Origin of the sequence: Sphingobacterium sp. JUb56 (assembly GCF_014191365.1) — a bacterium.
GTDB classification, from domain to species: Bacteria; Bacteroidota; Bacteroidia; order Sphingobacteriales; family Sphingobacteriaceae; genus Sphingobacterium; species Sphingobacterium anhuiense.
Genome location: NZ_JACHWL010000004.1, coordinates 115343 through 173013, shown reverse-complemented (window position 1 = coordinate 173013; position 57671 = coordinate 115343). Strand labels below are relative to the sequence as shown.

Annotated in this window: 56 protein-coding genes (1 of these 56 cut by a window edge); 32 read left to right on the top strand and 24 right to left on the bottom strand. The window is 34.9% G+C overall.

Going from position 1 to position 57671, the window contains the following annotated elements; all coding sequences use genetic code 11:
• The 4 genes from FHR29_RS26125 to FHR29_RS26110 all read left to right on the top strand — a co-directional run.
• Positions 1–138, top strand: partial view of an AEC family transporter gene (locus FHR29_RS26125; protein WP_183918316.1) — the 3' portion only. The gene continues 774 nt to the left of window position 1, outside the view; 138 of the gene's 912 nt are visible here — the last part of the coding sequence; the start codon falls outside the window, past its left edge; the stop codon is at positions 136–138.
• 86 nt (positions 139–224) lie between these two features.
• Positions 225–1070, top strand: a complete 846-nt coding sequence (gene kduI, locus FHR29_RS26120; RefSeq protein ID WP_183918314.1) for a 5-dehydro-4-deoxy-D-glucuronate isomerase — start codon at positions 225–227, stop codon at positions 1068–1070.
• Positions 1071–1075: 5 nt separating this feature from the next.
• A complete protein-coding gene (locus tag FHR29_RS26115; protein ID WP_183918312.1) occupies positions 1076–2200 on the top strand; it encodes a DUF4861 family protein in 1125 nt (374 codons plus the stop codon).
• Entirely contained in the window at positions 2200–2970 is a 771-nt protein-coding gene (locus FHR29_RS26110) for an SDR family NAD(P)-dependent oxidoreductase (protein WP_221197954.1), read from the top strand. The genes FHR29_RS26115 and FHR29_RS26110 overlap by 1 nt, the downstream gene beginning before the upstream one ends.
• A gap of 38 nt (positions 2971–3008) precedes the next feature.
• On the opposite strand, the gene FHR29_RS26105 is transcribed toward FHR29_RS26110, so the two are convergent.
• Genes FHR29_RS26105 through FHR29_RS26095 form a run of 3 tightly spaced genes read right to left on the bottom strand, consistent with a single transcriptional unit; the run spans position 3009 to position 5342 of the window.
• Positions 3009–3830, bottom strand: a complete 822-nt coding sequence (locus tag FHR29_RS26105) for an SUMF1/EgtB/PvdO family nonheme iron enzyme (RefSeq protein WP_207898713.1) — start codon at positions 3828–3830, stop codon at positions 3009–3011.
• Positions 3827–4582, bottom strand: coding sequence for a hypothetical protein (locus tag FHR29_RS26100; protein ID WP_183918310.1), 756 nt, complete (start codon positions 4580–4582; stop codon positions 3827–3829). Before FHR29_RS26100 ends, FHR29_RS26105 begins: the two co-directional genes overlap by 4 nt.
• A gap of 1 nt (position 4583) precedes the next feature.
• Positions 4584–5342, bottom strand: a complete 759-nt coding sequence (locus FHR29_RS26095; RefSeq protein WP_183918308.1) for a hypothetical protein — start codon at positions 5340–5342, stop codon at positions 4584–4586.
• Between the two features lie 172 nt (positions 5343–5514).
• Here FHR29_RS26095 and FHR29_RS26090 point away from each other — a divergent pair, with 172 nt between their 5' ends.
• On the top strand, positions 5515–6036 hold the full coding sequence (locus FHR29_RS26090; RefSeq protein ID WP_183918306.1) for a YegJ family protein: 522 nt from the start codon (positions 5515–5517) through the stop codon (positions 6034–6036).
• Positions 6037–6073: 37 nt separating this feature from the next.
• Here the strand turns inward: FHR29_RS26090 and nadD are convergent, their stop codons facing one another.
• The 7 genes from nadD to dnaN all read right to left on the bottom strand — a co-directional run bounded on the left by nadD (position 6074) and on the right by dnaN (position 11356).
• Positions 6074–6649, bottom strand: a complete 576-nt coding sequence (gene nadD, locus FHR29_RS26085; protein WP_021190413.1) for a nicotinate (nicotinamide) nucleotide adenylyltransferase — start codon at positions 6647–6649, stop codon at positions 6074–6076.
• The gene (gmk, locus tag FHR29_RS26080; RefSeq protein WP_183918304.1) at positions 6649–7221 is read right to left on the bottom strand and encodes a guanylate kinase; all 573 of its coding nucleotides are present in this window, start codon (positions 7219–7221) and stop codon (positions 6649–6651) included. The genes nadD and gmk overlap by 1 nt, the downstream gene beginning before the upstream one ends.
• Positions 7222–7223: 2 nt before the next feature.
• Positions 7224–8099 carry a YicC/YloC family endoribonuclease gene (locus FHR29_RS26075; RefSeq protein WP_132771739.1) on the bottom strand — a complete coding sequence of 292 codons (876 nt, stop codon included), beginning with the start codon at positions 8097–8099 and terminating at the stop codon, positions 7224–7226.
• Positions 8100–8157: 58 nt separating this feature from the next.
• Complete coding sequence (locus tag FHR29_RS26070; RefSeq protein ID WP_183918302.1) at positions 8158–8727, bottom strand: CAP domain-containing protein; 570 nt, start codon at positions 8725–8727, stop codon at positions 8158–8160.
• 64 nt (positions 8728–8791) lie between these two features.
• A complete protein-coding gene (locus FHR29_RS26065; RefSeq protein ID WP_183918300.1) occupies positions 8792–9439 on the bottom strand; it encodes a DedA family protein in 648 nt (215 codons plus the stop codon).
• A 122-nt stretch (positions 9440–9561) separates the two neighbouring features.
• Positions 9562–10221, bottom strand: a complete 660-nt coding sequence (locus tag FHR29_RS26060; protein ID WP_021188231.1) for a DedA family protein — start codon at positions 10219–10221, stop codon at positions 9562–9564.
• A 10-nt stretch (positions 10222–10231) separates the two neighbouring features.
• Positions 10232–11356: a DNA polymerase III subunit beta gene (dnaN, locus tag FHR29_RS26055; protein WP_021188232.1), complete on the bottom strand. Its 1125-nt coding sequence runs from the start codon at positions 11354–11356 to the stop codon at positions 10232–10234.
• Positions 11357–11580: 224 nt separating this feature from the next.
• Between dnaN and FHR29_RS26050 the strand changes: the two genes are divergently transcribed.
• From FHR29_RS26050 to FHR29_RS26025, 6 genes are all read left to right on the top strand, one after another.
• Positions 11581–12723, top strand: coding sequence for a hypothetical protein (locus tag FHR29_RS26050; RefSeq protein WP_132771742.1), 1143 nt, complete (start codon positions 11581–11583; stop codon positions 12721–12723).
• 6 nt (positions 12724–12729) lie between these two features.
• Positions 12730–14115 (top strand): regulatory iron-sulfur-containing complex subunit RicT, encoded by a 1386-nt coding sequence (locus FHR29_RS26045; protein WP_183918298.1) that lies wholly within the window; start codon positions 12730–12732, stop codon positions 14113–14115.
• Positions 14116–14177: 62 nt separating this feature from the next.
• Positions 14178–14642 (top strand): gliding motility lipoprotein GldH, encoded by a 465-nt coding sequence (locus FHR29_RS26040; RefSeq protein ID WP_168127987.1) that lies wholly within the window; start codon positions 14178–14180, stop codon positions 14640–14642.
• Position 14643: 1 nt separating this feature from the next.
• Entirely contained in the window at positions 14644–15699 is a 1056-nt protein-coding gene (gene lpxK, locus FHR29_RS26035) for a tetraacyldisaccharide 4'-kinase (RefSeq protein ID WP_183918297.1), read from the top strand.
• A gap of 95 nt (positions 15700–15794) precedes the next feature.
• On the top strand, positions 15795–16181 hold the full coding sequence (locus FHR29_RS26030) for a hypothetical protein (RefSeq protein ID WP_132771746.1): 387 nt from the start codon (positions 15795–15797) through the stop codon (positions 16179–16181).
• A gap of 196 nt (positions 16182–16377) precedes the next feature.
• Positions 16378–16785: a hypothetical protein gene (locus FHR29_RS26025; RefSeq protein WP_021191448.1), complete on the top strand. Its 408-nt coding sequence runs from the start codon at positions 16378–16380 to the stop codon at positions 16783–16785.
• A 97-nt stretch (positions 16786–16882) separates the two neighbouring features.
• Here the strand turns inward: FHR29_RS26025 and dnaA are convergent, their stop codons facing one another.
• Positions 16883–18307, bottom strand: coding sequence for a chromosomal replication initiator protein DnaA (dnaA, locus tag FHR29_RS26020; protein WP_132771747.1), 1425 nt, complete (start codon positions 18305–18307; stop codon positions 16883–16885).
• Between the two features lie 413 nt (positions 18308–18720).
• Entirely contained in the window at positions 18721–20649 is a 1929-nt protein-coding gene (gene dxs, locus FHR29_RS26015) for a 1-deoxy-D-xylulose-5-phosphate synthase (protein ID WP_183918295.1), read from the bottom strand.
• 133 nt (positions 20650–20782) lie between these two features.
• On the opposite strand from dxs, the gene FHR29_RS26010 reads away from it, so the two are divergent.
• Positions 20783–21607 carry a ScpA family protein gene (locus FHR29_RS26010; RefSeq protein ID WP_021189298.1) on the top strand — a complete coding sequence of 275 codons (825 nt, stop codon included), beginning with the start codon at positions 20783–20785 and terminating at the stop codon, positions 21605–21607.
• Between the two features lie 56 nt (positions 21608–21663).
• Here FHR29_RS26010 and thiL read toward each other — a convergent pair whose 3' ends face one another.
• Together thiL and nadA are read right to left on the bottom strand one after the other, a co-directional pair.
• Complete coding sequence (thiL, locus tag FHR29_RS26005; RefSeq protein ID WP_021189297.1) at positions 21664–22710, bottom strand: thiamine-phosphate kinase; 1047 nt, start codon at positions 22708–22710, stop codon at positions 21664–21666.
• 20 nt (positions 22711–22730) lie between these two features.
• Positions 22731–23726: a quinolinate synthase NadA gene (gene nadA, locus FHR29_RS26000; protein WP_183918293.1), complete on the bottom strand. Its 996-nt coding sequence runs from the start codon at positions 23724–23726 to the stop codon at positions 22731–22733.
• Between the two features lie 2006 nt (positions 23727–25732).
• Here nadA and nadB point away from each other — a divergent pair.
• Positions 25733–27325 (top strand): L-aspartate oxidase, encoded by a 1593-nt coding sequence (gene nadB, locus FHR29_RS25995; RefSeq protein WP_168127991.1) that lies wholly within the window; start codon positions 25733–25735, stop codon positions 27323–27325.
• 7 nt (positions 27326–27332) lie between these two features.
• Positions 27333–27842 (top strand): gamma carbonic anhydrase family protein, encoded by a 510-nt coding sequence (locus FHR29_RS25990; RefSeq protein ID WP_132771751.1) that lies wholly within the window; start codon positions 27333–27335, stop codon positions 27840–27842.
• Here the strand turns inward: FHR29_RS25990 and FHR29_RS25985 are convergent.
• The 4 genes from FHR29_RS25985 to apaG form a co-directional block, all read right to left on the bottom strand.
• Positions 27839–29413 (bottom strand): Ig-like domain-containing domain, encoded by a 1575-nt coding sequence (locus FHR29_RS25985; RefSeq protein WP_232789371.1) that lies wholly within the window; start codon positions 29411–29413, stop codon positions 27839–27841. The two genes, FHR29_RS25990 and FHR29_RS25985, sit on opposite strands and share 4 nt — an antisense overlap.
• 186 nt (positions 29414–29599) lie before the next feature.
• Positions 29600–31459, bottom strand: a complete 1860-nt coding sequence (mnmG, locus tag FHR29_RS25980; protein WP_132771753.1) for a tRNA uridine-5-carboxymethylaminomethyl(34) synthesis enzyme MnmG — start codon at positions 31457–31459, stop codon at positions 29600–29602.
• A gap of 100 nt (positions 31460–31559) precedes the next feature.
• On the bottom strand, positions 31560–33419 hold the full coding sequence (locus FHR29_RS25975; RefSeq protein ID WP_183918289.1) for an ABC-F family ATP-binding cassette domain-containing protein: 1860 nt from the start codon (positions 33417–33419) through the stop codon (positions 31560–31562).
• A gap of 465 nt (positions 33420–33884) precedes the next feature.
• Positions 33885–34271 carry a Co2+/Mg2+ efflux protein ApaG gene (gene apaG, locus FHR29_RS25970; RefSeq protein WP_132844966.1) on the bottom strand — a complete coding sequence of 129 codons (387 nt, stop codon included), beginning with the start codon at positions 34269–34271 and terminating at the stop codon, positions 33885–33887.
• A 126-nt stretch (positions 34272–34397) separates the two neighbouring features.
• Between apaG and FHR29_RS25965 the strand changes: the two genes are divergently transcribed.
• From FHR29_RS25965 to FHR29_RS25925, 9 genes are all read left to right on the top strand, one after another.
• Positions 34398–35105 (top strand): SAM-dependent methyltransferase, encoded by a 708-nt coding sequence (locus FHR29_RS25965; RefSeq protein WP_183918287.1) that lies wholly within the window; start codon positions 34398–34400, stop codon positions 35103–35105.
• A 454-nt stretch (positions 35106–35559) separates the two neighbouring features.
• Complete coding sequence (locus FHR29_RS25960; protein WP_021189291.1) at positions 35560–36060, top strand: hypothetical protein; 501 nt, start codon at positions 35560–35562, stop codon at positions 36058–36060.
• Positions 36050–37150, top strand: coding sequence for a Nif3-like dinuclear metal center hexameric protein (locus FHR29_RS25955; protein ID WP_183918285.1), 1101 nt, complete (start codon positions 36050–36052; stop codon positions 37148–37150). Before FHR29_RS25960 ends, FHR29_RS25955 begins: the two co-directional genes overlap by 11 nt.
• A complete protein-coding gene (locus FHR29_RS25950; protein WP_021189289.1) occupies positions 37150–37902 on the top strand; it encodes a zinc ribbon domain-containing protein in 753 nt (250 codons plus the stop codon). The genes FHR29_RS25955 and FHR29_RS25950 overlap by 1 nt, the downstream gene beginning before the upstream one ends.
• Before the next feature lie 141 nt (positions 37903–38043).
• Complete coding sequence (locus tag FHR29_RS25945; protein ID WP_183918277.1) at positions 38044–41343, top strand: S41 family peptidase; 3300 nt, start codon at positions 38044–38046, stop codon at positions 41341–41343.
• Between the two features lie 183 nt (positions 41344–41526).
• The gene (locus FHR29_RS25940) at positions 41527–42456 is read left to right on the top strand and encodes a CPBP family intramembrane glutamic endopeptidase (RefSeq protein WP_183918274.1); all 930 of its coding nucleotides are present in this window, start codon (positions 41527–41529) and stop codon (positions 42454–42456) included.
• Positions 42431–42646 (top strand): DUF2007 domain-containing protein, encoded by a 216-nt coding sequence (locus tag FHR29_RS25935; protein ID WP_021189284.1) that lies wholly within the window; start codon positions 42431–42433, stop codon positions 42644–42646. The genes FHR29_RS25940 and FHR29_RS25935 overlap by 26 nt, the downstream gene beginning before the upstream one ends.
• A 1-nt stretch (position 42647) precedes the next feature.
• A complete protein-coding gene (locus tag FHR29_RS25930) occupies positions 42648–43448 on the top strand; it encodes a phosphatidate cytidylyltransferase (RefSeq protein WP_183918272.1) in 801 nt (266 codons plus the stop codon).
• A gap of 10 nt (positions 43449–43458) precedes the next feature.
• On the top strand, positions 43459–44130 hold the full coding sequence (locus FHR29_RS25925) for a DUF2461 domain-containing protein (protein WP_132844976.1): 672 nt from the start codon (positions 43459–43461) through the stop codon (positions 44128–44130).
• A 3-nt stretch (positions 44131–44133) separates the two neighbouring features.
• On the opposite strand, the gene FHR29_RS25920 is transcribed toward FHR29_RS25925, so the two are convergent.
• The gene (locus FHR29_RS25920) at positions 44134–45321 is read right to left on the bottom strand and encodes an anhydro-N-acetylmuramic acid kinase (protein ID WP_311732317.1); all 1188 of its coding nucleotides are present in this window, start codon (positions 45319–45321) and stop codon (positions 44134–44136) included.
• A gap of 116 nt (positions 45322–45437) precedes the next feature.
• Here FHR29_RS25920 and gcvH point away from each other — a divergent pair, with 116 nt between their 5' ends.
• Positions 45438–45818 (top strand): glycine cleavage system protein GcvH, encoded by a 381-nt coding sequence (gcvH, locus tag FHR29_RS25915; RefSeq protein ID WP_021189281.1) that lies wholly within the window; start codon positions 45438–45440, stop codon positions 45816–45818.
• 58 nt (positions 45819–45876) lie between these two features.
• On the opposite strand, the gene FHR29_RS25910 is transcribed toward gcvH, so the two are convergent.
• From FHR29_RS25910 to mqnB, 3 genes are all read right to left on the bottom strand, one after another.
• Positions 45877–46620, bottom strand: coding sequence for a DUF6263 family protein (locus FHR29_RS25910; protein ID WP_183918268.1), 744 nt, complete (start codon positions 46618–46620; stop codon positions 45877–45879).
• Positions 46621–46708: 88 nt separating this feature from the next.
• Positions 46709–47695: a pyruvate dehydrogenase complex E1 component subunit beta gene (locus FHR29_RS25905; RefSeq protein ID WP_021189278.1), complete on the bottom strand. Its 987-nt coding sequence runs from the start codon at positions 47693–47695 to the stop codon at positions 46709–46711.
• Between the two features lie 140 nt (positions 47696–47835).
• Complete coding sequence (gene mqnB / locus FHR29_RS25900) at positions 47836–48465, bottom strand: futalosine hydrolase (RefSeq protein WP_183918266.1); 630 nt, start codon at positions 48463–48465, stop codon at positions 47836–47838.
• Between the two features lie 105 nt (positions 48466–48570).
• Here mqnB and FHR29_RS25895 point away from each other — a divergent pair, with 105 nt between their 5' ends.
• The 8 genes from FHR29_RS25895 (at position 48571) to FHR29_RS25860 (ending at position 54654) form a co-directional block, all read left to right on the top strand.
• Entirely contained in the window at positions 48571–48984 is a 414-nt protein-coding gene (locus tag FHR29_RS25895; RefSeq protein WP_031287841.1) for a 6-carboxytetrahydropterin synthase, read from the top strand.
• Positions 48985–49011: 27 nt separating this feature from the next.
• Positions 49012–49641, top strand: coding sequence for a GTP cyclohydrolase I FolE (gene folE, locus FHR29_RS25890; RefSeq protein ID WP_132771763.1), 630 nt, complete (start codon positions 49012–49014; stop codon positions 49639–49641).
• A gap of 234 nt (positions 49642–49875) precedes the next feature.
• Positions 49876–50511 (top strand): O-methyltransferase, encoded by a 636-nt coding sequence (locus tag FHR29_RS25885; protein WP_132771812.1) that lies wholly within the window; start codon positions 49876–49878, stop codon positions 50509–50511.
• Between the two features lie 22 nt (positions 50512–50533).
• A complete protein-coding gene (locus tag FHR29_RS25880; RefSeq protein ID WP_021189273.1) occupies positions 50534–51061 on the top strand; it encodes a glucosaminidase domain-containing protein in 528 nt (175 codons plus the stop codon).
• Positions 51062–51074: 13 nt separating this feature from the next.
• The gene (locus FHR29_RS25875; protein ID WP_132844985.1) at positions 51075–51902 is read left to right on the top strand and encodes a glucosaminidase domain-containing protein; all 828 of its coding nucleotides are present in this window, start codon (positions 51075–51077) and stop codon (positions 51900–51902) included.
• Between the two features lie 58 nt (positions 51903–51960).
• Positions 51961–52719, top strand: coding sequence for a hypothetical protein (locus FHR29_RS25870; RefSeq protein WP_183918264.1), 759 nt, complete (start codon positions 51961–51963; stop codon positions 52717–52719).
• 31 nt (positions 52720–52750) lie between these two features.
• Positions 52751–53779, top strand: coding sequence for a DUF3078 domain-containing protein (locus tag FHR29_RS25865; RefSeq protein WP_021189270.1), 1029 nt, complete (start codon positions 52751–52753; stop codon positions 53777–53779).
• A gap of 80 nt (positions 53780–53859) precedes the next feature.
• Positions 53860–54654, top strand: coding sequence for an N-acetylmuramoyl-L-alanine amidase (locus FHR29_RS25860; protein ID WP_221197953.1), 795 nt, complete (start codon positions 53860–53862; stop codon positions 54652–54654).
• Position 54655: 1 nt separating this feature from the next.
• On the opposite strand, the gene FHR29_RS25855 is transcribed toward FHR29_RS25860, so the two are convergent.
• The gene (locus tag FHR29_RS25855) at positions 54656–56356 is read right to left on the bottom strand and encodes a sodium:solute symporter (protein ID WP_183918260.1); all 1701 of its coding nucleotides are present in this window, start codon (positions 56354–56356) and stop codon (positions 54656–54658) included.
• Positions 56357–56461: 105 nt separating this feature from the next.
• Positions 56462–56662, bottom strand: a complete 201-nt coding sequence (locus FHR29_RS25850; RefSeq protein ID WP_183918258.1) for a hypothetical protein — start codon at positions 56660–56662, stop codon at positions 56462–56464.
• Positions 56663–57671 lie beyond the last annotated feature (1009 nt).

Below are 57671 nucleotides of genomic sequence, written 5' to 3'. Positions count from 1 at the left end.
ACTTTAATTACAGCCAGTATGGTGGTACAACAATTTAGGCTAAACACGAAATTAATCAATCTCATTATTGGCATAGGAATTATCTTAAGTCTATTGACAACAGCCATCTGGTCTTATATAATTTCAATATTTATTTAAAGTCTCCGATATCGATTGCGAAGATTATTGTGGCTTATGATCTATTTATATGTTATTTTTAGCATGTTTCTTAAATACGCTAGAATATGAAAATGAATTATGAGTCGCGCTACGCAATTAGCCCAAATGAATGTAAAACACTTGATACAAAGTCTTTAAGAGAGAACTTTTTAATAGAAAATATTTTTGAAGCAGATCAGATACATTTTACTTACTCACACTATGATCGCTACATGGCTGGAGGTGCCATGCCGGTTGCTGAAAAAATAAAATTGGAAACGATTCCAGCATTGTTGAAAGAACCTTTCTTTCTCAGCAGAAGAGAGCTTGGAATTATTAATGTTGGTGGAGCTGGAAAAGTAGAAGTTGATGGTACCACCTACGAATTAGGCTACAAAGAGGCCTTATATATCGGAAAAGGTGTAGAAGATGTTTACTTCAATAGTAATGATCCCTCGAATCCAGCAAAATTCTATCTAAATTCAACTCCTGCTCACAATACCTTCCCCACAAAAAAAGTAACGAAAGAGTCGGCTAATAAAATTGAACTCGGATCTCTTGAGACAGCAAACCATAGAACAATCAATCAGATGTTACTGAATAAGATTGTTGATACCTGTCAACTTCAGATGGGTATGACAGAGCTAAAACCAGGATCTGTTTGGAATACGATGCCCGCACACACCCATGACCGTCGAATGGAAGTTTATTTCTACTTTGAAGTTCCCGAAGGTCAAGCGGTATCACATTTTATGGGTCCAGTAGATGAAACACGCCATATTTGGATGAAAAATGAACAAGCTGTGATTTCTCCCCCTTGGTCAATTCACGCTGGAGCAGGTACCAGTAACTATACTTTTATCTGGGGAATGGCAGGAGAAAACCTCGACTACGACGATATGGACAAATCTGCAATTACAGATTTAAAATAAATACTATGAAATCATTATTATCGGTGGCATTATTACTCGGTATTACATCTAGTTTATCTGCCCAAAATAAGAGCTCATTACTCATCCACAATACTTCTTCTTTTGAGAGAAAAGAAGTCGTGAGTATTCCTTACGAAAAATTTAAACAGCACTTTGAACTAAAAGACACCGTTTTTTCGATTTTGGAAGAAGAATCGAAAAAACCGGTCATCTATCAACTGGAAAAGCGCGGAAAATCAACACCTCAAAATGTACTGATTGCGGTTCACATTGCTCCGAAAGCAAAAATTGAACTTGCTGTTACCGACACTGCACCTGTAAAGACAGCAAGCAAAACATATGCGCGCTATGTTCCTGAACGAAAAGATGATTTTGCATGGGAAAACAATGTTGTAGCTTTTCGAGCATATGGTAAAGCTTTAGAAGGGACTTCTGAAGATGCACAAGGTTTTGATTTTTGGTCAAAACGGACTAACGATCTAATTATTGATGAGTGGTATAAAACAGGTGATTATCATGCCGATCATGGTAAAGGTCTCGACTATTATTCTGTAGGACAAACCCTTGGGGTAGGTGATATGGCACTATACTTTAATGGTCAAATTCAATACACAAAACACTACCGTCGATCAGAAGTCCTGGACAATGGTCCTATACGCAGTACTTTCAAATTAATTTATGAGCCTCAAGAAATAGAAGGTCAGATGATCAATATTGAAAAAGAGATATCAATTGATGCCGAAAGTCAGTTAAGTAGAATTAATGTGAATATGCATAATGCAACCGCTGCTGAGACACCTATCGTATTGGGTATCGCCAAGCGAAAAGAAGCAAATCCTAATTACACGATTTATAAAAGAGAAAACTTCTTTGCTTACTGGGAACCAGAGAATAAAGGCAATATTACGGGAACAGCGATCATTTTACCACATGTAAAGAAAGATTTTATTGATACTCCAACTCAATTTTTATGGAATATAGCGGCTAAAAATAATCAGACCCTGACTTATTATATTGGCGCAGCCTTCAACAAAGCCGGAAAAATTGAAAATATGGATGCCTGGAAAGCTTATTTGCAACAAGCATCAGAACAAATACAAAAACCATTAACCATTAGCTATAAAAAATAATGTCCATACTACAATCATTTGATTTAACAGGTAAAATAGCCCTTGTGACAGGTTGCAAAAGAGGAATTGGCAAAGCTATGGCCGAGGCATTAGCTGAGGCTGGAGCAGATATAATTGGTGTATCTGCAACATTAGAACTAGAAAATTCTGCTGTTCAAAAATCTATTGAATCTTTAGGTAGAAAATTCCATGCGTATCAATGTGATTTTTCAAAGCGAAATGACTTGTATGCATTTATTACTAAGGTAAAAGAACAACATCCTGTCATTGATATATTAGTCAACAATGCTGGTAATATCTTACGCAAACCCGCAGCAGAACATCCGGATGAGTATTGGGATGAAATTATCGAGATCAATCAAAATGCTCAGTTTATCTTAACCAGAGAAATAGGTAAAGACATGATTTCACGTGGAACAGGAAAGGTCATATTTACAGCATCTTTACTCTCTTTTCAAGGCGGAATCAATGTACCTGGATATGCGGCTTCTAAAGGTGCGATTGCATCGCTCACGAAAGCTTTTGCAAATGAATGGGCCTCCAAAGGTGTCAATGTGAATGCTATTGCTCCGGGATATATTGCAACAGATAATACTGAGGCATTGCGCGATGATCCGGAGCGTTCTGCTTCTATCTTAGGTCGAATTCCTGCCGCAAGATGGGGACAACCTCAAGACTTCAAAGGACCTATATTATTTCTGAGCTCTGAAGCGTCTAACTACGTTCATGGAACAATTCTAACCGTAGATGGTGGCTGGATGGGTAGATAACAAATAGATGTAGAGAGATTTGTTTTTATTAGATCTCTCTACATTTTCTTGACTACTCGAAAGCCAAGATTACTAAAAGATGCATTTGGATTGACCGAACCTATGTATTGCGAATTAAAGGATGCGCAACTATTTTTACTACACCACCACGATCCCCCGCGTGCATGGGCAACTTTCCTACCTTTATCACGTTCTAATGCGCCTTCACAAAATTCAAACACATTACCATATACATCATATAAACCTAAAGGATTTGCTTTAAATGTTTTAATCGGTGATGTATAGAGATAACCATCCGTGGTATCGGCTACCAAATGATTTCTACCATGCCATATATTGGCATAATTGATGATTTTTTCTAAATCTACCCCTTCAAAATACTTTGTCTCCGAACCGGCTCTTGAAGCTACTTCCCATTCATCCAATGAGGGTAAACGAACCCCTGCCCATTCGCAGTAAGCGACTGCATCCCGATAGGATATACAGGTAACAGGATGATTCATTTTATCTTTAATCCCGCCTCTACTTATTCCGTTTGGAAACCGCCAATATGCCGTACTATCCTGTATCCATCGAAATTCTTCTAATCCGGGTTCAAAGACCATTGCATTACGAAATCGTTCTGCCAATGTGACATAATGCGTAGCAGAAACAAATGCAGCAAATGCTTCATTTGTTAATTCGGCTTCAGCAATAGCAAAAGCTGGAATTGAAACGGATCTTTTAGGGTTATCCAAACTGATTGTATCACCTAAAATATAAGTACCTGCCTCCACCGCAATAAACTTTTGTTCTTGGGCAAAAGAAGTATTCATGTATAAAAAAAATCCAATCAATAATATCCGAATGCTCTTCATCATTTTGAAATTTTCTGATTATAATAGTCCTGTGCCGTAGATAAGAGAAATTGTTCGTTTGCTGTATTGAAACGAACTGATGTCATATAATTAGCATCGCCCAAATACAATTTTCCATACATCTTAGATTTCAGGTAAGGCGTGTACTGTTCTTTTTTTAATATTAAAGATAATACCGTCAAAACATCCCTATCTTTCCTATTTGTTTGATAATAGCGAATCATAGCCGGGATACTTTCCCATGCAGAAATTTCGACAAGGGCCGATTTTAAATTGACACCCATATGTTTCTTTACAGCTATGGTTTCAAAAATCAATGTCTGTACTGTATCGCGATTCTGTTTGAGAAATTTATATTGATCCGCGCTCCAGTCGACTCCTGAAAGACGAAAGGTAAGTAACCCAAAGATCTTTTGATCTTCACCCCGACTTGTCATATCATCTATACAAGCCTGACTATATACTTCTGGATGAATCATAACATAGGTAAACTGTTCTTTTAAATTCAATCGCTTAAATTCGTCCTTAGAAATAGCCGCGATGTAATCTGCAATCATGCCATCATCTTCTGGTTCTTTAATTTTTTTGATTAAAGATTCAACTTTTCTCAAACCAAACTCAGGTTTTGTCTCCTGCTCGCGGTATGCCCTATAGTTTCGATCAGCCTGCGTCGGTTCAACATAAACATGCTCTTGTGCAACTAATGTTGTACATAGACAAATCATAAAGAGACTTACACTAATTATTCGCTTCATATTATTTCTTTTTTACTTTGTAGTAACGATTTGCCCGCTCACAAATTAAATCCTCATTTGCTTTATTATAGTTCAAGTAGGCATAATAACCAGCATCTGTACCATACAATTTCTGATAGGATACTGAATTGAGGAATTCTTCATATTCGCCACGTTTCATTAATAGCATCAGTAAGGTTAGTGCATCTTTATCCTTTGGTGTATTTTTAACATACGTAATGATAAAAGGAATCATGTTCCAAGCATTCATTTCTAAAATTGCTTCTTTGTAGTTAATGCCCATCCATTTGCTCCGTCCAACTGATTCTTGAATGAGTTTCAATACCGAGTCTCGATTTTCAAGAAGAAAGTCAGCTTGTCTCTGGCTCCAGCTCGCCTCATTAAATCCCGTCTCAAGCTGTCCGAAAATGCGTTTCTGAAGATCATTTTGATATTCTGGAATAGCACAATTCTGTTGAGAAAGTTCTGCATGGATCATTACATAAGTAAATTTCTCTCTTAGGCTCAGTCCATTAAACTGCGAAGCACTTATCGCCTCAAAACCTCCATCAGAGCTTCCTTCTGGATCTTCTTTAAATGTAATATTTGATATTAACGTCTTGATTTTCGTCAATCCGTACGGCGGTATAGTCATTTTAGTGCGCAATTCGTATCCTTTTTCATCCCTAGTATAAGAACTTCCATCATCCTCGTTCGTCTGAGCAAATGATTTTATAAAGCCTGAAAAAAGCAGAATCAATAATATTAAATGATGCTTCATTGTTTTAATAAAAGTTAGTCCAGTTGTCCATTTAAAATTTATTGAAGATATGAATAAACTGTTATATAAAAATACAGAACATAGTACTAGTCATTTCTCTTCTATTTGCAGTAAATACTAAATTATGATTATCTTAAAATAATATTTCTAAGCTAATACAAATAAACAAACAATGCTACATTCAAAAAACAGTCCAATTTCCAAGTTATTTTTTTTATTACTCGTATCGTTCTCATTTATTTCGTGCCAGAACACGATTAAAGACAAGATAAAGAATGATGATGTCATCGAATTCAATGGTGATGATCAAGCCATGAACCAGGCCATTCTCGAAGCAAATAAAACGTTTCAGAATTTTGAAACTTCTTTTAAAAATCCCGAGGAAGGATACGAGAGTTTTGCTATCAAAGTAAGATTCGATACAGAAGATGGGGGTGGTGAACATATCTGGGTGGGTAATCTAACCTCAGATGGCAAATCATATCGTGGTACCGTTAATAATGAACCGCAACTAACTAAGGTTGTAAAATATGGTGATCAAGTAACAATAGATCCGCAACGGATCTCTGATTGGATGTATCTAGATAAAGGGGTCCTAAAAGGTGGATATACCATCCGTGTTATGAAAAAGAACCTATCTGAAGAAGAAAAAAAGGCTTTTGATCAGGAAGTTGGATTTATTATAGAAGATTGAAGTTCATAAAAAAGGCGAAACTTAAGTTTCGCCTTTTTTATGAATATAGTCCTTTTTTTTCGATAAACTCAATGACTTTATCCGGAGTATAGAATTTGATATTGCTTCCCTCCTTCACCGCTTGTCGAAGAAAGGTAGAAGACAATTCCATCATCGGTGTTTGTGTTAGGGTTATTGACGGATGTTCTTTCATTGTACCGCCATTATATCCAGGTCTTGGATAAACATAGATATGATAATCCCGTAAAATAATATCGTGATTCTTCCACTTTGAAAATGTCTCTAAAATATCTTCACCCATAATTAAAACAAATTCATGCGTGGGATATTTTTCTGCCAGATGTGTTAAAGTATCGATGGTATACGAGGGTTGCGGTAAACTAAATTCAATGGAACTTGCCTTTAAATTCTCGGTCTCTTCAATTGCCAGATTAACCATCTCTAAACGGTCGTACATATTACCTAGGCTCTCTTTCTTTTTAAATGGATTTTGTGGGGATACCACAAACCAAACTTCGTCCAGCTCAGTATAGTTGGCCATATAATTGGCAATAATCAAATGCCCAACATGAACTGGATTAAAAGACCCGAAGAATAATCCGACTTTAGCCATTACTTTTTATTCAGAAAGTCCATTACCAATTTCTCTGCTTCCTCAACAGCAACATCCAAATCATAATTTTTTAAAATCACATCAAACTTATCTGCATAGGATAATTCGGATTCAGCTTTTGCAAAACGTTCCTGCAATTTTTCTTCAGAGTCTGTTCCTCTACCACGCAGGCGTGCTTTTAAAACTTCTAAGGAAGGAGGTTGCACAAAAATAGATAAGGCTTCGTCTGGAAACTTTGAACGTAAACGAAGTCCTCCAATCACATCAATATCAAAAATAACATGTTTACCCTGTGCCCAGATACGTTCTACTTCAGAACGTAATGTTCCATAAAATGTACCTGAATATACTTCTTCGAATTCGATGAACTCTTGTTTCGCAATCTTATGTAGAAAGTCTTCTTTTGATATAAAGTAATAATCTTTGCCATCTATTTCTTCACCGCGCGGTTCGCGTGTACTAGCAGAAATAGAAAACTCCAACTTATCACCATGTTTACTTAATAGATTCTTTACGATTGTTGTTTTACCTGCTCCTGATGGTGCCGAGAATATAATTAACTTACCTGCCATTCCTATAATACGTTGAGCAATTGCTCTTTAATTTTTTCTAATTCTTCTTTCATTTTTACCACGATCTGCTGAATACCAGCGTGGTTGGCTTTTGATCCTAGCGTATTGATCTCTCTACCCATTTCTTGAGAAATAAATCCTAATTTCTTACCATTAGAATCAGATGCTTTCAAAGCTTTTTGAAAATAGGTACAGTGAGAGCGTAGACGAACTTTCTCTTCTGTTATATCTAATTTGTCGATATAATAGATCAATTCTTGTTCGAAACGGTTTTTATCAACGTTTTCCTTACCTACAGTTTCCTCCAGATAATGGCCTATACGTTCGCGTATTAAAGGAATACGGTCCATTTCAACAGCTTCGACTTCTGTTAAATAAGTTAAGATCAATTCAACACGATCAGTCAGGTCCTGCGAAAGAACTGCTCCTTCATCTGCTCTGAAAATATTAAATTGCTCTACTGCCGCGTAAAATGCTTCTAATAATAATCGTGATTCTTCTTCATCAACTTCATTATCATTATTAGCAATTACTTCGGGCATATTAAGAGCCAATTCGAAAAGAGAAACTTGTTTATCTCCCAGTTCAAAAGCAATTTGTTGTAATTGAGTATAGTATTTTTTTAGCAAATCTGCATTAATTGTCGATGCTTTTGCCGTTTGATCAGAATATTCAACGTTTACAGAAAGGTTCACCTTACCTCTTTCAATAAGTTTACTGCACTCTGTACGTAAAGTCAATTCCTTGTCCGAAACTGCTTTTGGTAAACGCAGATTTAATTCAAGAAATTTAGAATTCAAGGATTTAATCTCGACGCTGTACTTAACTTTTCCATTGTCTTTTACAGCTGTGCCGTATCCTGTCATTGATTTTATCATATGCAAAGGTAAGAAACATTCCAATAATGCATAATATCAAGACTATAAATTGATTAATTTACCAATCATGCTTGGCAATAATGACACATAAATAACTTTTTTGATGTCCTTTCTTTCCTGTAGTAACAAAACCAATACCGATATCATATAAAGAGGCATTCCATTCGTCCATCCCTAATAGATGTTTTCGATGATGATAACCGGGCGCTTCTTTACCAATAATTAACCCTTTTATTGCGTCTGTGGCACTTGGCCAATTCCAGGCAATAGACTCAAAATTATTTGCCCGCTTATTTTTTAGCCATTTGGCATTCAAATCATAACCTGCTTGCTGCATATAATAATTAGGACCTATACCATCTGGATTGACATGGTCAAAATAATTTCGCTTTGCCATGTCCTTGGCCCGCGATTCGGCAACTTCAGCAAGCCTTTTATTCCAATTCAGTGACTTTCTTGTCACTTTATTCAAATTGAATAGACCGAGCTTATTTTTATACCGTTCAGGATTTTTACGGATTTCATTAAGAAGATGATAGGCTTCTTTTGCCTGCTTTTTTTCGACTCTTACTTGTGCTGATGATAATGAAAATAGTAGACTTAAACTGAAAATTAATAGGCACTTCATGTAAATAAATAGATGCTTCGTGTGAAATTCTTTCACAAAATAGACTCAAAAAAGGATCTTAGGTTTAGACCGTAGAAGATTTTTTATGATTAAAAAACTGTACCAGCACAGGTATAACACTAATGATGATAACCAGGAAGACGACCAAAGAAAAATTATTCCTAACCATTGGGATTTGTCCAAAAAAATATCCTCCTAATAAAAATAAAGTGACCCATAATAGCCCTCCAAAAATATTATAGGTACCAAATTTAACATAAGTCATATGGCTAACTCCTGCAAAAAAGGGTGCAAATGTGCGTACTATTGGAACAAAGCGGGCATAGATAATAGCTCTATTACCATGTTTAGTATAAAAAGACTGGGTGTTGATTAAATATTCGGGTTTAAATATTTTAGACTTTGACCTGAAAACTCGATGTCCCCAATATTTTCCAATTTCATAATTAACAAAGTCTCCTAAAACTGCTGCTGTCACTAACACCAACCAAAATAAAGACAAAGAAAGATCACTTTCTGGAAGAGCAATAATAGCTCCTAATGCAAATAATACCGAATCTCCTGGTAAAAATGGTGTTATAACAAGACCTGTTTCAGCAAACACAATTAAGAATATAATCAGATAAGTCCATCCTTGATAATCATGAACAATTTGAATAAGATGTTTATCAATATGTAAAATAAAATCAATGAGATTTGTGATAATATCCATTTAAAATGCATGTTTAATAAAATCAAATACTTACTGTTTTGATCATCGAACCTTATTGGGTTACAAATACCTTATTTTATGATATGATACTAAAAAATTGCCTGTAATAAAAAAGGAAGCTTTTAGGCTTCCTTCTTACTTTTAAATTTTTCTTTTAAGACTTCAAAGACAATCGGCAATACTGATAATAAGATAATCAACAGCACTACTTTTGAAAAATTATCTCTGATGATCGGTATATTACCTAAAAAATATCCTGCTAATGTAATCCCTACGACCCAGAGAATTGCTCCAATAACATTATAAGTTATAAAAGTGCCATAATGCATTCTTCCAATTCCTCCTACAAATGGAGCCAGTGTTCTGACAATAGGCACAAAGCGTGCAATTACAATTGTTTTACTACCATACTTTTCATAAAAAGTATGTGTCTTTTGAATCTGCTCGTCTTTGATTACCTGCTTACCAAATAGTTTAAATTTGGTCATCTGCATTCCAAATCGCTTCCCGATGGCATAATTAAGAGAATCTCCCGATACCGCGGCTACTAATAAGATAGCAATCATCAACCAGACATTAAGTTCATTTGGCTGTGCTGCTAGCATTCCTGCTGCAAATAGTAAAGAATCGCCTGGTAAAAATGGCATCACAACAACTCCTGTTTCAACAAAAATGATCAGAAATAAGATGAGATATGTCCACGTTTTATAATCATTTACGATCTCAAGTAAATGTTTATCAATATGCAGAACAAAATCAATGATATGCGCTATAACCTCCAAAACAGTGCGATTAACCGATGTTATTTAACATAACTGGCATAACCAGCATTAAAATATCTTCATTTTCTTCTGCTACTGCTGGAATTAGCAAACCTGCACGATTGGCTGTACTCATTTCAATGACTACTTCTTCGCTAGCTAGATTGTTTAACATCTCCACTAAAAATTTAGCGTTGAAACCAATTTCCATATCTTCCCCTTCAAACTGACATCCTAAGCGCTCATGAGCTTCATTAGAAAAATCAAGATCTTCAGCAGAAATATTCAATTCACTACCTGAGATTTTCAAACGTACCTGATGCGTTGTTTTATTCGCAAAAATAACAACACGACGTAACGTATTTAAAAATAGTAAACGGTCAACAGTTAACTTATTTGGATTCACCTGCGGAATTACAGCTTCGTAATCTGGGTAACGCTCATCAATCAAACGACAAATTAAATTGATGTTACCAAAACTAAAAAATGCATTTGTCGAATTATATTCAATCGAAACATTGATATCTTCTGATGGCAAAGATGATTTTAATAAAGACAATGCTTTTTTTGGAAGAATTAATGAAGCAGGCTTTTCTACGCCAATATCAGAACGTCTGTAGCGTACCAGTTTATGTGCATCTGTAGATACAAACGTTACGGCCTTATCTCCCAATTGAACTAACACACCTGACATTGCCGGTCTTAACTCATCATTACTAACAGCAAATATTGTTTTACTAATTGCCTCTGCTAGTATTGGAGCAGGCATATGAACAGTATGCGCATTGTCAATTACTGGAATTTTAGGGAAATCCTCAGGATTCTCACCACTCAACTTATATTTACCGTCACCGGCACTGATCTCGATCGCTAGCGTATTATTATCAACAAAAAAAGCAACTGGTTGATCTGGTAATGTTTTTAAGGTCTCTATTAAAATTTTAGAAGGCATCGCTACTTTTCCTTCTTCTTTAGCCTCAATTTGCAATGACGTAACCATGCTTGTCTGCAAATCTGTCGCAGATATTGTTAACGTATTGTCTTTTATTTCAAAAAGAAAGTTCTCTAAAATGGGTAGAACTGTACTACTACTTGAAGCGCCATTAATAGCTTGAAGTTGTTTTAATAAAATCGATGTGGATACTATAAATCTCATTTCCTAAAATTATGAATTATATCTGCAATATTACGCAAAAGAATCTACATTTTTAGAAGGTGTATATCCAAATAGCGGAAAATTAACTGTATAAACTTTATCTTGCTACAGGTTAGTAAATAATTGAATTTCAATAAAATTGACATCATATATCCCATTTATATTTTGAATATAAATAAATGCTGTCTATTATTTATTACATTTGTATAGACTAGGAGTAGTATATGCAATTTAGGGATATTATTGGACATGATTTAGTTAAAGCTCATCTGATCAGCACAGTTCGTGAAAACCGTGTGAGTCATGCGCAATTATTTCTTGGACCAGAAGGTTCTGGCTCACTAGCTTTAGCTTTAGCTTACGCACAATTTATTAATTGCGAAAATAAAGCCGAGTTTGATAGTTGCGGTTTATGCTCATCCTGTAGGAAATATAATAAACTTATACATCCGGATCTGCATTTTTCTTATCCTTTTATTGCGAAGCATAAGGAGGATAATGCTGCGACATTTATTGAGAATTGGCGAAAAGCATTTTTGAATAATCCGTACCTAAGTTTAGAAAATTGGCGACAACAACTTGATGCCGACAATAAGCAGGTTAACATCAATATTGCTGAAGCGCATGAAATAATCAAAAAATTAAGTTTAAAGTCTTTTGAGGCTGAATTTAAAGTTTTGATTATGTGGCTACCTGAATATTTAGAAAAAGAAGGTAACGCCTTATTAAAATTGATTGAGGAACCACCAGAAAAAACATTGTTCCTTTTGGTGGCTGAAAATCAGAATAAAATATTAAACACGATTATTTCGAGAACACAGCTCGTTAAAATTAATAAATTGAGTCATCAAGCGATTACATCGTATTTAATAGAAAATAAAAACCTCGAAGAATCTGAAGCAAGAGATATTGCTTTTATAGCTGACGGTAACGTACAGGAAGCTATAAATATGATCGATACGCAGACAAACAACCATTTCAATTTATTGGTTAAATGGTTACGGCTTATTGTTCAGGATTCTGGTCTAAATATCATCAGCATTTGCGAGGAGGAATTGGCTAAATTAGGTCGTGAAAATCAAAAAACGTTTTTGATGTATGCTATTAATATCATGCGTCAGATTATTTTAATTAAACTCGATCTTTCAAACTTAGTATTTCTATCCGCGCATGAACTTGATTTTGTAAACAAGTTTGCTACTCATTATACCATCGAACAAATTGAAGAAACAATTAATTTGTTTGAAACAACACACTATAGTGTGGAAAGAAATGCAAATCCTAAAATATTATTTTTAGATTTATCTTTGCAATTAGTATTAATGTTTAAATACAAAACGTTTCCGAAAGGAACTCAATATATATAGAAAACTATGGGATGTGGCAGTTGCTCATCCGGCGGAGGTTGTGGAAGTACGACGACAGTGGGCGGTACTCCAGCAGGTTGCCAAAATAATGGCTCTTGCATGACTAGCGGATGTAATAAATTAGATGTATATGACTGGCTATCTGATATGGATATGCCATCCAACTATAAACCTTTTGACATTGTAGAAGTTCGATTTAAGGGATCCCGAAAGGATTTCTTTGTCAATTCAGACAATCTATATTTAGAAATAGGTGAAATGGTTGCTGTAGAACCTACTACAGGCGGATATGATATAGGACACATTTCTCTAACTGGCGAACTCGTTCGCTTACAGTTAAAGAAAAACAATGTAAGTTTAGAGAGTGTTACCAAAAAAATCTACCGTAAACCTACTGAGGCCGATGTTGAAAAATTCAATATGGCAAAAGATCTGGAATGGGAAACGATGCATAAAGCGCGTAATTTAGCTTTAGAATTGGGCCTTTCCATGAAAATTTCTGATGTAGATTATCAAGGTGATAAAACAAAGGCAACTTTCTACTATACAGCAGAAGGTCGTGTGGATTTCCGTGAGTTAATTAAAAGAATGGCGGAGTCATTCCGTATTCGAATAGAAATGCGACAGATTGGTATGAGACAAGAAGCAAGCCGCTTAGGTGGTATAGGTTCTTGTGGTCGCGAATTATGTTGTTCGACATGGTTAACAGATTTTAAAACTGTTTCAACTTCTGCAGCTAGATATCAAAATCTATCGCTTAATACGCTAAAATTAGCGGGTCAATGCGGTAAATTGAAGTGTTGCTTAAATTACGAATTGGATAGTTATATGGATGCTTTAAAGGATATTCCTAATAATGTAGACCGTATTGAAACTTTGAAAGGAAATGCATATTTGCAAAAAACCGACATTTTCAAGAAAATGATGTGGTTCTCTTATCCTGGAGCTGAGAGTTGGATTGCACTTCCTGTGGATCAGGTCAAAGAACTAATCGAGAAGAATAAACAGGGCATTAAAGTTGAAGAGTTGATCACAACTGTTGATACTGAGATCAAAGAGGAAAAAATTGTTAATTATGATTACGAGAACGTAGTCGGTCAAGATAGCTTAACCCGTCTGGACGAAAAAAACAAAAGAAAAAGAAATAATAAAGGTAGATCCAAACCTAACAATCGTGCAAAAACTGTTGCGGAACCTAATGTAAAAACGCAACCGGTAAAGCTAGAGAAACCGCAACAAAAGCAGGATAAAAATACAAAGGTTTTAAATGTAGACAAAACTACTGCTTCTGCCCAAAGTAAAGAAGGTACAGGAAGTAAGCCAAAAAGACGTTTCAATAAGAATCGAAATAATAGAAATAAAGGCAATAACACTGATCCTTCAGCTGAATAATAAGTTATTGCATTAATTGGCGAGAATAGCTATTCTCGCCAATTTTATAGACTTAAATAAGAATGAAAAACAACGCGTTTCTAATTGGCTTTATAATGATAATACTATTGGGTGCTTGCGATTCCAATACCATTATTGATAAAAATGTCAATATTAACAACAAAGAATGGCTCCATTCTGATAAACCAAGCTTTAACATACATATTTCAGATATCTCTAAAAAATATGACGTTTGGTTAAATGTTCGACACACGGCAAAATACCCTTATTCTAACCTTTTTGTTTTAGTACATGAAAAAGGTCCCAAAACTAAAGAATACAGCTATAGAAAAGCGCTCAAATTAGCAGAAGCTGATGGAAAATGGACAGGAAAAAGCGCAGGTTCTTTATATACGCAACGTAGCCTTATTCATCAAAATTATACGTTCCCAGATACCGGTATTTACCAATTCACTTTTGAACAGAATATGCGCGACAATCCGCTTGTAGAAATAAGTGACGTTGGATTAAATATTATGAGCAAATAAAATGAATTTTCTTCGATTACTATTATTCCCTTTTGCAATACTATACGGATTTATCATCTGGATCAGAAATCGATTATTTGACCTCCAGATACTAAAATCTAAAACTTATTCCATACCGACTATCGTTGTTGGCAACCTTGCCATTGGAGGTACAGGAAAGAGTCCTATGACGGAGTTTATTATTAAAATCCTTAAAGATAAAAGATGTATCGCTACCTTGAGTCGGGGATATGGACGTAAAACCAAAGGTTTTAAATATGTTACCGTCTCTTCAACTGCTGATGAAGTAGGTGACGAACCTTTACAATTCAAAAATAAATTTTCAGATATTACAGTTGCTGTTTGTGAAGACAGATGCTTAGGGGTTGAAACATTAATGGATAATCATGATGTTATTATTCTAGATGATGCTTTTCAGCACCGTAAGCTAAAACCTACATTTTCAATACTCTTATTCGATTATCATTCTTGCCTCAATTCCATGTTTGTACTTCCCATGGGTAATTTTAGAGATCTTCCAGGAGAATCTAAACGCGCAGATCTGATTATGGTTACAAAAACTCCTGCTTCAGTTACGCTTCAAGAGAAAGCAATTATTAAAAGAAAACTAGAACGTAAAAGTGGTCTTTCAAATATTTTTTTCACTTCCATACACTACGGTGAGCTAGTATATCTGAATACAACTAGGATTGAAATGAACGCCAATACGACAGTATTATTACTTACAGGTATAGCGAACCCAAAACCTTTATTAGATTACCTTACAGGGCTTGTAAAAGGTATAGAGCATCTTGGTTTCTCTGATCACCATGCCTATACATCAAATGATATATTGACAGTCAAACAGAAGTTTAATCAGATCAAAAATCCTTTTAAATTAATTATAACTACAGAAAAGGATGCACAAAGAATCCGTACTCCTGAATACTTAGCTTTAGTAGAGAGCTTACCTATAGCTTACATTCCCATCGAAATAGCATTTGAAGATCAGGAATATCGAAATATTATTGAACAACAACTTCTATCTATCTGTGACAGAAGTGTTAATGAATCTTAAATTTTCACAACACTTAAACTTTACTAAATATCATTTGTCTTCTTATTGGCGACTAAACTAGTTGACATAAAAAATAAGTAAACTAATAAAATGATATGAAAAATTTAAAATCAAGTTTAATGGGAGCTTTTATGTTATTGGCTGTAACAGCTATGGCACAAGAAAGACAACGTAATGGTGGTCAGCAGCGATCTCCTGAAGACCAAGCTAAAAATATGGTAGAAAGATTAGATAAGCAATTAAAATTATCACAAAGTCAAAAAGATTCAATCTATGTATATAGCTTGGAACTATCCAAAAAGCAACAAGATATTTTTAAGAATACAGATGACCGTAAAGCAGCTTTCGAAAAATTGCAACCTCTTCGTTCTTCAACCGACGTAAAAATCAAATCATTTTTAAATGCTGAACAAAGTAAATCTTACGACGCATTACAAAAAGAAATGCTAGAACGTAGGCAACAAAGACAAAAATCAAACTAATTTGATTATAATTATTGACAAAAGGTTCAACTTCACGGTTGAACCTTTTTTTATTAAAAACTGATTTTCAATAACTTAAAACGTTAATTTTGTTAAAACTTTGTTAAAGTAACAGATTTGATACAATAAAAAGCAGTAGTTTTTAGTTTTAGTAGTAGAATTTAAGAATTGAATATTTACACTAAAAATAACAGTCATGAAAAAATTATTTTTAACAGGGATCGGGTTTTTATTAGCACTCAGTTTAACATTTGCCCAACAAGCTAGTCCAGAAGAAACAGCTACTCAGGTAACGACGGAATTAACGCAAAAATTAAGTTTGACAGACGAGCAGAAAACTGCCGCTTATACAATTACGCTAGATCAGGCAAAAGCTGAGGCTGCTTTACTGCAGGATACTACGGCTACTAAAGAAGTATTAACAGAACAATTTACTAAATTACAAGCTGATGCAGATGCAAAGGTTGATGCATTACTAACAGAGGATCAAAAAGAATTATTCAAAAAAGTGGTGGCAGAAAGACCTGCTAAAGTTATTCCAGAAGTAGCACCTAAGCCGGTCAAGGAAGAGCAAAAAGAAAATACAGAAGAAACAACACAATAGTATAAGAGCTTGTTCATAAACGTTATCCAATTTGGAAAAAAAAAGGGATTCTAATTAGAATCCCTTTTTTGTCTTATATCTTTATGTATGGATGATATTAAGCTTTTAGCTTTTTCATAATATCATTTACATACGTTTTAAACTTCTTATCTGTCTCAATTAGATCTTCTACTGTCTGACAAGCATAAATTACCGTAGAGTGGTCGCGACCACCGAAGAATGAACCAATTGTTTTCAATGACGATTTTGTATGGTTCTTAGCGAGATACATTGAAATCTGTCTGGCTTGCACGATTTCTCTTTTACGAACTTTAGATTTAACCATTTCTACTGGAACTTCAAAATACTCACAAACGAGCTTTTGAATAAATTCCATTGAAATTTCCTTATGCGTGTTTTTAACAAAGTTCTTAAGCATTGATTTAGCTAGATTTAAATCAATCTCTTTTTTATTTAATGTTGACTGCGCTAATAAAGAAACCATAGCTCCTTCTAGTTCACGAACACTGTTGTCAATTTGATTTGCAACATATTCTACAACATTTTCTGGTAATTCAATTCCATCAGAATACATTTTCTTTTTCAAAATAGCCATTCTTGTTTCCAAATCTGGAATTTGAATATCTGCAGAAAGACCCCATTTGAAACGGCTTAATAAACGTTCTTCTAATCCTGCTAAATCTTTAGGAGCTTTATCAGATGTTAAGATTACTTGTTTTCCAGACTGATGCAAATGATTGAAAATATGGAAAAATATATCTTGTGTTTTCTCTTTACCAGCGAAGTTATGTACATCATCCATGATGATCACATCCATTGCCTGATAAAAATTCACAAAATCATTAATGGTATTATTTTTAAGTGAATCTACGAATTGTTGGCAAAATTTCTCACAAGAAACATAGATCACCAACTTATCTGGTAGATTTCTTTTGATTTCATTACCGATAGCTTGTGCTAAGTGAGTCTTTCCTAGTCCTACAGCTCCATAAATCATCAATGGGTTGAATGAGGTACCTCCAGGTTTATTTGCCACAGCAAAGCCCGCAGATCTCGCCAAACGGTTACACTCGCCTTCAATAAAATTATCAAAGGTGTAATTTTGATTTAATTGAGGATCAACCTGTAGTTTCTTTAATCCTGGTATTACAAATGGATTCTTGATATCTTTATTTAAAGATACAGGAACAGGTATAGATTGTTTCTTACCTTCTGCACCATTGCCATTGGAAGGGATATTTGTTGTATAAGGAATTGAAGCTGATGACTTCTCAACCACGATATTGTATTCCAACCTACCAAGCTCACCTAAAAACTTTTTAACAGTCTTACGAAGGATACCAACATAGTGCTCCTCCAACCATTCGTAAAAAAATAAACTAGGTACTTGAATAGTCAAAACGTCACCCTCCAAACGTACTGCTTTCACAGGCTCAAACCAGGTTTTAAAACTTTGCGCTGGTATATTGTCTTTGATGATTGCAAGACAATTATTCCAAACACTTGTACTCGTTTTTTCCATTCTAAAATTCTTAATAAGTTGATTTCCAATAAGCGACCAAAAAAATGTTGATAACTTTCTCTTAAGACGAAGATGACAAAAAAAAATCAGCTAAAAAACTAAAATTTAAAATTAATTTAAATTCATTATTAATCAACTAGTTACATTAAAAAAATCGCTTTTTTTTGCAACTAATTTTAGCCTTATTTTTTTTTATTAACATTCCAAATTTTTTGTTATTTTTTTTTAAAAAAAGTAGTTTTTGGTCTATAATTCATGCAATATTCCATCCGTATAAAGTTGCAAAATAATGATCGAATCTAGTAAACTATAAAAAAGGGAACTGCTGCCGGATGAATCTTTATAAAGTTAAACAAAAAAAGAGGAATCATGATGATATGATTCCTCTTTTTTATTTTTTTTACCAAACGAATTTAGCTAACCATCGTATCCGTTTTTATACCTTTTACTAATTTTCGACATTCGGCCATTATAGCGGCACTGTCGTAGTATGCTATATTCCATTGATCTTTCTGTTCGGCATGCTCGATGATAGCATCAGGGATACCTAATCTTACAACTTTACGACTGTATTGATGATCGGCCATAAATTCTAGAACAGCAGACCCAATTCCACCCTGCAAACAGCCATCTTCAACGGTAATGATATTTTCAAATTTTTGAAAAACTTTATGTAACAATTCTTCATCCAAAGGTTTAGCAAATCTTAAATCATAGTGAGCCGGATATATTCCTTCTTCAGCTAATTGCAAAATTGCTTTACTGGCTTCGTTACCGATTGCTCCAAAAGTTAAAATGGCAACAGCTTCTCCATCCTGAATTAATCTGCCTTTTCCAATTTCAATTTCTTTAAACGGTTTTTTCCAATCGACCATCACGCCGTTACCTCTTGGATAGCGAATTACAAAAGGACCTTTATTTTCTAATTGAGCAGTATACATCAAATTGCGTAACTCCTCTTCATTCATTGGAGCGGAAACCGTCATATTTGGTATACAGCGCATAAAAGCAATATCGTAAGCACCGTGATGTGTCGGACCATCCGCTCCTACTACACCGGCACGGTCCAGACAAAATACTACATTAAGATTCTGTAAGGCTACATCATGAATGACTTGGTCAAACGCACGCTGCATGAATGAGGAATAAATATTACAGAAAGGCATTAGCCCTTGGGTTGCTAAACCCGCACTGAATGTAACAGCATGTTGTTCTGCTATTCCTACATCAAATGATCGTTCTGGAAAAGCTTTCATCATAATATTCATCGATGATCCAGAAGGCATAGCAGGTGTAATACCCACTATTTTATCATTCTTCTCCGCAATTTCTACCAATGTATTTCCAAAGACATCTTGATATTTCGGTGCTGTCGGTTTATCATTGACAGATTTTTTTATCTCGCCTGTTATTTTATCAAATAAACCTGGGGCATGCCATTTGGTTTGATCTTTTTCTGCTAATGCATATCCCTTACCTTTAACAGTTACGCAATGTAACAACTTTGGCCCCGGGATATGGCGCAAATCTTCCAGTGTCTTTGCTAATTTTTTGACATCATGTCCATCAACAGGTCCAAAGTATCTGAAATTTAAAGATTCAAATAAATTAGCATTCTTGAGCAATGTCCCTTTTATGCTTTTTTCCAGCTTTTTAACAGCTCCTAAAGCATTCGGTCCCATCTCTGATATCTTGGATAAGACAGATGCAATATCGTCTCTGAAACGATTATATCGTTTTGAAGTTGTGATACTGGTTAAATACTCTTTTAATGCTCCTACATTAGGATCAATGGACATACAGTTATCATTGAGAATAACCAAAAGATTTGATTTCTCTATACCTGCATGATTCAAAGCTTCAAATGCCATACCTCCTGTCATAGCACCATCGCCAATAATCGCAATATGCTGACGATCTTTTTCTCCTTTGATCTGAGAAGCAACCGCCATACCTAATGCGGCAGAGATTGATGTTGACGAATGTCCTACTCCAAAAGCATCATAGATGGACTCTCCTCGTTTTGGAAAACCGGAAATACCATCGACAATTCTATTCGTATGAAAAGAATCTCTACGTCCTGTTAATATCTTATGCCCATAGGCCTGATGACCTACATCCCATATTAATTGATCATAGGGAGTATTCATGACATAATGTAATGCCACAGTCAATTCAACTACTCCCAAACTAGCTGCAAAGTGACCACCATTAACCGAAACTAAATCAATGATATATTGACGTAATTCCTGGCTCACTTGTTCCAGTTGGTCATCCTTGAGTTTTTTCAGATCAGAGGGATCATTGATTTTACTTAATAATTCTCCAGCATCAAACTGCATAGTATTGCTAATTACTTTAAAATATTGATACAAAATAACAACTAATTTATCACAACTTTCGTATTTATCATACTTTTTGTATTAGAAAATGAACAGTTGCAGAAGCTTTTAGTTTTAATAGTTTGAAATAAAAATGTTTGTATTATTATGTAAATTTGCTCTTGATATGCAAGTAGAAGAAGGATACGAAATAAAGTTACCCCAGTTTGAAGGCCCATTTGACCTTCTCTTATTTTTTATTGAAAGGGATGAATTAAATATTCATGAGATACCAATCTCAAAAATAACCGACGATTTCCTGTCATATGTCAACAAATTACAGGCTTTAGACATGGAGATGGCCAGTGAATTTATTTTTGTGGCTTCGACCCTGATGCGTATAAAAGCTAAGATGCTCCTCCCACGCCCGGAATTGGATGATGATGAAAATGAAATCGATCCTAAAGAAGATTTAATCCAAAAATTAATTTTATACAAGCAGTTTAAGGATACCTGTGAGGATTTAAAATTATTGGAAGATGAGCGGCTTAAACTTTATAAACGGGGTAATATCAATTACGATATTAAACTTGCTAGGCCGGAGTCAAATACAGGCGAAGAATTAAACAGTTTTGATCTGTATAAATTGATGATGGTATACGAACGTGTCATGTTTCAATATGCTAATAGACCTGCGGAAGTAAAACATACTGTTATAAAACATCCTTATAGTATAGATCAACAAAAAAAGGCAATTGCAGATTTGATAGAAATAAATAGGCAACTCGATTTTCAATATATTCTAAAAAACTCTGAAAATAAGGTACAGTTCGTTTACAATTTCCTCGCGATCCTTGAAATGCTTCAACAAAAATTATTGCAAATAGAAATAGGTTTCGGCTATAACGAATTCAGTATCCGAAAAAGACGTGAAGATGAATTCGATCACATCGATATTGAAGAAGAATTAGCATTATAAATAGAAGAGGCGATAATCTGGATTATCGCCTCTTCTATTTACAGTATACAATACCCTTAGTCTTTAAATGCATTCCAACCTTGCGCCGTTATTGGATAGACCTTTCCAGATTTAGAAATCATTTGACATCCTTCACTTGCTTGTGTAATATGCCCAATAACAGTAATATCCATCGATCCTTTTATTTTATCATAATCAGCTTGTGGAATCGTGAACAATAATTCATAATCTTCTCCTCCATTCAACGCACAAACGGTTGGATCTATTCCAAATTCACGAGCTGTCTCATAAGTCATCGAATCCAGCGGTATTTTATCTTCGTAAAGTTTACAACCTTTATCAGATGCCTCACAAATATGTATAATCTCCGATGCCAATCCATCTGATACATCAATCATTGCATTCGGCTTAATACCGATTTTTGCTAATAATTCAACAATATCTCTTCTAGCCTCTGGTTTTAGCTGGCGCTCTACGATATAATCCTTACCTTCTAGATCTGGTTGTATATTCGGGTTCTCCAAGAAGATATTTTTCTCACGCTCTAGTAATTGTAGCCCAACATAAGCAGCGCCCAAATCGCCTGAAACACATAACAAGTCGCCTTCCTGTGCACCTGATCGATAGGCAATCTGATCTTCATCAGCAAAACCGATACTCGTTACCGAAATTACCAATCCTTGAACTGAAGCTGACGTATCCCCGCCAATAAGGTCCACATTATACTTTTTACAAGCAATCAGTGCACCTTGATAGATTTCTTCAACTGCTTCTAATGGAAATTTTGAGGATAACCCGATTGAGAATGTAATTTGCGATGCTGTTCCATTCATGGCATAGATATCACTCAAATTCACCTGTACAGCTTTATAGCCTAAATGTTTCAAAGGAACATAACGCAGATCAAAATGGATACCCTCCAACAGAAGATCTGTTGAAATTAAAGTTTTCTTATTTGAAAAATCTAAAACAGCTGCATCGTCCCCGATACCTTTAAGGGTACTGGGTTCATTAATCTCGACAGCCTTCGTTAAATATGAAATTAAACCAAATTCACCCAACTCTCCTAAATTTGTTCTTTCTGTATTATCAAATTCTAACATATCTGTCTTTGTTTTTTATTTTATAATCCTAATTGTGCGGATATTTCCAACATACGTTCAATAGGTCGTTGCGCACGGGCAATCACGGAATCCTCTAGTGTTATTTCCGGACTTTCATACTTTAAGCAATTATAAAGCTTCTCCAACGTATTTAATTTCATATGTGGACAATCATTACACGCACAAGCATTATTTGGAGGCGCAGGAATGAAAGTTTTACCTGGACTAGCCTTTTGCATCTGATGGATAATTCCCGACTCTGTAGCGACTATATATGTGGTCGCAGGATCATTGATTGTAAACTTCAGCATTCCAGAGGTAGAACCTACATAATCTGCACTTGCTAAGATATGATCTTCACACTCCGGATGAGCAATGAATTTTGCATTGGGATGTTCAGCTCTTAAACGATCTATTTTATCCTGAGAAAAAATCTCATGCACCATACATGCACCATTCCATAAAACAAGATCTCTTCCTGTCTTCTTCTTTACATAGGCCCCAAGATTACGATCTGGTCCAAAAATGATCTTTTGATCTTTCGGTAGACTCTCCACAATCTCAACTGCATTACTAGAAGTACAGACAATATCAGATAGCGCTTTCAATTCTGCAGTACAGTTTACATACGTGATGACCAGATGATCGGGATACTGCTCCTTAAACTTAGCAAATAGATGAGGTGGACATGAATCCGACAATGAACAGCCTGCTTTGGCATCTGGAAGTAAAACTTTTTTTGATGGTGAAAGTATCTTTGCTGTTTCAGCCATAAAGTGCACTCCAGCGAAAACAATCACATCAGCATCGGTCTTTGCTGCTTCCTGAGATAAACCTAAACTATCACCAATATAGTCAGCTATATCTTGTATTTCCGCTTCTTGATAGTAATGCGCTAAAATGACGGCGTTTTTCTCTTCCTTAAGACGTTTGATCTCTTGTATCAAATCTAAGCTAGGATCTATAGGAGCATCAATATAGCCCTTAGCTTCAATATCGTAATTTACTAAATCCATTAATTCTTCTTCTTAATTTGATTTACGTTACAAAATTAAGAATAGTTCTTCAATAAATCTTTCAAATAGAAAATGATGTTTATAATTCCAACCGTAACTAACTGATAGTTACAAATAGTATATTAATATTCAGCTAATTAACACACTTATCAACATTTCAATAAAGCGTATTTTTACTATGTGTTAATAACAGTTGAAATTAAGGCTAAAATTCTTGTGTAAATACTTGCAATAAAGCTAATTAACAGACTTATCAACATTTCTTAAAAGGTGAATTTTAAGACTACAAAAACCTATCTAAATAGCACTGTATAGCAATATGAGATTTAAATATTCAATATAGTTGTCCACATAAATATAAATATCGAATTGTAAAGGCCTCAAAATTCAAATTAAAGGCTCTTAGAATCGAATATTTGGAATTTCACTTCTAAAATTATCAAATATCGCAGTATTGATCACAATATAGAATGGTGAGAATATCAAAGAATTTTAATGAAATGCTATAAATTAAAAAATCAAAGATGATTTTAATGCAAATCAATAGGACAAAGCTAAACTATTTTGAAGCTATACAAATAAATTACAGCAAAATTTATTGATAAAGTTTTCAAATATTTAAATGTAAGGGACTTAATTTTTAATATAAACGCTTGAGAAAACCTATACATCAACAGAAAAATTTTAAAAAAACAAATATTGCAAGTAAAGCGCTTTTAAATACAAAAGATAACGTTCAAAAAAAAAAATTACTGAAAAGTGGAACCGGCTATGATCATCGGCTATTACGATCTGTAAGATGATGTAAAAATATTTGACTGCTAATTTTTAAAAAAAAATAAAGCGCCCATAGATAGAATTTTTTGAAAATATAATTCTGATGAAGTAAATAAGAGATCCTCAAGGCGCCTAAAATCAAATTAAAGGCTTTGAAATTACAATGTAGAATAATTCATTTTTTATAAAAAAGTATATTCAATTCTAAGCGAGCTTATTTATAAAATAAACCACTTTAAAAGCACAAATTTTTACAAAATCCAAAAAATTTTATAAAAATTCAAAGCTAAGCGACTTTAATCGTGATAACATTTTTAAAAAAAAGTTGAAAAATTTATTTTTTCAATCTCAAATTTCAAAAATATGATTTTTGAGAAGATGGTATTTAAGATCTCCAGGAGAGATTTCAATTAAAAATTTCGAAAATGCTGTATACACAATTACAAAAAAGACTGATCAAAGGGATCTCAGTGTAAAATGACCTAAAATTTTTCGCTTTAAATCTAGACCAATTTATAAAAAAGCAAATTTCAGGTATTTAAGATTCAATATTTAGAATAATAAAAAAATAAAATAAAAATATTGAAATCTAAAGCCACTAAAATAGCCGATTAAGCTGTTTAACAGTTCATTATTTAGATTTTTAAATTAAAAAATAAGATTTATCGCATTCTAAAGGGGTTTAAAAATATTTTCAAAAGAAATAAAGCCCTTGAGAATTGAATATTTGATTTCAGTTTCAATACCTAATCAATAATCAAATTCTCAAAGCCTCAAATTCAACTTGACAAAACTAAACAAAGAAAATCAAACGTATTCCACATTCTTTTTTTTTAATAAATAATAATCTTTTTTATATAAAAAGGTCTTATTGTTTATTAGTGTGTGGAAAATGGGGATAAAAGTGTGATTTTTTATTTTGATATGAAGATTTTATAAAGTTATTAACAATTTATTCACATTAATTTCATTTTAAAGGCCTGATTTTTAATTATCTGATTTTTCCTTGATTTTGTTTTCAATAAAAAAATGTGAATTTTTTTGATGTTAATTTATGTTGATAAACGAGCAGTTTTGTGCTAATAACTTTTAAGAATTTTGTGAGAAATAGGAGATATCAACAATAAAAAAAAAGTTATCATTTTTATTTAACCTTTTATTTACACGTTTTCCACATTTTTTGTTAATTTGAATAGTCAAAATGTGCTGGTCACATGTAATATTATTTTATGTCAGAAAAAAAGGTAGATTTCCTTGTAATTGGGTCTGGAATAGCGGGATTAAGCTTTGCTTTAAAAGCTGCTGATCATGGTAAAGTATTGATTGTCACAAAATCTAACGAAGATGAATCAAATACAAAATACGCACAAGGAGGAGTGGCCGCAGTTGTGGATAAGTCTGATAGCTTTGAGCAGCATATAATTGATACTCAGATTGCTGGGGATGGTTTATGCGATGTGAATATTGTGGAAAACGTAGTTCGGGAAGCTCCAGAACGTATTAACGAATTGATTTCATATGGAACTTCATTTGATAAATCGGACAGCGGATTTTATGATCTTGCGAAGGAGGGAGGTCATTCTGCCAATCGTATCTTGCATTATAAAGATATCACGGGGTATGAGATTGAAAGGTCTCTTTTGCAGAAAATACACGAGCATCCAAATATCGAAATGTTGACGCATTATTTCGCTATAGATTTAATAACACAGCACCATTTAGGTGAATTTGTCGATAAGCAAAGGAGCGATATTAAGTGTTTTGGCATCTATGCATTCAATACAAATACGCATCAGGTTGATAAGATTTTGAGCAAAACTACGGTGATGGCTTCTGGTGGTGCTGGCCATATATATGCAAGTACAACCAATCCAACTATTGCCACAGGTGACGGAATTGCCATGGTTTACCGTGCAAAAGGTAAGGTGCGAAATATGGAATTTATGCAATTTCATCCTACTGCTTTGTATAATCCGAGTGACTCACCAGCGTTTTTGGTTTCGGAAGCTGTGCGTGGTTTTGGCGGTATTCTAAGACGTATTAATGGGGATGATTTCATGGCTGAATACGATGAACGAGCTTCATTGGCACCTCGGGATATTGTGGCTCGAGCAATCGATGCCGAGATGAAAAAGTCAGGAATTGATTATGTTTATTTAGATATAACCCACCGTGAGAAGGAGGATATTATTAAACATTTTCCAAATATTTACGAGAAATGCTTGTCTATTGGACTCGACATGAGTAAGGATTTTATTCCTGTTACACCAGCTGCGCACTACTTATGCGGCGGTATCTATGTTGATGATTTTGGACGTAGCAGTATTCAAAATTTATATGCTTGTGGCGAATGTTCATCGACAGGTTTACATGGCGCAAATCGCCTAGCTTCCAACTCCCTGTTAGAAGCATTGGTATATGCGCATCGTATTTACCTGGATGCTACAAAAGTGATTTCTACAGCCGATTATGCAGTAGGAGTGCCAGAATGGGATGATTCAAAAGCAAAGCTTTCCAATGAAGATATTTTGGTTACCCATAATCTGCGAGAGTGTCAAAAAGTGATGAGTGATTATGTTGGCATTGTACGTTCAGATTTTAGATTAGAACGAGCACTCAATCGATTGCATTTATTGTATGGGGAGACTGAAGACTTTTATAGGCATACTAAATTGTCAGTTAAACTATGTGAGCTTAGAAATGTGATACAGGTGGCTTTCATTGTGACAAAATCTGCTTTGTTAAGAAAAGAAAGTAGGGGACTGCATTTTACAACAGATTATCCGCAACATGCTGATACTTTAACAGATACTTTATTTTAGAACAATTATGGCCTTCATATTACCAGTAAAGGGTATTAGCCCTAAATTTAAAGATAACTGCTTTATAGCGCCTAATTGTACTATTGTAGGTGATGTTGAGCTGGGAGAGCATTGTTCAGTTTGGTTTAATGCTGTCGTAAGAGGAGATGTAAATTATATCCGTATCGGTAATTATACCAATATTCAGGATGGGGTTGTTATTCATTGTACGTATCAAAAGGCTGGTACAACGATCGGTAACTATGTGAACATTGGCCATCAGGCGATGGTACATGGTTGTGTTGTACATGATTATGTGCTGATAGGTATGGGGGCCATTGTTATGGATAATGCTGTGCTAGAAAGCCATGTTATTATTGCAGCAGGAGCTGTTGTTTTGGAAAATACAGTATGTGAATCGGGGTATTTATATGCTGGAGTGCCGGCTAAAAAAATAAAAGCGATAACTGATGAACAAAAGTTATTGTTACAGCAGTTACCGCATAATTATGTGCTTTATAGTTCCTGGTTTGATTAATTTAAGTCGTTCAGTTCCTGTAAACTGAACGATTCATTTTGCTCCCAGTTAGCACGTATTGTAAAGGTTTTGTTTAAATATACTAGGGGTTCTGGTTGCGTTGATTTATAAACTTCTCCAGGATCCCAAATGCCATTCTTGTTATCGTCGCGTATTATTCTGATGGAATATTTACCACCGGGGAACTCTTTATAAGCTACTTTCCCGATTGAATTATTGAGAATATCTCTTCGGAATACTTTTTCTTTTTTCTCATCAATAAGTTCTACGATGTACTGTCTTGCACTGTCAATGGCAGTAAAAGTAAACGTTATATCGCCGTAATTATCACTATCATCATAAGCGAGTGTCAGCTTTTTCTCTTTATTTTTTTCACCGAAATAGCCTTGCATTGCGCCTTCTTCAAGAATAATTTCATAGTTTTTTTGCTTTCTCCAATTGTATCTTAAGTGATAAAGATTGGCAACATTAGTATCCAATTGGAGTTGAAAATTTGTTTTAGCAATGCTATCTTCTATCAATTTTACTTTGCTTTTATCTATTAATTTTATAGGTGTTAAAGATGATATTGTTAGATGTTTTACGCGGTCAACTTTACCTGTAGATGGAGAAGTTGTTGGAACAATTGATCTATCTAATTTCAGATTCGATTTCTTTACCAATATGGTATCAAGTACTGTATTGTTTTCTGATAAGACAAATTTTAAAGAATCTCTTTCCAGGTTATTAATAAAAATTAACGCTGAATCCTGTGCTTCTGAGTACTTAACAATTTTTGATTTATCATTTTCATCATCATTTAGTAGCACTAAGTTTGGCTTTTTAATACCCCTATTGAAAACTAAATGTATCCGTCCTGTGTTTTCAATTTTCTTGTCAACTACTCTAAATTTAAGTGGTGTACCTTTTGATATTTGAAGATTAATATTCGTTAGGTCTTTGTCCAATACAATGGAGTCTTTTAAGAAACCGATTAGTTCATCTGCGCCGTTATAGATACGGTCATTATTTGTTTCCTTTAGTGCATAAATGCGATAGGTATTAGCTCTTAGATTACTTATTTTAAAATTGCCAATTGTATCTGTTTGCGCAAAAATATTGGCTTTCTTTTTGCCAAATATAGAATCCTGACTGACTGGAATTAGTAATACCCGGACTTCCTTTTCTTTCTCCTTTGTCAAAGCGTTGGTTACATTTCCTGATATTGATAATGAATCAATCTGATCTCCTGTTGCAAATACGTAACTGTAATTGATGATTGGATTACTCGCATTATAATCAACGAGACCCTTTCCAAAATTGATGGTATAGGTTGTATTCTGTTCTAAAGAATCTGGTAAGGTAATTTCGAGTACTTTCTTTTTAATTTTAAATTGTGGTGGCTTATCCATATCAGGAGAAACACTGATTTCCTTTTGCTGATTATTGAGTTTAATATACTCATCTAATGTGATGCTAATTTTTTTCTCTTTGAAATTTTTTGAGAAATTCTTAGGAAACTCATTGAGTACAACCGGTGCAATTGAATCTTTCGGTCCACCTGTTGGCTGCTTTATGCTTGCACATTGCACAGTTAATAAAATCAGAGAAGAAAACAAGCTTAAAAGCACTAACCTTGTGATTAGTGTGCTTTTAATGCTTTTTAAGCTTGTTTTATTTTTTTTTGAATGTTGATTCATAAATGAAATAATAATACTTTATATCGCTCTATTTTGCATTGATAATATTTATTATACAAGTAACTGTAAATCAGATTATTATGACATATGTACCATTAAAACACTGATATCAGATGGTGATACACCTGATATTCTGGATGCCTGGCCCAATGTTCTTGGTTTTACCTGAGCTAGTTTTTGTCTTGCTTCTATCGACAACGAAACTAAGGAAGAATAATCAAAATCTGGATTGATTTCTCTATCTTCCATTTTTTTCATTCTGTTTACGATTTCCATTTCTTTCTCGAAGTAGCTTTCATATTTGACTTTGATTTCCGCCTGCTCTATTGTCTCTTTGTCAAACTGGTTTAAATAGGATCCAAAATCTGAATCACCTTTCGCGAGGTCATAGATATTGATTTGTGGTCTTCCTAGTAAATTAACCAATTTTGTTTTTTGTGAAATCAAGCTTGATCCAACTTCGTCTAAGATAGGATTCATCTTATCTACTGTTGTTGAATTTTGTTTAAGATACTGAATAATATGATCTGAATTTTTAATTTTCTCATTTACTTTATTCAGTCGCTCATCTCCTACTAATCCTAATTTATGGGCAATTGGTGTTAATCTGATATCTGCATTATCTTGTCTTAGCAGTAAGCGGTGTTCTGCTCTGGAAGTAAACATGCGGTATGGCTCATCAGTTCCTTTTGTTACTAAGTCATCAATTAGTACGCCTATATAAGATTCAGATCTTTTTAAGATTAGTTCTTTATCATCATTAATGCGTTGATGTGCGTTGATACCTGCAATGAATCCTTGCGCTGCTGCTTCTTCATAACCTGTAGTACCATTAATCTGTCCTGCAAAAAAGAGATGCTTTACAATGAGTGTTTCCAAAGTTAGATCAAGTTGCATAGGTGGAAAGAAATCATATTCTATAGCATAACCTGGTCTGTACATTCTTGCATTTTCAAACCCTGGGATCAATTGTAAAGCTTTTTGTTGCACGTCTTCCGGTAAAGAAGTGGAGAAGCCATTAACATAAATTTCATTCGTAGTCCATCCTTCTGGTTCTACAAAAATCTGATGTCTTTCACGTTCTGCAAAGCGATTGATTTTGTCTTCTATCGAAGGACAGTAACGTGGGCCGAGACCTTTAATTCTACCTGTGAACATAGGCGATCTTTCAAAACCTGTTTTCAACATTTCATGTACCTTATCATTGGTATATGTGATCCAGCAACAGCGTTGCTCTGTCGGTAATGGAGTATCTGTATAAGAGAACCGACCTCGATTATCGTCGCCCCATTGCTCTTCCATCAAGGCATAATTTAAGCTTCTTCCATCGATTCGCGGAGGTGTTCCTGTTTTCATTCTACCGGACTCGAAGCCTAGTGATACAAGTTGTTCTGTTAAACCTGTTGCTGCCTTCTCTCCTGTTCTCCCGCCACCGAATTTCTTTTCGCCAATGTGAATGACTCCATTTAGAAAAGTTCCATTTGTTAGGACTACTGCGTCTGCTTCTATTTCTATTCCTAAAGAAGTGATGACACCGCAAGCTTTTCCATTTTTAACGATCACTTCTTTCACGGTATCTTGCCACATGTCTAATGTTGGCAGAGCTTCCAGTTGTAATCTCCATTCTTCTGCGAATCGCATACGATCATTCTGCGTTCTGGGACTCCACATGGCAGGTCCTTTCGACAGATTAAGCATTCTAAATTGAATAGTTGATTTATCTGCGATGATACCTGTATAGCCACCCATGGCATCAATCTCTCTTACGATTTGTCCTTTTGCTACTCCACCTATTGCTGGATTACAACTCATCTGTGCGATTACTCCCATATTCATTGTAATGAGAAGTACAGATGAACCTAGGTTTGCAGCTGCCGCCGCGGCTTCACAGCCGGCATGTCCTGCACCAACTACGATAACGTTATATTTTTTAAACATCTTATTTTATTTCAAAGTTCCACGTGAAACGCCGGAATTGATTTTTTTAGTTTTTATTATTTATTACGCTACGTTTCACGTGAAACGTAGCGTGTTGTTTTTACATCAGTTCTGCTAGACTCAACCATCTTTCAGATTTGACGTCTATACTATTTTGTATATCTTCTATTTCTTTTGCTATACTTGATAGTTGTACGTGGTCCACCGTAGAATGAAGTGTATTGTTTTTTTCTACCAAGAGTTCTTCCAATTGCTGTATTTCTTTTTCCAGTTTATCGTACTCCAATTGCTCTTTATATGAAAGCTTTTTCTTTTCTTCCTTTACTTCTTCTTTCTTTTGAACAGGAATATCTTTTTTCAGTTTTTGTTCTTTTAGTAAGATATCCTGCTCTGTTTTATAATCGGCATAATTACCATTATAGATATCAATTTTTCCCTCTCCCTCAAATATGAATAATTGCTCTGTCAATTTATCGAGTAGATATCTGTCGTGAGAAACTAATATAAGTACGCCATTATAGTTCATTAAGAAATCTTCTAGAACATTTAAGGTGTCAATATCAAGATCGTTTGATGGCTCATCGAGTATTAGGAAGTTCGGGTTTAACATCAGCACGCGCATTAGTTGTAGACGCTTACGCTCACCCCCACTCAACTTGCTTACAAAACCAAATTGTTTTTCAGGAGGAAACAAAAAGTGTGTCAATAATTGTGAAGCAGTGATCACTTCACCATTTGCCATCTTGATATATTCTGCTACATTTTTTACAACATCTAGAACTCGATCTCCTTCACTTACTTCTAAACCACCTTGTTTGTAATATCCATAAACGGTCGTTTCACCTACAGCAATACTACCACTAGTCGGTACTTCATTTTTGGTAATTAGATTTAGAAAAGTAGATTTACCTGTTCCATTCTTACCGGCTAATCCAATACGGTCACCTTTTTTGAAAACATAAGAGAAATCACTGATGATGACTTTATCTCCATAATTTTTAGAGATATGTTCCAATTCTAAAATTTTAGAGCCTTGTCTACTTATTTTAACACTTAACTGAACAGAGTCATTTGCTTTTTGAGCTTTGGATTTATCTTCAAGCTCATAGTAAGCATCTATTCTAGATTTTGATTTTGTACCACGTGCTTGCGGCTGTCTTCTCATCCATTCTAGTTCCCGACGTAATAGATTTCTACTTCTTTCTACCATTACTGCGTCGATCGCTTCGCGATCAGATTTTTTCTCGAGGAAGTATGAATAGTTTCCTTTATAAGTAAACAGCTTTCCCCTATCCAATTCTCTGATCTCTGTACAAATGTTATCTAAAAAATAACGATCATGGGTAACCAGTAATACAGTTTTATTTCCTGTTGTCAAAAGTTTTTCAAGCCATTCTATTGTTTCAATATCCAAATGGTTGGTAGGCTCATCTAGAATGTAAACATCCGGTTCGTCTATTAAAAGTTTTGCTAGAGCTAGTCGCTTACGTTGTCCTCCCGAAAGACTCTTTATATCTTGATGAAAATCGACAATATTAAGTCTATTCAAAATAGTCTTAATATTATACTCATACTCCCATGCATTGAGGGTTGTTATTTTTTCTGTCAGCTCTTCTAATTTATTCTGATCAATTTCTGGCATAGCCAAAAGCTCTTCATAATCTCTAATTAATCGCTGTTCTTCGTTGTCAGTTGAATATATAAAATCGTTAATGGAGGTTAATCCATCATATTTAGGATCTTGATCTAAAAAACCAATCTTGATACCTTTTTCTTTAACAACTTTTCCGGAGGTAGGCTCTAATTTGCCACCTAATATGGAGAGAAGGGTTGATTTTCCTGTTCCGTTAATACCTACTAAGGCTACTCGATCCCCTTTTAGAAGTCCAAAATGTAAATCTTTAAAAAGCCATCTATCATGAAATGAATGACTTACTTGTTCAGTTGCTAATATACTCACGTTAATTTCCTAATTTTTCTTGTTCAATAAATTGCATAATTTATACATAAGAAAAACATAAACTATTGATTACTAGTGTTTTATGTTTTTCCTGTATTTTCAATACACCTCTATGTATTAAAAACTATGAATATCTACCCTCTAGTATAAATAACTTTGATAGTAGTAAATTATATGCAAAAGTTAGCACATTGCTAACGTATTATTTTATTAAGAATAAATGACAGTTGGTCATTTAATAGGAGATTTTTAAATGTTGGTCCCTAGCAACAGTATGTCCAAGTTATTCAAGCAGATTTTATCACATGTAAAATCAATCGCGATGAATAAGGAAGATATATGAATTCGATTATTTAGAAAATAATTTCCACTCACAAATGTATCACGCAAAAGTAAGTAATTTTCGCCTTTTATATGTAATCTTTGGAGAAGATCTGGATAAGATGAAATGCAGGTGATAATGATCTAGTTCAATACGTAATTTGCAATCAAGTTAAATCTAGGGATGTCAACTTTGAATGAAGAGTCGTCTATCAATTTGATCATATTAAAGTAACCTTCCATATAGCCCATCTCACTTTTTAAATTGCATCCTGATGTATATTGATGCATTTGACCTGGTTCAATAATGGGCTGTTCCCCGACCACACCATCACCATATACTTCATTATGATCTCCGATTGAATCGAAAATATTCCAGTAGCGGCTCATGAGCTGAATACTTGAATCACTTAAGTTTTCTATACTTATTAGATAAGCAAACATAAAATGATCTCTTTCTGGATTAGAATATTCAGGTTGAAAAACGCATTCTACTGAAATTTTTATTCCTTCTGTTATTTGAGTTGTCATATATAGTTTTTTTGCTATGCAACTAAGTTACTAATAATGAGTTTAAATACTCAAAAAAATGATAAGGTTTTACATTATATTGAAAAATGCATCTGTTATGAAAGACAATTTAGTAGGTTTGTAAATATGCAAAAAGGTACACTATTTTTGATTCCGGTTCCTCTTAGCGAGGAAGCATCAGCAAAATCTTTCACTTCCTATTTAGTGGAGACAATAAATAGCTTGGATGAATATATTGTAGAGAATGAGAAGACAGCACGTAAGTTTCTTAAACAAGCTGGACTTAAGATTCCTCAAAAGGATTTGATCATTTATGATTATGGTAAGCATGCAAGAGATAAAGGAAACATTAAAGATTTTTTCAAGGGCTTACTAGCAGGTAAAAATGTCGGTCTCATGTCCGAAGCTGGTTGCCCAGGTGTTGCTGACCCCGGTGCTGATATTGTGGCTGAAGCACATCGTCAAGGAATTAAGATTGTGCCATTAGTTGGGCCTAGTTCTATTTTATTAGCCTTAATGGCTTCGGGTTTTAGTGGACAAAAATTTGCTTTCCAAGGATATCTACCTATTGATAAAACAGATCGTTCAAGACGTATAAAAGAATTGGAGCTACAGGCATCAAAGGAAGATCAGACACAAATTTTTATAGAAACTCCTTTCAGAAATAATCAATTACTTGCCGAACTATTAAAAACATGTAAAGGACAAACTAAACTTTGTATTGCATGTGATCTCACAGATGATGCTGAATTTATTAAAACATTGACTATTGATCAATGGAAAAAGAGATCCGATGATTTTCATAAAAGACCAGCTATATTTTTGCTTTACTAGTAATGGTCTCCCCTACCCTAGTATGGTAAGTTCGCATACTGAAATTAAAAACCTCATTTAGGAGTTTTAAACGGGGTGGAATAAGGTGAGTAAGTACTTATTTACTCTGTTATTTTAGCTATTGATAACGAATAGTTTTTGAAATGTGTTGTATTAAATGATTCCATGTAGACTGCAATCATTATCTCAGTTGTATACGGCATACTATGCTTTTGAAATACACGTCTGATTATTAATTAGATATATTTTTCATATAAACTTTATTTTTCATAAAACTTGCTAAGTTGCAGGAATACAGTCGGATAATAATCTAATAAATCCCCCACTCTTTCACTATTTGGGAATAGGTTAAAGCTTTTAATATAAATATCATTTTAAGGGTAATTGATCAAAATCGACGAATAAAGAATTTAAAAGAATTGGTATCTTTACTGCATAACGAGAATTAGCACAGATGGATCAAGTAGAATTACAAGAACAGTTATTGAAGGAAATTTCAAAGCCGGAGTTTATCTATACAGTAATTGCAATTTATATTATTCGTATTGTTATTTGGCTGTTTTTAGCCAATACGATGAGAAAGACATTATTATTGGTGTCAGAAGAAAATCAATGTATAAAACCTAATCAGGTATTTGGTATCGCTATTCCTTTATTTAATATTTATTGGAATTTTGAAGTAGCAAGACGTTTACGGGATTCGTTAATTAATGAATTTTTTGATCGTAAAATCGCTGTAGATGAATCTCCGACATTTAAGAAAGGTTCACTATATGGCTGGATATATTTGGCGACAAATATTCCATTACCCCCATTTATATCTGTTGTTGCTATAATTTTTCATTTTGTAACCATGATTAATTATTGGGTTGATATCAAAAATTATAAGCGTATATTAGAGCAACATAATACTTTTAGGGATCAAGAAGAATTAGAGAATAAACATGAAGATTAAGGAAATTACTGCTTATCTGGAAAGGATAGCACCATTAGATCTACAGGAGTCGTATGACAATTGCGGTTTAATCGTGGGAGATCCGGATCAAGAACTTTCAAAAATATTGATTTCTTTAGATTGTACTGAAGAGGTAGTTGATGATGCAATTGCTAAAGGATGTAATTTAATTGTTTCTCATCATCCCATTGTTTTTAAAGGTCTGAAGAAATTTAATGGAAACAATTACGTGGAGCGTACTGTTATAAAAGCAATTCAACATGATATTGCGCTGTATGCTATTCATACGAATCTGGATAATATAACAGGTGGTGTTAATTCAAAGATAGCCTCCCTGTTAAATCTTCAAAATCAGGCTATTTTAGAACCTAAATCTAATCTTTTGTATAAACTTGTGGTCTATGTCCCACGAAGCCATGTCGAATTGGTTAGAGAAGCTCTATTTGATGCTGGCGCAGGTAAAGTTGGGGCCAAATACGATCAATGCAGTTTTAATACTGCCGGTTATGGTACATTTAGACCTCATGGCGAAGCACAACCAACTATTGGGGAAATTGGGCTACAAGAAAGAGTGGAAGAGACCAGAATTGAAGTTGTTTATACAAAAGCTATTGAACGTAAAGTTCTTTTGGCTATGTATGAATCACATCCTTATGAAGAAGTTGCTTACGATACGCTTAAACTGGAAAATAAAAATCAAGAAGTCGGAGCTGGAGTTATTGGAAATTTAGAAAGTCCTATGTCTGAACAGGATTTTTTAGCCTATTTAAAAAATAATTTAAACCTGCAGGTTATTAGACATACTGCTCTACAAGGTAAACCTGTGTCAAGGGTTGCCGTATGTGGTGGTGCCGGTGGATTTTTATTAAATACCGCAAAGCGGTCTGGAGCGGATTTTTTTGTTACAGCCGATTATAAATATCATGAATTTTTTGATGCAGAAAATCAAATTGTGATTGCAGATATCGGTCATTATGAAAGCGAACAATTTACGCAAGAATTATTGTTCGATATAATTACAGAAAAATTTCCTAACTTTGCAGTCCTAATAACAGAAGTAGATACAAATCCTATAAAACACTATTGTTGATGGAACAAACCGTAGAACAAAAATTGAAAGCATTATGGTTATTACAGGCCATACATACTAAAGTAGATAAAATTCGCCAAATTAGAGGAGAATTACCTATCGAGGTTGCAGATCTTGAAGATGAAATTGCGGGTTTAGAAACACGTATCGAAAAGATCAGAACAGACTTAGATGAGTTAGAAGATTCGATCGTTAAGCGTAAGAACATGATTAAAGACGCTCAATTGGCTATCAAAAAATATGAAAGTCAACTGAACGAAGTAAAAAATAATCGTGAATATGATGCTATTTCGAAAGAAATTGAAATTCAAGGATTAGAAATCCAAGTTTGTGAAAAAAGAATTAAAGAATTCGAATTCGAAATTCGCAATAAAACAGAAAACTACGATACGACAGTATCTAATTTAGAGTATAGTAAAGGTGAGTTAGAAGGTAAAAAGAAAGAATTGGAAACAATTACTTCTGAAACTCAAAAAGATGAAGATGATTTGTTGGCTAAAGCTGAAAAAGCGGAAGCTAACATTGATGAACGCTTAAATAAAGTTTATTACCGTTTACGTAATTCATTCAAGAATGGTCTAGCAGTTGTTTCAATTGACCGTGATAGCTGTTCAGGATGTCATAATAAAATTCCTGCACAACTACAATCTGAGATTCGTCAACGTAAGAAAATTATTATCTGTGAACACTGTGGACGTGTTTTAGTAGATGAAGGTGTTGTTTTAGAAATAGAACAAGACTACGGTTTCTAAAAAACAGCCTTATATTGATATTTAAGCCCCAATTTTTTAATTGGGGCTTTTTTATTGCAACTTAATTGATATACATAATTTATTGATAAATTATTGGTTATTTTTACAGCACAATAAAAACCCTATTTTATTTTTAAATATATGTTAAAACCTAAACTTCGATTTTTAGGATTAGTAATGGCTTTATCGGGTGCTTTTTCAGTAGAAGCACAAGAAACTTTGTTATTGAGAAGTCCTAGTATTAGCGCCGAAAATATTGCTTTCGTATATGGAGGTGATATTTGGATCTCGGATAAATCTGGAGCAAATCCAAGAAGATTAACGACAAATCCTGGTGTTGAACAAAACCCCATCTTCTCACCGGATGGAAAAAAGATTGCTTTTACAGGTAATTATGATGGTAATACAGACGTTTATGTCATGCCGATTGAAGGTGGTGAACCTAAACGTATTACTTTTCATCCCGCATCTGATGTGCTGCGAGGCTGGCTAAATAATAATGAAGTATATTATACCACAACCCGCGAATACAATTATGCATTAAGTCCACGTTTATATTCTTCATCTGTTACTGGATTGACATTGGACAAATCGCTTCCTATGCCAGAGGCTTATCAGGGTAGCCCTTCTAAAGATGGACGCTATTGGGCTTATATAAAAAATACAGATCCTACGGAACGTGACCGTGTTGCTTTTAAGCGCTACAGAGGCGGTGGTATGCCATCCATTTGGATTTTCGACACAAAGAGTAATCAGATCGAAATAATCCCTGGAGAGCGCTGCAATGACGTTAAGCCGGTATGGTTGGATAATAAGGTTTACTTCCTTTCAGACAGAGATAAAATTGTCAATATTTTCTCGTACGATGTCAAATCAAAAAAAATCGATAAAATTACCAATTTTACTGACTATGACGTCAGAACATTGACGGGCAACGGATCGGAATTGACCTTTGAACAAGAAGGAAGAGTACACATTTACAATATCAATTCAAAGTCTTCTACAGCATTAAAAATTAATGTGAGTAATGATGCGTTGTATAAAAGACCACATTATGATAATATGCGTGATGATATTCGCACTTTGAACATTTCCCCTACCGGGCAACGTGCTCTTATAGAAGCGAGAGGAGAAATATTCTCTGTACCTAAAGAAAAAGGCGAAGCGCGCAATATTTCAAATTCTCCAGGCGCACATGACCGCTTTCCAAGCTGGTCTCCGAACGTGAAATGGGTTTCCTATATTTCGAGTGAAAAAGGGAAATATGTACTTCAATTACGCGATCAATTTGGAAAAGATGAACCTCTAATGTATACTTTAGGTGAATCTAATTTTTATTTTGAACCTACCTGGTCTCCTGATTCTAAGAAATTGTTTTATAACGATTCTCACTTGAATTTATTTTACATTGATATCGATAGTAAAAAGATAGTCAAGGTAGATTCGGATAGTGAGAGTGCTCAGACTGGACGTGTTTTTAATCATTTCCAACCAAGTTGGTCACCTGATTCGAAGTGGATTTCTTACATTAAAACACTTCCAAATTCAGTTTCAGCTGTATTTTTATATAATCTTGACAGTAAAAAAAGCACGCAGATCACAGATGGTATGAGTGCTGTTCGATCTACTTCGTTTAGTCGAGATGGTAAGTATCTTTTTTTCACAGCAAGTACAAATGTAGGATTGACAAATTCTGGACTGCATATGTCAGCAACGGAGCGTCGTGCTAATTATGAAGCATATGCATTCATTTTATCCAGTAAAACACCTTCTATTTTCAAAAATGAAAGTGATGAAGAAACGATAAAAGAAGAGAAAGAGGAGTCTGAAAAGCCTAAAGAAACAGCAAAGGCTAATAAAAAGAAAAAAGACGAGAAGAAAGAAGAACCAAACAAAGAAGCTTCAAAACCTGCGGTACAGCCTACAGAAATAGATTTTGATAATATCAATAATCGAATTGTTGCGCTTCCATTAGGTGATGGTATTTATGGTATCAACGGATCTGTCGTCAATCAATTGACATATGTCAAGAATGGCACACTCTATGCTTATGATTTTACAGATTTCAAAGAAAAAGATCTTGTCGCAGGTATCCGCTCATATGCTATCAGTGCCGACGGTAAGAAAATGATTCTTCAGACCAGTGCAGGTATTAATATTGTAACAGCAGGTCAAAAAGTGGCAAGTCCTACAACTGGTGTATTGAAATTGGATAATATCAAACAATTAGTTGATCCTGTTGCTGAGTGGAAACAAATATTCGATGAAGTATGGGCAATGCAGAAAGATTATTTCTACGTTGAAAATATGCATGGAGCAGATTGGAATGCTGTAAAAACGAAATATGAGAAGTTCTTGCCTTATGTAAGTCACCGTTCTGATTTAGGTTATTTATTGAACGAAATGATGGGCGAAATGGTTGTTGGACATAATTATATTTATCCAGGCGATCAACCTAGTGGTCCTTCGGTTAGTGTGGGTGTTTTAGGAGCTGATTATTCTATTGATAAAGGTTTTTATAAGCTTGATAAAATTTTTACACGCTTAGATTGGAATCCATCATTTAAAGCGCCTTTGTCTGAACCGGGATTAAATATCAAATCGGGAATGTACTTAGTAGCAGTAAATGGTACAGCAGTTACTGCCGATATGGACTTGTACAGTTTATTTGATAATACTGTCGGTAAACAGGTAAGTATTAAAGTCAATACAAAACCTAGTTTAGTTGGAGCTAAAGAATATGTGGTTAAACCAATATCATTTTCTGATGAGATGAGTTTAAGAAGCACAGAGTGGATGGAGCGCAACAGAAAGCGTGTGGAAGAATTAAGCAAGGGTCAGATCGCGTATATTTATATGCCTAATACCGGTGGAGAAGGATACACTGCTTTCAATCGCTATTATTTCTCGCAGATGGATAAAAAAGCGGTATTAATTGATGAACGTAATAATGGTGGCGGTTGGGTTGCCGATTACGTTATCGATTTATTATCCCGTGATTTAATCGCTGGATGGGGAATACGTGACGGAAAGGGATTCAATACCCCAGGTAATGGAATTTATGGGCCAAAAGCAATGATTATTAATGAAAATGCGGGTTCCGGAGGAGATATGATGCCTTATATGTTCCGCCACAAAGGATTAGGAAAATTGGTAGGCCGTACCACTATGGGTATTTTAGTTGGTATCAGCGGTTATCCTCCTTTATTGGATGGAGGAAGAATCACTTCACCAAACTTTGGTGTATACGATTTGAAAGGCAATTATATCATCGAAAATGAAGGTGTTGCTCCAGATATTTTCGTTGAGCAAACACCTAAGGATTTGATAGAAGGTCGTGATCCACAATTGGAAAAAACGGTTCAGATCTTGTTGGAAGAAATGAAAAATTATCCCTACAAGAACATGAAAAAACCGGCTGATCCAATTCGGGTTAATTAATTGAAAAATATGGAAATCCCGTTTCATTTTAAATGAAACGGGATTTTTTTGGTTTACAGGTTTCTATATCCAGATAGACGTTGTTCTAGATGCAGGATGATAGCTTAAAGTAGATCTTTTAGAAGATTTTGAGGTAATAAATTTTAATTGTAATATATTTATGAAATAAATTAAAAGTACTACATGGAAGAATTAGTGACAAAGATAAATCCCGGAAAATCTTTATTTAGATTATTGCTTTACATGATCGTTTTGGGTGTAAGTATTCAATTGGTATTGATGGGATTATCACTATTGGTTATGAAGATTTTGTCTCCCGAGAGCCCGTTCAGTTTATCTTTTTTTCAAGAAAATACAGTGGCACTCAAAGGGATGTTGCTGATCAGTAGTGTTACAACATTTATTTTACCAGCTTGGATCTTATATCGTAGCGAATCAGGCATTCATCCCTATTTTCAAAGAATAAATAAGGTTTCATCATTACAATATCTTTTTGTCTTTGCGGCCATGCTATGTTTCATTCCTATGATGTCATTGCTTGCGTATTGGAATGAATCTATGCAATTGCCCGATAGTCTTCAAGGTGTACAGCAGTGGATGCGTGCTAGTGAAGATAGTGCCGCTGTAATGACTAAACAAATTGTAGAGGAGTCAACTTGGGGCGGTTTATTGATCAATCTGATCATTTTGGCAGTGGTGCCGGCCGTAGGTGAAGAAATGGTTTTTAGAGGCTGTCTACAAAACATTTTTGGACGTTGGATATGGAATAAGCACGTGGTCATTTGGTTAGTAGCAATAATCTTTAGTGCATTTCATATGCAGTTCTTTGGATTTATTCCTAGAATGCTTCTTGGTGCCTTTTTTGGATATCTCTATGTCTGGAGTAGAAACATATATTTGCCTATTTTTGGTCATTTTATTAATAATGCAAGTGCCACCATTACAGCGTTTTATTATACAAGAAAAGGGATACCTTTCGAAGAAATGAATAACTTTGAACAAGAACCAATTTGGGTTTACCTTGCAAGCTTAATATTTACTGTTATTTTTGTAGTATTATATTATCGTTCAACTAAAAAAATCCCATATGGAGCAAGGCTGGAAGAAGATTAAAGTGTATACTAATGCAATAGAAGCTGAGATCGTTAAACAAATGTTAGAAGAAAGCGGGATACCTGCTATTGTATTAAATAAGCAGGACTCATCATACCTTGTATTTGGTAAGATTGAGCTTTATGTGAATCAACAAGATGAGCAACAGGCATTAGTTTTAATCGAATCTACGACAGAAAGCGAAGATTAGTATGAAAACTAGAGCTATTACAGGATTTTTCTTTATCATCGTCATGGTTGGGGCTATGCTTCTGGGCGACGCAGTTTTCCTTGGATTTTTTTCTTTTTTAAGCGCCTGGTGTCTGTATGAGTTTTATGGTATTGTAAGCTCAGAAGATCGTAGACCAAGTAAAGCTTTAGGTATATTGACTACAGTTGTTTTATTTAGTACAACAGCGTTATATAGTTTAGGCATTTTTGAGGCAAAGTATATTTTGTTATGCATCCCTTTTCTTTTAGCGATCTATATACAAGCTCTTTATCAAAAGCGTGATTTCCCCTTTAATGATATCGGCTTTACCATTTTAGGTATTCTGTATGTTGGATTTCCTTTTTATTGTTTTACAAGATTAGGCTATATAGGTGGCTCATTTAATCATTTTTTACCTTTGGGTTTTATGATTTTGCTTTGGACGAGTGATACAGGGGCTTATTTAGCTGGGAGATCCTTGGGAAAACATAAACTTTTTGAGCGAATTTCTCCAAAGAAAACCTGGGAAGGTTTTATTGGTGGTATTGTATTGGCAGTTCTTGTATCTTTATGTTTAGCACATTATTTTGAAACAATACCGCAATGGCAATGGATTATTGTAGCAATGATAATTGCTGTATTTGGTACATTGGGTGATTTGGTAGAATCGATGCTTAAAAGAAGCTTAAATGTGAAAGATTCTGGACATATATTACCTGGACACGGAGGTTTATTAGATCGATTCGACGGTTTATTAATCGCTGGACCTTTGGTATATTTATTTTTGTTTTTAGTAAATTAAGATCATATTTATGGGACATATTAATCAAAATACGTTTAAATTTTTAAAAGATTTACAGGATAACAATACCCGCGAATGGTTTGCAGAAGAGAAAGAACGCTATGAAGCGGCTTTAGCTGATGTTCGTTTGTTTGTGGCTGATTTGATTAATAGCCTGTCTCAATTTGATCCTCATATTACGACCGATATTCAGGCCAATAAATGTTTGTTTCGTATCTATCGTGATACGCGTTTTTCAAAAGACAAAACACCCTATAAAAATTGGTTCGGTGCAGGTATTTCCAAAGATGGCCGTAAATTGGACGGACCAGAATATTATATCCACATCTCTCCAGATAATTCATTTATTGCCTGTGGTTACTGGAGACCAGAAAAAAAACATTTAGATGCTATTCGTCAGGAAATAGATTATAACGAAGAGAAATTTAATGCAATTATAGCAGATTTACAGAAAAAAAGTGGTCTTACTTTAGAAGAAGAAGACAAACTAAAACGCCCCCCTGCTGGCTATGAGGCAACACATCCTTCAATTGAATTTTTAAAATTAAAGAGCTTTGTTGCACACAAAAGCTTATCCAATAGCGCTCTGACTGATAAAAATGCTTTGAATAATATCATTGCCTTATATAAAACAATGCTTCCTTTGAAGCAGTATCTACATGAAGCTATTGATAATGATTAGTTGTTATTGAGGTAAGCTAATTTTACCCATACAGACTGCAGGAGAATCTTTTATTTGACTTACATTGTCTCGGTGGCCAACTAATGTTTCATTAGCCAGTAGGGCAAATAACACAGCTTCTTTAGCGTCGGGATCAATGCCTAGTATTCCAAATGAGGAGACTTTATGATGAGGCAATCCTGCTTTGATTTTAGCGACCAATAGCGGATTGTGTAAACCTCCCCCACTGATGTAGATATGTACATTGCTTAATGTTTTTGACAGCTTATGGATTGCGTCAATGATGCATGTTGCAGTAAATTGATTTAAGGTGGCCATGATATCTTCAGGAATCATATGAAGATTATTGGATGCTATCTGACATTTTTTTAGATAATCCAAATTAAAGAGCTCCGGACCAGTTGTTTTAGGGAATTCATCTTGTAGAAATGGTTCTTTTAAAAGCTCATTTAAAAGTCCTTCATTGATAATTCCTTGTGTAGCGATGTTTGCATCCTTATCCATCTCTATATCAAATTTTTCTTTTGCAAACTGATTCATAATGGTATTTCCGGGGCCAATATCTGTTGCAAAAGCTTTCAAATCACTTTCTTGGCTAGGTATAAATGTATAATTAGCAATGCCACCGATATTCAATAAAAATCGATTTTCTTTCCTATCCGAAAACAATAAGTAATCGCCGTAGGCCGCCAGAGGTGCACCTTCACCACCTGCAGCGATGTGTTTTTGTCTAAAATCTGATAGTGTAATAATACCAGTTTTTACAGCAATATGATCACCATCCCCGATTTGAAGAGTGCTGTTAGGCATTAATTGATCATCTGTAAGGCTTTGTGGAGCGTGGTATACTGTCTGCCCATGGCTAGCAATACAATCAATTTCTGTATGCGGAATCCCCCATTTTTCAAGAGCCTGATTAATGAGTGCTGCATGTACATTTCCGACGTAAGCATGAAGTCCGCAGAGCAACTGTTGATCAATTGTACGCTTTGCAAAAACACCTCTTACGTATTTTCTAAACTCATCCTGATAGTCCATTGTAATAAAATTATCCACGCTAATTTGTGTAGACTTACCACTATTACTTATTCTACAAAGTGCAATATCAAGACCATCCAATGAAGTCCCTGACATAAGTCCTATTATAAAACGACTATCTTTTTTTGCGATTTTGTAAAGCTTTTCAATCATTGAGTTCATACCTTAAAAGTAGGAACAAAATATGATAGAGTACACAAGATTTTTGTGATATAAATATATTTTGTAACTTCATGGCGTAATTAAATAGAAGATTAAAAAAAAGTAAAATGAATTTTCCAGCAGAATTAAAATACACTAAAGATCACGAATGGATTCGTGTTGAAGGTGATGAGGCCGTTATTGGTATTACTGATTTCGCACAACGTGAGTTAGGTGATATCGTATTTGTAGACATCAACACAATTGGTGAAGAAGTGGCTGCAAACGAAATCTTTGGAACAATCGAAGCAGTAAAAACGGTTTCTGATTTATTCATTCCTGTTACAGCAACAGTGTTAGCTGTTAACGAGGCAATCGATGCATCACCAGAATTAGTAAACTCAGATCCTTATGGAGAGGGTTGGATTATTCGTATCAAATTAAATGATGTAGCTGACGTTGATGCTTTATTAACTGCTGATCAATATAAAGAAGAAATTAACGCGTAATTTTAACATTTACGTTCAATAAAACCACAAAGAGCTGTCATTGACAGCTCTTTGTGGTTTATAGGATTTCTATTTTGCTGGTGACTTCAACCTCTTTATTTTTTACTTTTGTTTCGAGCGTAAGCGCTTTTAAATAATGAGTTTTAGGGTTTAATAGGTATTGGCCAGTGATTGATCCGACAGTTTGGCCTTCTGCCGTTATACTTCCTTCCGAAGTAATCGATATACCCTCTGCTGAGATACTTTTTAGGGTGTATGTTTGTTCTATTGGTCCTAGAGACTTATTATTTGCTGTTGCTTTCCATTGTTCTCCAACTTTTAATTCTCTATTTGGGTATTCAAACGCTGCTTCTTTGAGCATATTGGCATCAAACAGATCATTATCATCAGGTAAATCTTCGACATTTTTTATTTTTCCATTTAAACTCATCACAGCCACGATAGGGGTCTCCAGCAAAGTTTTAACTTTTTCATGGATCTGTTTGGAAAGTTCATTGGCTTCCGGATTCTTGGAATCATAGTTGACGGTCATCATTCCTGCATCCATTGCCATGATCATTTCTGTATATTTCGTTGCATAGGTCAATGTACTGTCTGTAGCATTGGTGTTTGTTGTCTCGCACAACATGGTTGCATCGATCATAGTACTTTGAGCACCAGCATTGACATCTATAGTCATGTGCATTTTTTGTGAAAAGGGATTATTAAGGTCGGGTTTCAGCTTTAATAAAACTTTGTCTTGAGCAATTAATGTCGTAATAATAAAGAACGACAAAAAAGCGAGCGATAGGGTCTTGATCATTTAAGATTAGTTAGTAAAATATCCCCTAAATTAAAAAAGACCTTTGGTATTACCAAAGGTCTTTTTTGAATTAAGCAATTAGATGCTTTTATTTTTTGATGTAAGCAACTTCTTTTACAGCTTTTACAACTTTAGCAACACTTGGAAGAGCTGCTTCAATTAATGTAGCTGCATATGGAAGAGGAACATCTGCTGCTGTAATACGAACGATTGGAGCATCTAAATAATCAAATGCATTACGTTGTACAGAATATGTTATTTCAGATGAAATAGACGCTAATGGCCAAGCTTCTTCAACAATTACCAAACGGTTTGTTTTCTTAACAGACTCGATAATAGTTGGGTAATCTATTGGACGAACAGAACGTAAGTCAATTACTTCCACATTGATACCTTCTTTTGTTAATTCTTCAACAGCAGGTAATACAACACGTGGAACCATTTTACCGAAAGATACGATGGTTACATCAGTACCTTCTTTAACAACATTTGCTTTACCTATTGGTAAGTAATATTCTTCTTCAGGCACGTGACCTTTATCACCATACATAACCTCAGATTCCATAAAAATAACTGGATCTGGATCAATCATAGCAGATTTTAATAAACCTTTCGCATCATAAGGATTTGAAGGAACAACAACTTTTAATCCTGGAGTATTTGCATACCAGTTCTCAAAATTTTGAGAGTGCTGTGCTCCCAATTGCCCTGCATTACCAGTTGGACCACGGAATACTATTGGAATAGAGAATTGACCTCCACTCATGGAACGAATCTTTGCAGCAGCATTGATAATTTGGTCAATCGCAACTAAAGAAAAGTTGAAAGTCATGAATTCAACGATTGGTTTTAAACCGTTCATCGCAGCACCGACTGCTATACCTGCAAAACCTAATTCTGCAATAGGTGTATCTATCACGCGTTTAGCTCCGAATTCATCCAGCATACCTTGGCTCACTTTATAAGCACCATTGTATTCTGCAACTTCTTCTCCTAATAAAAATATTGTTTCGTCTTTACGCATTTCCTCGTTCATCGCTTCACGAAGTGCTTCTCTGAATTGTATCTCTCTCATCAGTTGTAAAATAGTGTCAAATTTTAGATTACAAATCTACTATTTATTATTGATATTTTGAAGGTTATTCATCGCTAAATATCTGCTTTTATGTCATTTTTTAATAACAGGATGGCGAAAACAGTAATAAAATTCAAAAATTAAACTTTATCTATTTTAGACAAAATTTCGAAAAGAACCGCATTGCTATTGTGGATAGCGAGCGGTACGTTCCACGTGGCACGATTTCGCTTCTCTACATAATTAGATATTCCACGGATCTGTATGGTTTGAATTTTTGCTTCAGATGCAACTAAAAAAACAGATCCTCCTTCCATGGATTCAATCAGAGCATTGGGTATTTGTATCAGTAATTTCGAAATTTCTAATTCATTTCCATGCACCTTATTAACTGTTACACCTAGCCCTGTTGGTAATGCATGCACCAGTTCCTTAGTTGTCTTATTTTGTGTGGCCACATAATGAGCGTTACCAAATCCAAGTTCATCAATCGGAATGAATCGCTCATCATCTTCTGCTCCTAATTCTGAGAAGATCTCGCGATCGATTGAAACGACCGCCCCTATTGGTAATGATCGATTAAAGCAGCCACCAATACCGATATTAATGATAAGATCATATTGATTATTTACAAGATGTTTTCCAAGCCGATAAGCTGTTTGTACCATACCCACTTCCGTTATTAAATAGTCGGTATTCGGATATGCAGCAATACGATCAAGGAAGGGTTGAATTTCGAATGGAGTTGCTGCTACTATAAGTGTTTTCATGTGGGATAACCTTTGTACAATATTAATCAATATTTACGCAAATGTGATGGTAATCATTTCGTTGAAAGCGATATTTTGGTTGCAAACACGTATCTTTGTGGTATTATGGTATATATCACTCGTCGTGAGCGCTTTTGCGCTGCACATAAGCTTTACCGCGAAGATTGGAGTATTGAGAAAAACGAAAATGTTTTCGGAAACTGTTCAAATGTTAATTGGCATGGTCATAATTATGATTTGTTTGTGACGGTCAAAGGTGACGTAAATCCAACAACAGGTTTTCTGATTGACTTAAAATTGATGAAAACCATTATTTTGGAAAATATCGTAAATAAAGTCGATCACAAAAATATTAACCTTGATGTTGATTTTATGAAAGATAAGATGGCTTCTACAGAAAATATAGCAATTGCTATATTTGAGGTATTGAAACCATTATTTGAAGAACAAAAAGTGCAGTTGCACAGCATTCGCCTTCATGAAACAGAAAATAATTACGTCGAATATTTTGGCGACTAATCTTATACACTAATTTATTTAATTACTATGAGTAATCACTCATTTGAAGAAGAAGAGTTAGACGGCTACGTGAAAATTGATCAATATAATCAAGAAAAAGTTGGTCGTATTGCCGCTCATTATACAGATATTTTAGAATCTCTAGGAGAAGATCCGAATCGTGAGGGATTATTGAAAACACCAGAACGTGTAGCAAAAGCTTTGCAGTTTTTAACTCATGGATATGATATTGATCCTGCTAAAGTATTACAAGGTGCTATGTTTGAGGAAGACTATAGCCAGATGGTTGTGGTGAAGGATATTGAAGTGTATTCGATGTGCGAACACCATATGTTGCCATTCTTTGGTAAAGCGCATATTGCTTATATTCCTAATGGTCATATCGTTGGATTGAGCAAAATTCCACGCGTTGTAGATATCTTTGCACGTCGACTACAAGTTCAAGAACGTCTTACCAATGAAATCCGTGACTGTATTCAAGAAACCTTAGGAGCAAAGGGTGTGGCTGTGGTGATCGAATGTAAGCATATGTGTATGGCTATGCGAGGCATTCAGAAGCAAAATTCTGTCACTACAACATCAGCATTTACAGGAGCTTTTCAAAACGATGTAACGCGTTCGGAATTCTTAAAACTAATTACTGCAAATTTGACGTAATTCAATAAAAAAATAACAAAATTTAAAGTCCAATCTTCCTATGATGATTGGACTTTTTTTTCTTTGAAAATTCAAAGAATTTAAAAAATCACGATTTTTTAAAAGTGTCATTATGCTTCATAAAGGCCGATGCGATTTTTTATGTAACATTTGACCAAATATTAATTACCTAATTATCAGTAGTTTGTATTTTATTTTTTCTGATTATAAATCATGTTCAGTAATTTTGTTGTTATGGACATTTGTAATGAGCATTTAGAATCTTACTTAGAGCGCACATGTGACGAAGAAAATCCGTTGCTAAAAAGCGTCAATAGGGAGACCTATTTGAAGGAAACAATGCCTCATATGTTATCCGGACATTACCAAGGAAGGGTGCTTGCTATGCTTAGTAAATTAGCTGCTCCAAATACTATTTTGGAAATCGGTACGTTTACTGGATATGCTACTTTATGCCTTGCAGAAGGCTTGTCTAAAAAGGGGATTTTACATACGGTAGATGTTAATGCAGAACAGGAGGAGCGTGTACAGGGATATTTTGACAGATCTGAATATGCGTCTCAAATTAAATACCATATTGGTGATGCTGCAGAAGTAATTCCGAAGATCGAAGGTAGTTTTGATCTGGTTTTTATAGATGCTGATAAAAAACGTAATCATTACTATTACGAATTAATTTTAGATAGAGTCCCGTCTGGAGGACTGATTTTAATCGATAATGTCTTGTGGAAAGGCAAAGTATTAGATGAAAATCCAGACAATCAAACAAAGCAAATCATAGATTTGAATGAACAATTAGCTCAGGACCAGCGCATCGAAAAGGTTTTATTGCCGATTCGAGATGGACTTTTTGTATTACGCAAAAAGTAATTAGTGGACTAAATGATTCTTTATGAATTTTAAAACATTAAAAAACTATGTTGCTGTATTAATTTTGATCGTCAGTAGTTATGCTACTGCATCCGCTCAAAGCAATCAATTTTATATTGATAAATACAGCCCCGTAGCACAAGAGATGATGCAAGAACATGGTGTTCCAGCATCAGTAATTTTAGCTATTGCAATGCATGAAAGTGCACATGGAAATAGTAAGATTGCAAAAAATTTAAATAATCACTTCGGTATTAAAGGAAAAAATAATAGCAAAGTGATTAATTCAGCATATAAAGGTTATAAATCAGTACTTGATTCTTATAATGACTTTATATCGTTGGTTAAAAGAAAGAAAACCACGACTCCCTTATTTGAGGAAAATCGAGGACAAAACTACAAAGCTTGGGTAGGTGCTTTAGCAAAAGCAGGATATTCAAGAACTAAAGATTGGTCTGCGAAGGTTATCAAAACAATTGAAATGTATGATTTAGATAGTTTTGATAAAAATCCGACCACAATATCTAGGAAACTCACCGCTTCTAAGTAATGCTACTCATCCAATGAAAAAAATTGCTTTTATCCTACTTGCCCTTACTGTTTTTTTTAGTTCATGCTCATCCAAAAAAAACACCGTCTATAAAAGCAAAAATCATCAAGGCTCTACCTCTTCCAATCGTCCTAGTAAGTTAAGACCAGCTGTTTCAGGAAATGCTTATGTTGAGAAATATAAAGATATTGCTATTTCAGAAATGAATAAGTACGGTATTCCTGCGAGTATCAAATTGGCACAAGCATTATTAGAATCTGGAAATGGCAATAGCTACCTCGCTACCGAAGCCAATAATCACTTTGGAATCAAATGTGGAGGTGTATGGAAGGGAAAATCCATTAATCGCCCAGATGATAATATCAATGACTGCTTTCGCGTTTATGAAAGTCCGGAACAGTCTTTTAGAGATCATTCTGAATTCTTGTTGCGTAAACGTTATTCCGATTTATTCTTGCTCAATAAGAACGATTATAAAGGCTGGGCCAAAGGTTTGAAAGCCGCAGGCTATGCCACCAACCCGCGATATCCAGATTTATTGATCGATATGATTGAACGGTATGAACTCTACCAATATGACCGCGTGGAAACTCGTGTTGAGAAGGAGAAAAGAGAAGTTGTTGTTGAGCGAGAGATTGTACACAATGCAGTCGAAGCTCCTGTGGTACAAACAGAGCAAATCAAGAGTCCTGTAGCAATGCGTATTCATGAAGTACAAGGGAAAGACACATTATACTCGTTGAGTAAACAATACGGTATCACTGTTGATCAAATAAAAGAGTTAAATGGCTTGACTGACACAAACTTAGCCATCGGGCAGCTATTGGTAATTTCAAAGTAAATCATCAAAAGATGTTAAATATTTCTATTTTGATAAGCTAAAACGTAGTTTTACGAGAGTGAAGACTCTGCAAAATATCGTAATACTCATTCTTTTGGTTGCACTAGCACCCGATGCTTTTGCACAAAAGCGTATAGAGGGTATTGTTTCTGATTTTAATACCAAACAACGTATATCAAAAGTAACAATCCGCAACACTAGGACCAACGAAGAAGTCTTTAACAATAGTAAGGGAGAATTTTCTATTATGGCCGACAAAGGAGATGCATTGATCGCGACTTCTCGGGAATACTATCCTGATACCGTTATTGTAAATACCTCTCCTGTTATACTGTTCCATTTGAAGCGTGAATCGATTTATATTGATGAAGTTTCTGTAGTTGCAAAGAAAGATCCAGATGAGATTTTAAAAAAGGCAAGAAATGATTATGAGAAAGCCTTTCGGCTTTCTGATCCAGGAGATCTGTTTTCAGTAGGGCAAAATGGTGCAGGGCTCAGTATCAACTCCATCTATAGTCTGTTTAGCAGAGAAGCTAAAAATGCAAAAAGATTAAAGAAATTGATTGAGAGTGATTATAAAGATAATGTTATCGAGTATAAGTTTTCAGAACAACTGGTGAGTCGTACAACAGGTTTAGAAGGAGAAGAGCTTAATAAATTTAGACGGATCTTTAAACCAAGTTACTTTTTCATCATTAGCTGTACACAGTATGAACTGACAAATTATATCAAAGAATGTTATGAAAAGTATCAAAAAAATCCTTCTCGATATTTTATTGAGCCATTACCAACAATAAATCCTATTTTAGTACCTTAAATTAAGAAAAGAAAAAAAAGAGTTGCTTGATATGAAGTTACAATCCTTATTTGCCTTATTAATTATTGGCTTATCGTGTGGTACGGTTAGCGCTCAGGTTAATTTGAAAGACCTTAGAGTAAAGCCAGATTCAGTTATTTCGGAGAATAAACAAGAAAATATCTCCTTAAAAAATATTCGTCCAGTAGTACCAAAATTAGAATTACAAGTTGATTATTGGAAGCATTGGACCAGTTTTGGAGTAAATATTAATCAGGCAGCCTTTAATGGCGACTGGAAAGGTGGTGGAGTTGGATCAACAGCCGTCGGATTAATTGCAAATCATAAATCAGATTATACCAGAGACAATTTCAATTTTGTAACTGAGATCGATTTGCGATATGGTAAGATTAAAAATAATAAGCAAATCGCGAAGAAAAATAACGACCGTATTTTTTGGGATAATAAATTGTCTTATAAATTGTCTGCTAAATGGGCACTTTATACTTCATTAACCTTTGAATCTCAATTTGATGCAGGATATAAATATAAACAAGTTGACGGTAAAGATACCATTGATTATATCGAAAATGCATTTATGGCTCCTGCGTACATAACCGAATCGCTGGGTTTTGAATACAAGCCAAGCGCTTCTTATTCGATTCGTTTTGGTACAGGTACTGCACGCCAAACTCTGATTTTGGATAACCGTATTAAACCCCTAACGGTTGAGCAATATAGTCAGAAATATCCAGATCGTGCACCAATTGATAAAGATCAAGTAAGGTATGGTGTTGAAGGAGGTAAAACTGTTCAAAATGACCTCGCTTTTCAGATCACCGGAAATATGGATAAAAATTTTACAGATAAATTGAATGTGAAAGCACGTTATAATTTATTTGCGAATTATAAAAAAGTAACGGACCCTTCACATCGTTTGGATGTCACAGTGACAGCTAAAGTATCGCGAGCGATCAATGTAAACTTAAACGGAATTTTAGTTTATGATACGGATGTGATCTCAAAAGTTCAGTTAAGTGAATCATTGGCATTAGGATTGGTTTATAGGTTACCTCGATAATGTTTGAAAAAAAAAATCTTTGGATTCCGTTTATACTTTGTTTTGCTCTATCCATTATTGGATGTAAGAGTAAGTCAGGCATGGCTAAAAAGGGATCTATAGAGCAAATTGTACCTATAAAGATAGATACGATCATCCAAAAGGTGATCGTACACGATACCGTTCCCAAATTAAGCTTGGGAGAGCACAAAGTATGGACATTGGGAAAGGCTGGCATACATGCTAATATACGTCAGGAAACGGCCATACACTATGATGTGCGCAAACCAAACTACGTTATTATCCATCATACAGCACAAAATAGTCTGGATCAAACCATCAGAACATTTCAGGTAGAGCACACAAAGGTAAGTTCACATTATGTGATTAGCCGTAATGGTGTAATCGTTCAGATGCTCAATGATTATGTAAGAGGTTGGCATGCGGGACTTTCCAAGTGGGGAACGATCACAGATATGAATTCGATCTCCATTGGAATAGAACTGGATAATAATGGAAAGGAAGCATTTCCAGATGCCCAGATTGAAGCGTTAATGGTTGTCTTGGATACATTAAAAGCTAATTACGGCATTCCCGTAGCAAATTTCATTGGTCATGCTGATATTGCTCCAGCTCGTAAAAATGATCCAAGTGTATTTTTTCCTTGGAAAAAATTGGCAGATCGCGGTTTTGGTATATGGTATAATCCTGCAGAATTGGTAACAGCCCCAGAAACCTTCAACCCAATTGATGCCTTGAGAATCATTGGTTACGATACACGCAATTTGAAAGCGGCAATTATTGCATTTAAAAGGAAGTTTGTTGTCAACGATGTGAGCCCAGAACTCACGATTTATGATAAAAGTATTCTTTATAATCTATATCAAAATTATTAAGCTATTCGATTGAATGGCTTTTTTTTGGTATCAAGTTTTCTAATAAGTAGGCGATGAGCATGACCGAGATACAGCCAATGACATTGAGCCATAAAAAGGCTATGACATCTATTTTCCAGATCGTAAAAATAATCACTTCAGTTATTATTGCAGCATAAAACACGGCTTTCCCTCCTATACTCTTCATATAGAAGGCGACAATAAAAATGCCCAAAATAGTACCATAAAATAATGAACCTAGGATATTAACCGCCTCTAGGAGATTGCCCAGTCTACTCGCATATAAGGCAACAGCGATAGAAAATACACCCCAGAAAAGCGTGAATATACGTGACCAGAATAGATCCTGTTTATCGCTAGAATTTTGGTTTATAAATCGCTTGTAAATATCAACGGTGCTTGTAGAAGCCAAAGAATTGATCGCACTTGCTGTAGATCCCATAGATGCAAGAAAGATAACAGCGATAAGCAGACCTATTAAGCCCTTAGGGAAAGTATTATTTACAAAAGATAGAAAGATGTAGTTATTGTCATTTGTTTCGGCAGCGGGATTATTCTTCTTTATTAATGCGACAACTTCTGTACGGATACCGTTTAGTTTTTCATTTGAATTCTTGAGTGTAAGCCTTGCTTCGTCTATTGTAGATTGATCCTCATCATCAATGGCTTTAGTTAAACGATTGATTGTTTCCTTCTTTTTATTACTAATAAAAGCCTGTTGCTTTTCCAGAACCGTATAAGTGCTGTTATATTCACTTTGTTTTAACTTATCTACTTCAACCTGGTTGAAAAAGATTGGCGGTGTGTGATATTGATAATAAACAAAAACAAGAACGCCTATGAGCAGAATACAAAATTGCATAGGTATTTTGAGTAAGCCATTCATTAGTAGACCAAGTCTACTTTCTTTTATAGATGAACCCGTTAGATAACGGCCTACCTGACTTTGATCCGTACCAAAATAGGATAGCTGTAGGAAGAAACCACCAATAATACCTGTCCAAACAGTATACTGGTTATTCAGGTCAAATGTAAAGTCGATCGCATTTGTTTTTCCAGATTTACCAGCAATATGAAGCGCTTTATATAAACCAATGTCTGTAGGTAAGAGTTTGACAACAAGTATTCCGGCGACAAGCAACACTCCAAATATGATGCTCATCTGGAGCATTTGCGTGTGTGAAACTGCTTTAGTACCACCATATGTCGTATAGATTACCACGATACTGCCGATTAAAAGCGTGGTGAGAGGAAGGTTAATATGTAAAATGCTGGCTATAATAAGTGCCGGAGCAAAAATACTGATGCCTGTTGATATACCGCGCTGGATCAAAAACAAGAAAGCCGTTAATCCACGGGTCCGAATATCAAACCGTTTCTCTAGAAATTCGTAAGCTGTAAAAACGCGAAGTTTATGAAAGATTGGTACAAAGGTGATACAGAGTACAATCATGGCCAAAGGAAGACCGAAATAGAACTGGACGAAGCTCATTCCTGAACTGTAAGCCAGGCCTGGCGCAGAAAGAAAGGTGATGGCACTCGCCTGAGTGGCCATCACCGAAAGTCCGACATGGTACCAAGGTAAGGATTGATTACCAAGTAAATACCCATCAATATTTTTGATTCCTCTACTTTTGTACATGCCATACAGCACAATAATCAAAAGAGTCAGAATAAGAACTATCCAATCAATCGTACTCATGAAAAATAGCTCGTGAATAGATAAAGGAATAGTATGACCACAAGCAGGCTACACGCTACTAAAATATAAAAGCGCTTCCATTTTTGTGTTAAGGGGTTATTTCCCCTATCTGTCATGCGGTGTTTGAGCGTAAAGGAAGCTATTGAAGAAAGCTGCGATAATTAAACCAAAAACAGCTCCACCTATGATACTTAAAAAAGTCTCGTTTGCAGTGAATGAAATTAAAGCTCCAAATATCACACCGATTAATACGATTAATCCTTTTGGATTAGGTGCGCATGCGTTGTTTTCAACTTGATTTTCCATTGAATTGTATGTTTTATTTTGATTTTGATAACAAATTTACAAATAATCTGTAAGCTCCAGGAACTCCTGCAGGCAATTGTCTGAAAAATGACAATGATGTATAGACAAATCTACCACTTCCATAGTTAGTAATCAATAGCGATCCATTGTGAAGGGGTTCATTTTTATCCTGCATCTGTATAGGTGTCTGATAACGACTGTCGATATCTTCCGCAAAATACAGACCCCGTTCTTGTACCCAGTTGTCGAAATCAGATTTGATGATTTTATTTGGATAGTTAAAAATTTGATTTTGTTCATCAAATTTTACTACAGCAAGTTCTTCCGTCACCCTGCTGTTGCCTAAACGGAATGGATATGGACCAAATTGATTAGAGAGCAACTTGTTGTTTACATTATACTGTTCCAAAACTGTACCGCCATTTTTAACATATTCATTTAGTTTAGCACTAATCTGATTCATCGATTTTAAGACGTTAAAAGCCCTTATTCCTACTATGACGGCATCATATTGTGCGAGATTTTGATGCAGAGCCTGTGTTTCATTTAGAAGATCTACAGAAATACCAATTGCTCTTAAAGACTCAGGAATTAAATCTCCCGCTCCAACCAGATATCCAACTTTTTTGATAGGAACTTGAAGTTGCAGATTGCTGACTTTTACTGTAAGATCAGGAAACCACGTGATGGCCGGTATATGGTCATAATGTATATCGCGGTTTATTTTGACTTTTTCATTTGAACCATAACGGAAGGAAAGTGTATCTAGTCGTGTATCTCTGGTCTGTGCCTGAACGGTAAATTCCTGAATTATTTGTTGCTGGTTTTCTGAATATTCGAGCTTAACCAGATTTGGAGTTACGATCCAATTTTTGTTGACAACAGGAGAAACATTTTCTGTTCTATTTTTTGTACTGCCTTCATTTACAAATGTTACCCTTACCTTTTGTGGGGTGTTATTTTGACTTAGTACGATCGTCTGGTCCGTAGATGCGGTTATGGCTGGTGA

Coding starts and splice junctions, on each gene's coding strand:
- kduI (WP_183918314.1), top strand. CDS start 225: ATGAAAATGAATTATGAGTCGCGCTACGCAATTAGCCCAAATGAATGT.
- FHR29_RS26115 (WP_183918312.1), top strand. CDS start 1,076: ATGAAATCATTATTATCGGTGGCATTATTACTCGGTATTACATCTAGT.
- FHR29_RS26110 (WP_221197954.1), top strand. CDS start 2,200: ATGTCCATACTACAATCATTTGATTTAACAGGTAAAATAGCCCTTGTG.
- FHR29_RS26105 (WP_207898713.1), bottom strand. CDS start 3,830: ATGATGAAGAGCATTCGGATATTATTGATTGGATTTTTTTTATACATG.
- FHR29_RS26100 (WP_183918310.1), bottom strand. CDS start 4,582: ATGAAGCGAATAATTAGTGTAAGTCTCTTTATGATTTGTCTATGTACA.
- FHR29_RS26095 (WP_183918308.1), bottom strand. CDS start 5,342: ATGAAGCATCATTTAATATTATTGATTCTGCTTTTTTCAGGCTTTATA.
- FHR29_RS26090 (WP_183918306.1), top strand. CDS start 5,515: ATGCTACATTCAAAAAACAGTCCAATTTCCAAGTTATTTTTTTTATTA.
- nadD (WP_021190413.1), bottom strand. CDS start 6,649: ATGGCTAAAGTCGGATTATTCTTCGGGTCTTTTAATCCAGTTCATGTT.
- gmk (WP_183918304.1), bottom strand. CDS start 7,221: ATGGCAGGTAAGTTAATTATATTCTCGGCACCATCAGGAGCAGGTAAA.
- FHR29_RS26075 (WP_132771739.1), bottom strand. CDS start 8,099: ATGATAAAATCAATGACAGGATACGGCACAGCTGTAAAAGACAATGGA.
- FHR29_RS26070 (WP_183918302.1), bottom strand. CDS start 8,727: ATGAAGTGCCTATTAATTTTCAGTTTAAGTCTACTATTTTCATTATCA.
- FHR29_RS26065 (WP_183918300.1), bottom strand. CDS start 9,439: ATGGATATTATCACAAATCTCATTGATTTTATTTTACATATTGATAAA.
- dnaN (WP_021188232.1), bottom strand. CDS start 11,356: ATGAGATTTATAGTATCCACATCGATTTTATTAAAACAACTTCAAGCT.
- FHR29_RS26050 (WP_132771742.1), top strand. CDS start 11,581: ATGCAATTTAGGGATATTATTGGACATGATTTAGTTAAAGCTCATCTG.
- FHR29_RS26045 (WP_183918298.1), top strand. CDS start 12,730: ATGGGATGTGGCAGTTGCTCATCCGGCGGAGGTTGTGGAAGTACGACG.
- FHR29_RS26040 (WP_168127987.1), top strand. CDS start 14,178: ATGAAAAACAACGCGTTTCTAATTGGCTTTATAATGATAATACTATTG.
- lpxK (WP_183918297.1), top strand. CDS start 14,644: ATGAATTTTCTTCGATTACTATTATTCCCTTTTGCAATACTATACGGA.
- FHR29_RS26030 (WP_132771746.1), top strand. CDS start 15,795: ATGAAAAATTTAAAATCAAGTTTAATGGGAGCTTTTATGTTATTGGCT.
- FHR29_RS26025 (WP_021191448.1), top strand. CDS start 16,378: ATGAAAAAATTATTTTTAACAGGGATCGGGTTTTTATTAGCACTCAGT.
- dnaA (WP_132771747.1), bottom strand. CDS start 18,307: ATGGAAAAAACGAGTACAAGTGTTTGGAATAATTGTCTTGCAATCATC.
- dxs (WP_183918295.1), bottom strand. CDS start 20,649: ATGCAGTTTGATGCTGGAGAATTATTAAGTAAAATCAATGATCCCTCT.
- FHR29_RS26010 (WP_021189298.1), top strand. CDS start 20,783: ATGTTTGTATTATTATGTAAATTTGCTCTTGATATGCAAGTAGAAGAA.
- thiL (WP_021189297.1), bottom strand. CDS start 22,710: ATGTTAGAATTTGATAATACAGAAAGAACAAATTTAGGAGAGTTGGGT.
- nadA (WP_183918293.1), bottom strand. CDS start 23,726: ATGGATTTAGTAAATTACGATATTGAAGCTAAGGGCTATATTGATGCT.
- nadB (WP_168127991.1), top strand. CDS start 25,733: ATGTCAGAAAAAAAGGTAGATTTCCTTGTAATTGGGTCTGGAATAGCG.
- FHR29_RS25990 (WP_132771751.1), top strand. CDS start 27,333: ATGGCCTTCATATTACCAGTAAAGGGTATTAGCCCTAAATTTAAAGAT.
- mnmG (WP_132771753.1), bottom strand. CDS start 31,459: ATGTTTAAAAAATATAACGTTATCGTAGTTGGTGCAGGACATGCCGGC.
- apaG (WP_132844966.1), bottom strand. CDS start 34,271: ATGACAACTCAAATAACAGAAGGAATAAAAATTTCAGTAGAATGCGTT.
- FHR29_RS25965 (WP_183918287.1), top strand. CDS start 34,398: ATGCAAAAAGGTACACTATTTTTGATTCCGGTTCCTCTTAGCGAGGAA.
- FHR29_RS25960 (WP_021189291.1), top strand. CDS start 35,560: ATGGATCAAGTAGAATTACAAGAACAGTTATTGAAGGAAATTTCAAAG.
- FHR29_RS25955 (WP_183918285.1), top strand. CDS start 36,050: ATGAAGATTAAGGAAATTACTGCTTATCTGGAAAGGATAGCACCATTA.
- FHR29_RS25950 (WP_021189289.1), top strand. CDS start 37,150: ATGGAACAAACCGTAGAACAAAAATTGAAAGCATTATGGTTATTACAG.
- FHR29_RS25945 (WP_183918277.1), top strand. CDS start 38,044: ATGTTAAAACCTAAACTTCGATTTTTAGGATTAGTAATGGCTTTATCG.
- FHR29_RS25940 (WP_183918274.1), top strand. CDS start 41,527: ATGGAAGAATTAGTGACAAAGATAAATCCCGGAAAATCTTTATTTAGA.
- FHR29_RS25935 (WP_021189284.1), top strand. CDS start 42,431: ATGGAGCAAGGCTGGAAGAAGATTAAAGTGTATACTAATGCAATAGAA.
- FHR29_RS25930 (WP_183918272.1), top strand. CDS start 42,648: ATGAAAACTAGAGCTATTACAGGATTTTTCTTTATCATCGTCATGGTT.
- FHR29_RS25925 (WP_132844976.1), top strand. CDS start 43,459: ATGGGACATATTAATCAAAATACGTTTAAATTTTTAAAAGATTTACAG.
- FHR29_RS25920 (WP_311732317.1), bottom strand. CDS start 45,321: ATGATTGAAAAGCTTTACAAAATCGCAAAAAAAGATAGTCGTTTTATA.
- gcvH (WP_021189281.1), top strand. CDS start 45,438: ATGAATTTTCCAGCAGAATTAAAATACACTAAAGATCACGAATGGATT.
- FHR29_RS25910 (WP_183918268.1), bottom strand. CDS start 46,620: ATGATCAAGACCCTATCGCTCGCTTTTTTGTCGTTCTTTATTATTACG.
- FHR29_RS25905 (WP_021189278.1), bottom strand. CDS start 47,695: ATGAGAGAGATACAATTCAGAGAAGCACTTCGTGAAGCGATGAACGAG.
- mqnB (WP_183918266.1), bottom strand. CDS start 48,465: ATGAAAACACTTATAGTAGCAGCAACTCCATTCGAAATTCAACCCTTC.
- FHR29_RS25895 (WP_031287841.1), top strand. CDS start 48,571: ATGGTATATATCACTCGTCGTGAGCGCTTTTGCGCTGCACATAAGCTT.
- folE (WP_132771763.1), top strand. CDS start 49,012: ATGAGTAATCACTCATTTGAAGAAGAAGAGTTAGACGGCTACGTGAAA.
- FHR29_RS25885 (WP_132771812.1), top strand. CDS start 49,876: ATGGACATTTGTAATGAGCATTTAGAATCTTACTTAGAGCGCACATGT.
- FHR29_RS25880 (WP_021189273.1), top strand. CDS start 50,534: ATGAATTTTAAAACATTAAAAAACTATGTTGCTGTATTAATTTTGATC.
- FHR29_RS25875 (WP_132844985.1), top strand. CDS start 51,075: ATGAAAAAAATTGCTTTTATCCTACTTGCCCTTACTGTTTTTTTTAGT.
- FHR29_RS25865 (WP_021189270.1), top strand. CDS start 52,751: ATGAAGTTACAATCCTTATTTGCCTTATTAATTATTGGCTTATCGTGT.
- FHR29_RS25860 (WP_221197953.1), top strand. CDS start 53,860: ATGGCTAAAAAGGGATCTATAGAGCAAATTGTACCTATAAAGATAGAT.
- FHR29_RS25855 (WP_183918260.1), bottom strand. CDS start 56,356: ATGAGTACGATTGATTGGATAGTTCTTATTCTGACTCTTTTGATTATT.
- FHR29_RS25850 (WP_183918258.1), bottom strand. CDS start 56,662: ATGGAAAATCAAGTTGAAAACAACGCATGCGCACCTAATCCAAAAGGA.